At 72.8% G+C, this 55,925-nt stretch carries 54 protein-coding genes (2 of these 54 cut by a window edge); 26 read left to right on the forward strand and 28 right to left on the reverse strand.

What is annotated here, in order from left to right; translation table 11 throughout:
• Nucleotides 1-2,044: the 5' portion of a thiamine pyrophosphate-dependent enzyme gene (locus ACLQ3K_RS14495; protein WP_426000202.1), read on the reverse strand. The gene continues 134 nt to the left of window position 1, outside the view; 2,044 of the gene's 2,178 nt are visible here — the first part of the coding sequence; the start codon lies at nt 2,042-2,044; its stop codon lies off the left edge, out of view.
• Nucleotides 2,045-2,281: 237 nt separating this feature from the next.
• Here ACLQ3K_RS14495 and ACLQ3K_RS14500 point away from each other — a divergent pair, with 237 nt between their 5' ends.
• A complete protein-coding gene (locus ACLQ3K_RS14500; protein WP_426000204.1) occupies nt 2,282-3,049 on the forward strand; it encodes a cyclase family protein in 768 nt (255 codons plus the stop codon).
• A gap of 61 nt (nt 3,050-3,110) precedes the next feature.
• Here ACLQ3K_RS14500 and ACLQ3K_RS14505 read toward each other — a convergent pair whose 3' ends face one another.
• The 6 genes from ACLQ3K_RS14505 to ACLQ3K_RS14530 are packed head-to-tail and all read right to left on the reverse strand — an operon-like array spanning nt 3,111 to nt 10,710.
• The gene (locus ACLQ3K_RS14505; protein WP_426000206.1) at nt 3,111-4,433 is read right to left on the reverse strand and encodes an MFS transporter; all 1,323 of its coding nucleotides are present in this window, start codon (nt 4,431-4,433) and stop codon (nt 3,111-3,113) included.
• Nucleotides 4,430-6,787, reverse strand: a complete 2,358-nt coding sequence (locus ACLQ3K_RS14510; protein WP_426000208.1) for a bifunctional salicylyl-CoA 5-hydroxylase/oxidoreductase — start codon at nt 6,785-6,787, stop codon at nt 4,430-4,432. Before ACLQ3K_RS14510 ends, ACLQ3K_RS14505 begins: the two co-directional genes overlap by 4 nt.
• 31 nt (nt 6,788-6,818) lie before the next feature.
• Nucleotides 6,819-8,468, reverse strand: coding sequence for an AMP-binding protein (locus ACLQ3K_RS14515; RefSeq protein ID WP_426000210.1), 1,650 nt, complete (start codon nt 8,466-8,468; stop codon nt 6,819-6,821).
• A gap of 13 nt (nt 8,469-8,481) precedes the next feature.
• Entirely contained in the window at nt 8,482-9,396 is a 915-nt protein-coding gene (locus ACLQ3K_RS14520) for an acyl-CoA thioesterase (RefSeq protein WP_426000212.1), read from the reverse strand.
• The gene (locus ACLQ3K_RS14525; protein WP_224647985.1) at nt 9,393-9,848 is read right to left on the reverse strand and encodes a cupin domain-containing protein; all 456 of its coding nucleotides are present in this window, start codon (nt 9,846-9,848) and stop codon (nt 9,393-9,395) included. Before ACLQ3K_RS14525 ends, ACLQ3K_RS14520 begins: the two co-directional genes overlap by 4 nt.
• A gap of 31 nt (nt 9,849-9,879) precedes the next feature.
• The gene (locus ACLQ3K_RS14530) at nt 9,880-10,710 is read right to left on the reverse strand and encodes a fumarylacetoacetate hydrolase family protein (protein WP_426000214.1); all 831 of its coding nucleotides are present in this window, start codon (nt 10,708-10,710) and stop codon (nt 9,880-9,882) included.
• Nucleotides 10,711-10,836: 126 nt separating this feature from the next.
• On the opposite strand from ACLQ3K_RS14530, the gene ACLQ3K_RS14535 reads away from it, so the two are divergent.
• The 5 genes from ACLQ3K_RS14535 to ACLQ3K_RS14555 all read left to right on the forward strand — a co-directional run bounded on the left by ACLQ3K_RS14535 (nt 10,837) and on the right by ACLQ3K_RS14555 (nt 15,687).
• Complete coding sequence (locus ACLQ3K_RS14535) at nt 10,837-11,247, forward strand: RidA family protein (RefSeq protein ID WP_426000216.1); 411 nt, start codon at nt 10,837-10,839, stop codon at nt 11,245-11,247.
• A gap of 46 nt (nt 11,248-11,293) precedes the next feature.
• Nucleotides 11,294-12,115 carry a PaaX family transcriptional regulator C-terminal domain-containing protein gene (locus tag ACLQ3K_RS14540; protein ID WP_426000218.1) on the forward strand — a complete coding sequence of 274 codons (822 nt, stop codon included), beginning with the start codon at nt 11,294-11,296 and terminating at the stop codon, nt 12,113-12,115.
• A gap of 136 nt (nt 12,116-12,251) precedes the next feature.
• A complete protein-coding gene (locus ACLQ3K_RS14545) occupies nt 12,252-13,646 on the forward strand; it encodes an MFS transporter (RefSeq protein ID WP_426000220.1) in 1,395 nt (464 codons plus the stop codon).
• 6 nt (nt 13,647-13,652) lie between these two features.
• Nucleotides 13,653-14,855, forward strand: coding sequence for a lipase family protein (locus ACLQ3K_RS14550; protein ID WP_426000222.1), 1,203 nt, complete (start codon nt 13,653-13,655; stop codon nt 14,853-14,855).
• Nucleotides 14,856-14,859: 4 nt separating this feature from the next.
• Nucleotides 14,860-15,687, forward strand: a complete 828-nt coding sequence (locus tag ACLQ3K_RS14555) for an SDR family NAD(P)-dependent oxidoreductase (RefSeq protein WP_426000224.1) — start codon at nt 14,860-14,862, stop codon at nt 15,685-15,687.
• A gap of 4 nt (nt 15,688-15,691) precedes the next feature.
• Here ACLQ3K_RS14555 and ACLQ3K_RS14560 read toward each other — a convergent pair whose 3' ends face one another.
• Nucleotides 15,692-17,059 carry a flavin monoamine oxidase family protein gene (locus tag ACLQ3K_RS14560; protein WP_426000226.1) on the reverse strand — a complete coding sequence of 456 codons (1,368 nt, stop codon included), beginning with the start codon at nt 17,057-17,059 and terminating at the stop codon, nt 15,692-15,694.
• Nucleotides 17,060-17,193: 134 nt separating this feature from the next.
• Here ACLQ3K_RS14560 and ACLQ3K_RS14565 point away from each other — a divergent pair, with 134 nt between their 5' ends.
• Entirely contained in the window at nt 17,194-17,799 is a 606-nt protein-coding gene (locus ACLQ3K_RS14565; protein WP_426000228.1) for a TetR/AcrR family transcriptional regulator, read from the forward strand.
• 52 nt (nt 17,800-17,851) lie between these two features.
• Here ACLQ3K_RS14565 and ACLQ3K_RS14570 read toward each other — a convergent pair whose 3' ends face one another.
• Nucleotides 17,852-20,089, reverse strand: a complete 2,238-nt coding sequence (locus ACLQ3K_RS14570) for an NADP-dependent isocitrate dehydrogenase (protein WP_224647977.1) — start codon at nt 20,087-20,089, stop codon at nt 17,852-17,854.
• Nucleotides 20,090-20,246: 157 nt separating this feature from the next.
• Here ACLQ3K_RS14570 and ACLQ3K_RS14575 point away from each other — a divergent pair, with 157 nt between their 5' ends.
• Nucleotides 20,247-21,191 carry a DUF808 domain-containing protein gene (locus ACLQ3K_RS14575; RefSeq protein WP_426000231.1) on the forward strand — a complete coding sequence of 315 codons (945 nt, stop codon included), beginning with the start codon at nt 20,247-20,249 and terminating at the stop codon, nt 21,189-21,191.
• Between the two features lies 1 nt (nt 21,192).
• Here ACLQ3K_RS14575 and ACLQ3K_RS14580 read toward each other — a convergent pair whose 3' ends face one another.
• Together ACLQ3K_RS14580 and ACLQ3K_RS14585 are read right to left on the reverse strand one after the other, a co-directional pair.
• Entirely contained in the window at nt 21,193-22,044 is an 852-nt protein-coding gene (locus tag ACLQ3K_RS14580) for a MerR family transcriptional regulator (RefSeq protein ID WP_426000232.1), read from the reverse strand.
• 10 nt (nt 22,045-22,054) lie between these two features.
• Nucleotides 22,055-22,768 (reverse strand): lysoplasmalogenase family protein, encoded by a 714-nt coding sequence (locus tag ACLQ3K_RS14585; protein ID WP_426000234.1) that lies wholly within the window; start codon nt 22,766-22,768, stop codon nt 22,055-22,057.
• A gap of 28 nt (nt 22,769-22,796) precedes the next feature.
• Here ACLQ3K_RS14585 and ACLQ3K_RS14590 point away from each other — a divergent pair, with 28 nt between their 5' ends.
• From ACLQ3K_RS14590 to ACLQ3K_RS14605, 4 genes are all read left to right on the forward strand, one after another.
• Complete coding sequence (locus tag ACLQ3K_RS14590) at nt 22,797-24,098, forward strand: serine hydrolase (RefSeq protein ID WP_426000236.1); 1,302 nt, start codon at nt 22,797-22,799, stop codon at nt 24,096-24,098.
• A gap of 207 nt (nt 24,099-24,305) precedes the next feature.
• Entirely contained in the window at nt 24,306-26,525 is a 2,220-nt protein-coding gene (gene katG, locus ACLQ3K_RS14595) for a catalase/peroxidase HPI (protein ID WP_426000238.1), read from the forward strand.
• Between the two features lie 139 nt (nt 26,526-26,664).
• Nucleotides 26,665-27,432, forward strand: a complete 768-nt coding sequence (locus tag ACLQ3K_RS14600) for an acyl-CoA thioesterase domain-containing protein (RefSeq protein WP_426000240.1) — start codon at nt 26,665-26,667, stop codon at nt 27,430-27,432.
• A gap of 62 nt (nt 27,433-27,494) precedes the next feature.
• Nucleotides 27,495-28,067, forward strand: coding sequence for an LGFP repeat-containing protein (locus ACLQ3K_RS14605; RefSeq protein ID WP_224647970.1), 573 nt, complete (start codon nt 27,495-27,497; stop codon nt 28,065-28,067).
• Between the two features lie 13 nt (nt 28,068-28,080).
• Here ACLQ3K_RS14605 and ACLQ3K_RS14610 read toward each other — a convergent pair whose 3' ends face one another.
• A complete protein-coding gene (locus ACLQ3K_RS14610) occupies nt 28,081-28,944 on the reverse strand; it encodes a class I SAM-dependent methyltransferase (RefSeq protein ID WP_426000242.1) in 864 nt (287 codons plus the stop codon).
• A gap of 61 nt (nt 28,945-29,005) precedes the next feature.
• On the reverse strand, nt 29,006-30,424 hold the full coding sequence (locus tag ACLQ3K_RS14615; protein WP_426000244.1) for a hypothetical protein: 1,419 nt from the start codon (nt 30,422-30,424) through the stop codon (nt 29,006-29,008).
• Between the two features lie 110 nt (nt 30,425-30,534).
• Between ACLQ3K_RS14615 and ACLQ3K_RS14620 the strand changes: the two genes are divergently transcribed.
• Entirely contained in the window at nt 30,535-31,905 is a 1,371-nt protein-coding gene (locus ACLQ3K_RS14620) for a sugar transferase (RefSeq protein ID WP_426000246.1), read from the forward strand.
• Here ACLQ3K_RS14620 and ACLQ3K_RS14625 read toward each other — a convergent pair.
• From ACLQ3K_RS14625 to ACLQ3K_RS14635, 3 genes are read right to left on the reverse strand one after another with little or no spacing between them, the layout of a single operon-like run.
• Entirely contained in the window at nt 31,902-32,279 is a 378-nt protein-coding gene (locus ACLQ3K_RS14625; RefSeq protein WP_426000248.1) for a holo-ACP synthase, read from the reverse strand. The genes ACLQ3K_RS14620 and ACLQ3K_RS14625 overlap by 4 nt on opposite strands.
• Nucleotides 32,276-33,382: a glycosyltransferase gene (locus ACLQ3K_RS14630; RefSeq protein WP_426000250.1), complete on the reverse strand. Its 1,107-nt coding sequence runs from the start codon at nt 33,380-33,382 to the stop codon at nt 32,276-32,278. The genes ACLQ3K_RS14625 and ACLQ3K_RS14630 overlap by 4 nt, the downstream gene beginning before the upstream one ends.
• A 7-nt stretch (nt 33,383-33,389) precedes the next feature.
• On the reverse strand, nt 33,390-33,626 hold the full coding sequence (locus ACLQ3K_RS14635) for an acyl carrier protein (RefSeq protein ID WP_426000252.1): 237 nt from the start codon (nt 33,624-33,626) through the stop codon (nt 33,390-33,392).
• A 140-nt stretch (nt 33,627-33,766) separates the two neighbouring features.
• Between ACLQ3K_RS14635 and ACLQ3K_RS14640 the strand changes: the two genes are divergently transcribed.
• Genes ACLQ3K_RS14640 through ACLQ3K_RS14670 form a run of 7 tightly spaced genes read left to right on the forward strand, consistent with a single transcriptional unit; the run spans nt 33,767 to nt 41,292 of the window.
• On the forward strand, nt 33,767-34,720 hold the full coding sequence (locus ACLQ3K_RS14640) for an amino acid--[acyl-carrier-protein] ligase (RefSeq protein WP_426000254.1): 954 nt from the start codon (nt 33,767-33,769) through the stop codon (nt 34,718-34,720).
• A gap of 17 nt (nt 34,721-34,737) precedes the next feature.
• A complete protein-coding gene (locus ACLQ3K_RS14645) occupies nt 34,738-35,781 on the forward strand; it encodes a glycosyltransferase family 4 protein (RefSeq protein WP_426000447.1) in 1,044 nt (347 codons plus the stop codon).
• Nucleotides 35,778-36,917 (forward strand): glycosyltransferase, encoded by a 1,140-nt coding sequence (locus ACLQ3K_RS14650; RefSeq protein WP_426000256.1) that lies wholly within the window; start codon nt 35,778-35,780, stop codon nt 36,915-36,917. Before ACLQ3K_RS14645 ends, ACLQ3K_RS14650 begins: the two co-directional genes overlap by 4 nt.
• Nucleotides 36,914-38,155, forward strand: coding sequence for a lipopolysaccharide biosynthesis protein (locus ACLQ3K_RS14655; RefSeq protein ID WP_426000258.1), 1,242 nt, complete (start codon nt 36,914-36,916; stop codon nt 38,153-38,155). Before ACLQ3K_RS14650 ends, ACLQ3K_RS14655 begins: the two co-directional genes overlap by 4 nt.
• Nucleotides 38,152-39,147, forward strand: a complete 996-nt coding sequence (locus ACLQ3K_RS14660; protein WP_426000260.1) for a CgeB family protein — start codon at nt 38,152-38,154, stop codon at nt 39,145-39,147. The genes ACLQ3K_RS14655 and ACLQ3K_RS14660 overlap by 4 nt, the downstream gene beginning before the upstream one ends.
• Nucleotides 39,134-40,738, forward strand: a complete 1,605-nt coding sequence (locus ACLQ3K_RS14665; protein WP_426000262.1) for an alpha/beta hydrolase — start codon at nt 39,134-39,136, stop codon at nt 40,736-40,738. Before ACLQ3K_RS14660 ends, ACLQ3K_RS14665 begins: the two co-directional genes overlap by 14 nt.
• Before the next feature lie 14 nt (nt 40,739-40,752).
• A complete protein-coding gene (locus ACLQ3K_RS14670) occupies nt 40,753-41,292 on the forward strand; it encodes a YdcF family protein (RefSeq protein ID WP_224647957.1) in 540 nt (179 codons plus the stop codon).
• Here ACLQ3K_RS14670 and ACLQ3K_RS14675 read toward each other — a convergent pair.
• Genes ACLQ3K_RS14675 through ACLQ3K_RS14685 form a run of 3 tightly spaced genes read right to left on the reverse strand, consistent with a single transcriptional unit; the run spans nt 41,289 to nt 43,760 of the window.
• Nucleotides 41,289-42,524, reverse strand: a complete 1,236-nt coding sequence (locus ACLQ3K_RS14675) for an APC family permease (protein WP_426000264.1) — start codon at nt 42,522-42,524, stop codon at nt 41,289-41,291. The genes ACLQ3K_RS14670 and ACLQ3K_RS14675 overlap by 4 nt on opposite strands.
• The gene (locus ACLQ3K_RS14680; protein WP_426000266.1) at nt 42,521-42,976 is read right to left on the reverse strand and encodes an SRPBCC family protein; all 456 of its coding nucleotides are present in this window, start codon (nt 42,974-42,976) and stop codon (nt 42,521-42,523) included. Before ACLQ3K_RS14680 ends, ACLQ3K_RS14675 begins: the two co-directional genes overlap by 4 nt.
• 46 nt (nt 42,977-43,022) lie before the next feature.
• On the reverse strand, nt 43,023-43,760 hold the full coding sequence (locus tag ACLQ3K_RS14685) for an esterase/lipase family protein (protein ID WP_426000268.1): 738 nt from the start codon (nt 43,758-43,760) through the stop codon (nt 43,023-43,025).
• A 116-nt stretch (nt 43,761-43,876) separates the two neighbouring features.
• Here ACLQ3K_RS14685 and ACLQ3K_RS14690 point away from each other — a divergent pair, with 116 nt between their 5' ends.
• The 3 genes from ACLQ3K_RS14690 to ACLQ3K_RS14700 all read left to right on the forward strand — a co-directional run bounded on the left by ACLQ3K_RS14690 (nt 43,877) and on the right by ACLQ3K_RS14700 (nt 46,846).
• Nucleotides 43,877-45,043, forward strand: a complete 1,167-nt coding sequence (locus ACLQ3K_RS14690) for a zinc-binding dehydrogenase (protein WP_426000270.1) — start codon at nt 43,877-43,879, stop codon at nt 45,041-45,043.
• A gap of 14 nt (nt 45,044-45,057) precedes the next feature.
• A complete protein-coding gene (locus tag ACLQ3K_RS14695) occupies nt 45,058-45,909 on the forward strand; it encodes an exodeoxyribonuclease III (RefSeq protein WP_426000449.1) in 852 nt (283 codons plus the stop codon).
• Between the two features lie 67 nt (nt 45,910-45,976).
• Nucleotides 45,977-46,846, forward strand: coding sequence for a MetQ/NlpA family ABC transporter substrate-binding protein (locus ACLQ3K_RS14700; protein ID WP_224651852.1), 870 nt, complete (start codon nt 45,977-45,979; stop codon nt 46,844-46,846).
• On the opposite strand, the gene ACLQ3K_RS14705 is transcribed toward ACLQ3K_RS14700, so the two are convergent.
• The 4 genes from ACLQ3K_RS14705 to ACLQ3K_RS14720 are packed head-to-tail and all read right to left on the reverse strand — an operon-like array spanning nt 46,779 to nt 50,440.
• Nucleotides 46,779-47,957 (reverse strand): cation:proton antiporter, encoded by a 1,179-nt coding sequence (locus ACLQ3K_RS14705; RefSeq protein ID WP_426000273.1) that lies wholly within the window; start codon nt 47,955-47,957, stop codon nt 46,779-46,781. The genes ACLQ3K_RS14700 and ACLQ3K_RS14705 overlap by 68 nt on opposite strands.
• Nucleotides 47,958-47,967: 10 nt before the next feature.
• Nucleotides 47,968-48,483 (reverse strand): hypothetical protein, encoded by a 516-nt coding sequence (locus ACLQ3K_RS14710; protein WP_426000275.1) that lies wholly within the window; start codon nt 48,481-48,483, stop codon nt 47,968-47,970.
• The gene (locus ACLQ3K_RS14715) at nt 48,480-49,619 is read right to left on the reverse strand and encodes an alpha-hydroxy-acid oxidizing protein (RefSeq protein ID WP_426000277.1); all 1,140 of its coding nucleotides are present in this window, start codon (nt 49,617-49,619) and stop codon (nt 48,480-48,482) included. Before ACLQ3K_RS14715 ends, ACLQ3K_RS14710 begins: the two co-directional genes overlap by 4 nt.
• 23 nt (nt 49,620-49,642) lie before the next feature.
• Nucleotides 49,643-50,440 (reverse strand): alpha/beta fold hydrolase, encoded by a 798-nt coding sequence (locus tag ACLQ3K_RS14720; protein ID WP_426000279.1) that lies wholly within the window; start codon nt 50,438-50,440, stop codon nt 49,643-49,645.
• 76 nt (nt 50,441-50,516) lie between these two features.
• Between ACLQ3K_RS14720 and ACLQ3K_RS14725 the strand changes: the two genes are divergently transcribed.
• Nucleotides 50,517-50,960 carry a flavodoxin domain-containing protein gene (locus tag ACLQ3K_RS14725; protein WP_224651843.1) on the forward strand — a complete coding sequence of 148 codons (444 nt, stop codon included), beginning with the start codon at nt 50,517-50,519 and terminating at the stop codon, nt 50,958-50,960.
• Nucleotides 50,961-51,041: 81 nt separating this feature from the next.
• On the opposite strand, the gene ACLQ3K_RS14730 is transcribed toward ACLQ3K_RS14725, so the two are convergent.
• From ACLQ3K_RS14730 to ACLQ3K_RS14745, 4 genes are read right to left on the reverse strand one after another with little or no spacing between them, the layout of a single operon-like run.
• Nucleotides 51,042-51,539 (reverse strand): DUF4395 domain-containing protein, encoded by a 498-nt coding sequence (locus ACLQ3K_RS14730; RefSeq protein ID WP_426000281.1) that lies wholly within the window; start codon nt 51,537-51,539, stop codon nt 51,042-51,044.
• Between the two features lie 57 nt (nt 51,540-51,596).
• Entirely contained in the window at nt 51,597-52,025 is a 429-nt protein-coding gene (locus tag ACLQ3K_RS14735) for a MarR family winged helix-turn-helix transcriptional regulator (protein ID WP_426000283.1), read from the reverse strand.
• Nucleotides 52,026-52,031: 6 nt separating this feature from the next.
• Nucleotides 52,032-53,423 carry a flotillin family protein gene (locus ACLQ3K_RS14740; RefSeq protein ID WP_336670194.1) on the reverse strand — a complete coding sequence of 464 codons (1,392 nt, stop codon included), beginning with the start codon at nt 53,421-53,423 and terminating at the stop codon, nt 52,032-52,034.
• A gap of 43 nt (nt 53,424-53,466) precedes the next feature.
• Nucleotides 53,467-53,994, reverse strand: a complete 528-nt coding sequence (locus ACLQ3K_RS14745; RefSeq protein ID WP_224651836.1) for a hypothetical protein — start codon at nt 53,992-53,994, stop codon at nt 53,467-53,469.
• Nucleotides 53,995-54,108: 114 nt separating this feature from the next.
• Here ACLQ3K_RS14745 and ACLQ3K_RS14750 point away from each other — a divergent pair, with 114 nt between their 5' ends.
• Complete coding sequence (locus ACLQ3K_RS14750; RefSeq protein ID WP_336670193.1) at nt 54,109-55,485, forward strand: MFS transporter; 1,377 nt, start codon at nt 54,109-54,111, stop codon at nt 55,483-55,485.
• On the forward strand, nt 55,475-55,891 hold the full coding sequence (locus tag ACLQ3K_RS14755) for a MarR family winged helix-turn-helix transcriptional regulator (protein WP_224651827.1): 417 nt from the start codon (nt 55,475-55,477) through the stop codon (nt 55,889-55,891). Before ACLQ3K_RS14750 ends, ACLQ3K_RS14755 begins: the two co-directional genes overlap by 11 nt.
• Here ACLQ3K_RS14755 and ACLQ3K_RS14760 read toward each other — a convergent pair.
• Nucleotides 55,832-55,925: the 3' end of a DUF4407 domain-containing protein gene (locus tag ACLQ3K_RS14760; protein ID WP_426000286.1), read on the reverse strand. The gene runs 1,448 nt beyond the window's last position; only the last 94 of its 1,542 coding nucleotides appear in the window; its start codon lies off the right edge, out of view; the stop codon is at nt 55,832-55,834. The genes ACLQ3K_RS14755 and ACLQ3K_RS14760 overlap by 60 nt on opposite strands.

The following is a 55,925-nucleotide window of genomic DNA, read 5'->3' on the forward strand; positions in this document are numbered from 1 at the left end:
GGTAGAACGACGGGCAGAGGGCCGCCGCGTGCGCGTTGTTGCCGCACACACCGCAGCCGACGCAAGTGTCGGTGACCGCGGCGACGGGGTCGGTCCGCATGGGGTCGGGGTTGGGCGCGATGGTCAGCGACGGGCAGCCGGAGATCCGCATGCAGGCGTGATCGCCCGTGCAGGTCTCCGGGTCGACGCCGAACCGCTGGGTGACGACGCGCTTGCCGGCCTTGACCGCCGCGGCCCGTTCCGGCTTCTCGCGACGCTGCTTGTTCAGCTGACACTCGCTCTGCGCGACGATGACCTTGGGGCCCTTCTTCTTGCTGGTCAGGGCGTCGATGAAGACGTCGCGCATCTTCGCGACGTCGAAGGTGTCAGGCATCGTCTTCGCCCACTTCACGCCGACGCCGCGCACCGCCCGTTCGATCGGGTTGTTGGTGCTGCGGTCGGGCAGGATCGCGCGGGAGGAGAGCAGGTCCTGGCCGCCGGTGGCGGCCGCGTAGGCGTTGTCCACCACCACCAGGAGCTGGTCGGACTCGTTGAAGACGGCGTTGCCGACGCCGGAGGTGAGGCCGTTGTGCCAGAAGCCGCCGTCGCCCATCACGGCGACGCCGCGCCGGCCGGCGTCCTTGCTGCTGAGCGCGGCGGCGCCGGCGGAGCCGAGGCCGTAGCCCATCGTCGTGGCGCCCAGGTTGAAGGGCTCGTTGATGGCGAACAGGTGGCAGCCGATGTCGGCGCTCACGTGATGCTCCACGCCGGTCTCGCGCTCGGCGAGCTTGAGCGCGGAGAAGATCGGCCGCTCCGGGCAGCCGGTGCACAGGCCGGGCGGGCGGGGCTGGACGGCGCGGCCGTCGACCCGCTCGGTGAACGGGCTGCGCGGGTCGCCCGCCGGGAGGAGCACCGCGGGATCGCCGGTGACCAGCTCGGGGGCGTACCGGCCGAGGAACTCGGCGACGCCCTTCGTGACGGCGATCGGGGTGTACTCCCCCGCCTTCGGCAGCACGTCCTTGCCGTGCAGCGCGGTGTCGAGGCCGTTGCGGCGCAGGATCGCGTTGAGGTTCTGCTCGATGTAGTCGGGTTGCCCCTCCTCGAGGAGCAGGACCGCGTCCTTGTCGGCGCAGAACTCGACGATCTCCTCGTCGATCACCGGGTACGTCACGTTCATGACGTAGAGCGGGACCGCGGTGTCGCCGAAGGCGTCCGAGCAGCCGAGGAGTTCCAGCGCGCGGTTGAGGGTGTTGTAGAGGCCGCCCTGCACGATGAGGCCGACCTCGCCGTCCGCCGGGCCGAAGGTCTCGTTGAGGCCGTGCTCGCGGATGTACTGGACGGCCGCGGGCCAGCGGTGGGCGATCTTCTCCTGCTCGTGCTGGAAACTCGCGGGCGGCAGCACGATCCGACTGACGTCGCGCTTCGGGTTCTCCATCGCCTGCTCGACGGTCATCTGCGGCCGCCGGTTCTCCCTCGTCGTGAAGGTGCCGTGCAGGTGGCACGAGCGCAGCCGCAGCTCCAGCATGACCGGGGTGTTCGACGCCTCGGACAGCGCGAAGCCGTGCTCCACCGCGTCGACGATGGCGGTGTGGTCGGGCCGCGGATCCAGCAGCCACATCTGCGATTTCATCGCGAAGGCGTGCGAGCGCTCCTGCATGATCGAGCTGCCCTCGCCGTAGTCCTCGCCGACGATGATGAGCGCGCCGCCGGTGACGCCGCCGCTGGCGAGGTTGGCCAGCGCGTCGGAGGCGACGTTGGTGCCCACCGTCGATTTGAAGGTGATCGCGCCCCGCAGCGGATAGTGCACGGAGGCGGCGAGCATCGCCGCGGCGGTCGCCTCCGACGCGCTGTTCTCGAAGTACACGCCGTACTCGTCGAGGATCTCGCGGGCGTCGCCGAGGACGTCCATCAGGTGACTGATCGGCGCCCCCTGGTAGCCGCCGACGTACGCGACGCCGGACTGCAGCAGCGCCTTCGTCACCGCCAGGATCCCCTCGCCCTCGAACCGGGTCCCCGGTTCCTGGCGCAGCTTGAGGACTTCTTTCGCAAAGGAGCGTTCCGCCATGCCCCGACCTGCCTTCCACGTATCACGGGCCGTGTGATGCATCCCACGCTAGCCTCGCTCCGGGACGGGTTGAAGAGCCCGCGCGGGGCCCGCGCCGATCGGGACAGCGGGCGGTCGCGATCTGGATAGCCGGGCCGTTCGGCGCGTCCTACCGTCGGGCGCAGCCGCCGCTTTCCGACGGTGCGGCCCGCGCGGCCGCTCAGCCGACACCGGCCCGTGCCGGGGAGAAGAGGACCCATGCTCACCGAACTCGCCACCGCCCTCGCGGGCGGGAGGATCCGGGTGCTCGACCTGACCACGCCGCTCTCGGCGGACACCCCGACGCTGCGCCTGCCCGAGCCCTTCGTGAACCTCATCGACTTCAGCCTGGAGCGGGTCGCCGCGTTCGAGCCGACGGCGCCGGCCTGGCAGCACAACAACATCCACACCGGCGAGCACATCGGCACGCACGTGGACGCCCCGTGCCACTGGATCACGGGCCGTGACGGCGCCGACGTCAGCCAACTGCCGCCCGGGCGCCTCGTCGGTCCGGCGTGCGTGATGGACTTCGCCGACCGGGCCGCGGCCGATCCGGACTGGCTGCTCGACGTCGCCGACGTGCAGGGCTGGATCGCCGAGCACGGGGCGATCCCGAAGGGCGCGTGGCTCCTGCTGCGCACGGGCTGGGATCAGTACGGCGGCGACCGCGAGCGCTTCCTCAACCTCGACGAGAACGGCTCGCACACCCCCGGCGTCTCCGCGGCCTGCGCGCGGTGGCTGGCCGAGGAGGTCCCGATCTCCGGCTTCGGCGTGGAGACGGTGGGCATCGACGCGGGCAATGCGGCGATGCTGGAGCCGCCCTTCCCCGCGCACAACTTCCTGCTCGGCGCGGACAAGTACGGCCTCACGAGCCTGCGGAACCTCGCGCAGCTGCCGCCGCAGGGCGCGGTGATCGTGGTCTCGCCGCTGCCGATCGTCGGCGGCACCGGCTCCCCCGCCCGCGTCCTCGCCCTCGTCGAGGCCTGACCTCCGAATGCACCGAAACGGCGGCGCCCCCAACGGGGACGCCGCCGTTCTCGTGCGGGAGTCAGCTGCGGGCGGTCACCGCCTGCTCCGCCCCCAACGCCTCGTCGGGCTCGCCCCGCAGGAGGGGCAGCGCTGCCACCGCGAGCGCGGCGATGCCGCCGACGACGGCGAAGAAGACGAAGTTGGCGCGGTAGCCGAAGCCTGCCCCTGCGATGAACCCGCCCACGATCGGCCCCACGATGGCGCCGACGCGCGCGAAGGACAGCGCCATCCCGGTCGCCGCGGCGCGGATCCGGGCCGGGTAGTAGTGCGCCACCCAGCCGGTGAGCACCAGCGAGGTCGAGATGGAGCCGATCCCCGCGATGCCCACCAGGAGGTAGTTGACCACCATCGGGCCGCGGAACATCAGGGCGAGGATGCCGAGCGCGCCGACCGCGTAACAGACCACGAGGACCGGCTTCTGGCCTCGTCGGTCCGCCAGCACGCCCACGACGATCCCGCCGATCGCGGAGGCGAGCGAGAAGACGAGCAGGAACATCAGCGACGAGCCGAGGTCGTAGCCGGCCTTGCGCATGATCTGCGGCAGCCAAGTGTTGAGCCCGTACACCAGCAGCAGGCCGCAGAACAGGGCCAGCCAGAAGCAGGCGGTTGCCACTCGGTACCGCGGGGAGAAGACGACCCGGAGCGCATCGAGGAAGCCCTCCCGCTCCCCCCGCTCGGCGCGCGCTGCGGCCGGAACCGCCAGCGGCGGTTCGATGCCCAGCCTGCGGGCCTCCGCGGCGGCGCGGTCGGTCTGCCCGCTCGCCGCGAGCTGCTCGATCGACTGCGGCAGCGCGACCGCGAGGATCGGCACCAGGATCACGGCGCCGAAACCGAGGCCCATCACCCAGCGCCAGCCGAGGGCGTCGAGGGACAGCACGGCGACCAGCGCCGCGAGCATGATCCCCAACGAGTAGCCGGAGTACATGATCCCGTAGTTCCTCGACTTCTTGGCCGGCGGCGAGAACTCGATGGTGTAGGCGGCGGCGATCGGGATGACGCCGCCGAGGCCGAGCCCGCCGACGAACCGGAACAGCCCGAGGACCTCGGGGCTGGGCGCCAGCGCGACGCCGAGCTGCGGCAGCGCGCACAGCGCCACGGCGACGAGCAGCATGTTCTTCCGCCCGACCCGGTCGGCCAGCACGCCGATCGTGGTGGCGCCGATGAGCATGCCCACCAGCGACCACGCCGCGAGGCCGCCGATCTCGACCGCGCTGAGCGACCAGGGCTCGTAGGCGAGCAGGCCCGGCACCACGGCGCCGAAGACGCCGACGTCGTAGCCCTCGGCGAGGATCGCGATCCAGCAGCACAGCAGGACGCGGCGGGTCACCGCGGCGGGGATCACGGGGTCCACCGCACGTGCGCGGCGAGCTCGGGCTCCTCGTCGCGCAGCAGCGCGAGGCGCGGGCGCACGGCGTCGGTGCGAGCGCTGGGCGGCTTGCGGTTGCCCGCGCGGAACTGATCCGGCCACTCGGCCCCGGGCCCGGCGTACTCCTGGTCGGCCGCGGCGTGCAGCGTCCACTGCGGGTCGTACAAGTGAGCGCGGCCGAGGGCGCAGAGATCGGCGCGGCCCGCGAGCAGGATCGAGTTGACGTCGTCGTAGGACGAGATCGCGCCGACGGCGACCACCTTCACGCCGGCGGGACCGGCGACCTCATTGCGGATGCGGTCCGCGTGCGGGGTCTGGTAGCTCCGCCCGAAGGCGGGCCGTTCGTGCTTGGCGACCTGGCCGGTGGAGACGTCGACGAGGTCGACGCCGTGCTCGCAGAAGGCGCGGGCGATCTCCAACGCCTCGTCGATGTCGTTGCCGTCCGGGATCCAGTCCGTGGCCGACAGGCGCACGGAGACCGGCCGGTCGGCGGGCCAGGCGGCGCGGACGGCGTCGAACACCTCCAGCGGGAAGCGCAGCCGATTCTCGACGGAACCGCCGTACTCGTCGGTGCGGGTGTTCGAGATCGGCGAGAGGAACGAGGAGATCAGGTAGCCGTGGCCGGCGTGGAACTCGAGCAGGTCGAAGCCCGCCTCGGCGCCGCGGCGGGCGGCGTCGGCGAACTCCCCGACGACGCGGTCCATGTCGGCGCGCGTCATCTCCCGGGGCACCGCGCTGTCCGGGCCGTAGGGCAGCGCCGACGGTGCCATGACCTCCCAGTTGTCGGCGTCGAGCGGATCGTCGATCCCCTCCCACATGAGTTTCGTCGAGCCCTTGCGGCCCGAATGGCCGAGCTGCAGGCCGATCTTCGCGCCGGAGTACGCGTGGACGGCGTCGACGACGCGGCGCCATCCCTCGCGCTGCTCGTCGGTGTAGAGGCCGGTGCAGCCGGGCGTGATCCGGCCGTCCGCGGAAACGCAGACCATCTCGGTCATCACCAGGCCGGCGCCGCCGAGCGCCTTCGAGCCGAGGTGCATCACGTGGAAGTCGTTCGGCAGGCCGTCGACGGCGGAGTACATGTCCATGGGCGAGACCACGATCCGGTTCTTCAGCCGCAGGTCGCCGATGGTGACCGGGTGGAACATCGCCGGGGTCTCGGGCCCGGCTCCGGTTCCGGCGCCGAACGAGCGCATGACCCGGTCGGCGAAGTCCGCGTCGCGGAGCCGGAGGTTGTCGAAGGTGATCCGGCGGCTGCGGGTGAGCAGGTTGAAGGTGAACTGCACCTGCTCCTGCTCGCGGTAGCTGCCGATGGTCTCGAACCATTCGAGGGAGGCCTGCGCCGCGCGCTGCGTCGACTCGACGACGGGCCGCCGCTCCTCTTCGTAGACCTTGAGCGCGGTGCCCAGGTCGCCGTTCTCGTGCAGGCACGCCGCCAACGACAGTGCGTCTTCCATCGCGAGCTTGGTGCCCGAACCGATGGAGAAGTGCGCGGTGTGCGCGGCGTCCCCGAGCAGCACCAGGTTCCGGTGCACCCAGCTGGTGTTGCGGACCGTGGTGAAGGTGATCCACTGCGAGTTGTTCGCGAGGATCCGGCTGTCGCCGAGATAGGGCGCGAAGATCTCGGCGATCCGGGCGATCGCGGCGTCGTCGTTCTCGCCGGGTGCGAAGGCGCGGTCCGCGGTGGCGTCGAATCCCGCTCGGAGCCAGACGTCCTCGGCCATCTCGACGATGAAGGTGCTGCCCTGGTCGGAGTAGGGGTAGCCGTGGATCTGCATGGTGCCCCACTCGGTGTCCTCAACGATGAACGTGAAGGCCTCGAAGACCTTGTCGGTGCCGAGCCACATGTACTTGCAGCGGCGCCGGTCCAGGTCGGGCTCGAAGCCCTCGGCGAACCGGGTCCGCGCCGCGGAGTTGAGACCGTCGGCCGCGAGGACGAGGTCGTGCGTCGCCATCAGCTCCTCGACGTCGGGCGCCGGTGTCGCGAACCGCACGTCCACGTCGAGGTCGAGGCAGCGGCGCTGCAGGAGGGCGAGCAGGTCGTGCCGGTTCATGGCGGCGAAGCCCTGGCCGCCCACGGTGTTCCACTCGCCCCGGTAGTGCACGTCGATGTCGGTCCACCGGGCGAAGTGGGACTCCATCTGCCCGTAGATGACCGGGTCGGCGTTCTCGATGCCGCCGAGGGTCTCGTCGGAGAAGACGACGCCGAAGCCGAAGGTGTCCTCGGCCCGGTTCCGCTCGAACACCGTGATCCGGTGATCCGGGTCGAGCTGTTTCATCAGGGCGGAGAAGTAGAGGCCGCCGGGGCCGCCGCCGATCACTGCGATCTTCATGTCTCAAGTCCTTCGTGCTGAGGTTGGCGGATCAGCCGCGGACCGCGGCGTCGGCCTCGCGGGCCAGTTGATCTCGGAGCCGGAAGTGCTGGAGCTTTCCGGAGGGGTTGCGCGGCAGCGCGTCCACGAAGCGGACGTCGCGCGGATACTTGTACGGCGCCAGGCGGGACTTCACGCCGTCCTGGATGCGCCGCACCATCGCGGGGCCGGTGTCCTCCCCCGCGCGGAGCACGACGAAGGCACACACGACGGCGCCGCGCTCGGTGTCGGGCCGGCCGACGACCGCGGCCTCCACGACGGCGTCGTCGGCGCAGATCGCCGCCTCGACCTCGGGGCCGCCGATGTTGTAGCCGGACGAGACGATCATCGAATCGGAGCGCGCCTGGAAGCGGAACACGCCGTCGGCGTCGCGGACGACGGTGTCGCCGGTGACGTTCCAGCCGTCCACCACGTAACCGAGCTGCCGGGCGTCGTCGAGGTAGCGGCAGCCCGTGGGCCCGATGACGGCCAGCCGCCCCGGGACGTCCGGGCCGACCTCTTCGTCGTCGGGGCCCAGCACCGTCGCGCGGAAGCCGGGCACGGGGACGCCGAGGGCTCCGGCGGCGGTGCGGCCGGGCGCGGTGGAGAGGAAGACGTGCAGCAGCTCGGTGCAGCCGATGCCGTTGACCAGCTCGATGCCGCACTCCTCCCGCACCAGGTCGAAGGTCTCCTCCGACAGGTGCTCGCCGGCGGAGACGCCGACGCGGACCCCGCGGAGCAGTTCCGCGCCGCCGCCGCGGACGATCGCGCGGTACGCCGTGGGGGCGGTGAACAGGACGGTCACGCCCTGCTCGGCGACGACCTCCGCGAGCCGCGCCGGGGTGGCCCGCTCGGTGAGCACCGTGCTCGCGCCGAAGCGCAGCGGGAACACGACCAGCCCGCCGAGGCCGAAGGTGAAGGCGAGCGGCGGCGATCCCGCGAAGACGTCCTCCGGCCCCGGGCAGAGCACGTGCCGGGCGAAGGTGTCCGCGTTGGCCAGGACGTCGCGGTGGAAGTGCATGGTGATCTTGGGCCGGCCGGTGCTCCCCGAGGTCGGGCAGAGCAGCGCGACATCGTCCGCGGCGGTCGCGACGGGGGTGAAGACGCCGTCCCGACGCGCGGCGCGCTCCTCGAGCCGGTCCGGGTCGTCGCCGCCGATCAGCACCAGGGCGGCGCCGGAGCCGGTGCGCTCCAGCGCCTCCCGCAGGTCGGGTGCGGCCGCCGCGCCACTGAGGCAGACCGCGGGCGCGGTCCGCTCCAGGAGGTCGACGAGTTCGCCGGGGCGGAGCATGGGCATCGTCGTCACGAGAACCGCGCCCGCCTTGAGAGCGCCGAGCCAGGCGGCCACGAGCCACGGCGTGTTGCCCTCGCGCAGCAGCACCCGGTTCCCGGGCCGCACGCCGAGCTCGTCGACGAGGACCTGCGCGACCCGGTCCGAGGCGGCGCGCAGCTCCCTGTAGGTCCACAGGAAGCCCTCGGGCGTCCGGATCGCGGGCCGCTCTCCGAACCGCTCCGCTCCCTCGTCGATGAGCGCCACCGCGGCGTTGAGGCGGTCGGGGTACTGGAGCTCGGGCAGGGTGGACTCGAGCGTCGGCCACTGCTCCGCCGGCGGCAGGTGGTCGCGGGCGAAGGTGTCCTCGTGGGCGCTGGGAGACAGGATCATCGTCGTCCTTCCGTCACTGCGCGAGCAGGCCCTCCTGGCACACGGTGGCCAGGTGGGTGCCCTTGCGGTCGTGGAAGCGGCCCGTGTTGAGGCCGCGGGAGGAGCCGACGTTCAGCGACTCCTGCGAGTAGAGGACCCAGTCGTCCAGCCGCGCCGGGCGGTGGAACCACATCGCGTGATCCAGGCTCGCGGTCCGCAGTCCCTCGTCGGACCACGACGCACCCAGCGCCCGCAGCGAGGGCTCGAGGATCGTGTAGTCACAGCAGTACGCGAGCGCGATGTCGTGCACGGTCTGCTCCTCCGGGAGCTCCGAGAAGGCCTTGATCCACACCGCCTGGCGCGGGACGCGGTCCCGGTCGCCGGGGAGGTAGATCGGGTCCGGGACGTGCCGCATCTCGAAACTGCGGCCGTGCGACCAGTAGTCGGCGTCGGCGCCGTCGCGGCCGACGAGAGCCTGAGCGGAGCTCGGCAGGCTCTCCGGGTCGGGGACGCCCGCGAGTCCGGTCGCCGCCACCTCGCCCACGAGCGGAGCGCCGGGGATCTCCGTGCCTTCGGCTCCCGCGGCGAAGGAGGCGTAGCAGGTGTAGATCACCTTCCCGTTCTGCAGGCCGCGGACGTGACGCGTGGCGTAGCCCCTTCCGTCGCGCAGGATCTCGACCTCGTAGCGCACGTCGCCGCCGATCTCGGCGGGGCGGAGGAAGTAACTGTGGGCCGAGTGCACGGTCTTGCCCTCGACGGTGGCGCACGCCGCGGCCACGGCCTGCGCCACCAGGTCGCCGCCGTAGGCCTTGGGCCAGGGCACGTACTGGGTGGTGGCGGTGAAGACCCGGTGGCCGTCCGGGGCGTCGCCGGTCTCGGTGAGGCGCACCGCGTCGAGGAAGCGGGCGGAATCGGCCACGTTGCTGTGGAATTCGTTGACGGTGGTCATGCGCGGCGGTACCCCTCGAGCGCGGCGTCCTCGACGTCGTCGAGGTTGACGACGATGTTCTCCGGCGTGCGGCAGGTCAGCCAGACGAGGTCGTCGGTGACGGACATGTTCGCCTCGACGTGGGGCATGTAGGGCGGCACGAAGACCCAGTCGCCCTCGGTCATGTCGGTGTACTGGGCGTAGTCCTCGCCGTAGTAGATCCGGCCGTGGCCGGAGAGCACGTAGCCGCCGGTCTCGGCCTCGCCGTGGTGGTGCGGGAGCGAGCGGTAGCCGGGCTTGTTGCGGACCTGGCCGTACCAGATCTTCGTGGCGGGGGTGTGCTGGATGCTGACGCCGGAGACCCGGATGCAGTCGCCGGACTGCGCGGTGTCGGTGCTCTCCGCGCCGTGCCGGGTGACGACGGGGACGTCGCCGGTGGGTAGGAGTGCGGGGTCGACGATCTGGTCGGTCATGGGGCTTCGCCTTTCGTGGTGATGGGTGCGGTCAGGCTGTGATGCGGATGGTGTTGCGCAGGAGGCCGATCCCCGAGATCTCCGTCTCGAGGACCTGGCCGTCGGTGAGGAAGCGTTGCGGTTCGCGGCCCGCGCCCACCCCGGCCGGGGTGCCGGTGAGGATCAGGTCGCCGGGGCGCAGGCGGGTGAAGCGCGCGGCGTGGTGCAGCAGTTCGGCGGCGGAGAACAGCAGGTCGTCGAGCGGCGCCCGCTGCACGGTCTCCCCGTCGACGCGGCAGGTCACGGTGTGCTCGGCGGGATCGAAGGCGTCGGCGGTGACCACGGCCGGCCCGACGGGCGTGGTCGCGTCCCAGGCCTTCCCGGAGAGCCATTGGGTGGTGGCCCACTGCCGGTCCCGCAGCGAGACGTCGTTGCTGACGGTGTACCCGGCGATCGCCGCCGCGCACTCGTCGACGGAGGCCCGGCGCAGGTCGGCGCCGACGACGACGGCGAGCTCGGCCTCCCAGTCCAGCTTCTCGGTGTCGCCGGCATCGAGCACGACGTCGGCGTCCGGGCCGACGAGGGTGTCGGCCCACTTCGCGAAGAAGGTGGGCTCCTCGGGCACGCCGCGACCCATCTCCTCGATGTGCGCGCGGTAGTTGAGCCCGCAGCACAGCACCTTGCCGGGGCTCAGGATCGGCTGCAGCGGGCGGGCCGACGGCGGGAGCGGCTCACCGTCGGCCGCGGCGCGCCGGGCGACGGCGCGCCAGTCGTCCCGGCGCAGCAGGTCGTCGACGCTGGCGGCGCCGGTGCACCGTGGGCCGGATCCGGCGTCGGCGGTGGCGACCGTCCGGTCGCCGAGCTGATGGGTTGCGAGCCTCACGGGAGAGCCTCCGAAGTCGTATGTAGCGATTCTGACGTCCGTCAGATAGGCTAAATGTAGCACGGATCACATCCGGGGACCAGACCCCGATCCAGCACCGATCCGCCTCTGCACGAAAGGAACCCCATGTCCGCCAAGGTCACCGTCAATCCCCCGCAGCTCGCCGTCCCCCGCGGCTTCGCCCACGGCACGCGCGTCGGGAACACGCTCCACCTCGGCGGGCAGACCGCCATGGACGCCGAGGGCGCGATCGTGCCGGGCGGCATCGTCGAACAGTTCCGGCGCGCCTTCTCCAACGTGCTCGCGACGGTGGCCGAAGCCGGCGGGACGCCGGACGACCTGGTGTCGGTCACCATCTACCTGACCGACGTGCAGGACTACCAGCGCAACGGCAAGGAGATCGGCCGCATCTGGCGCGAGCTCGCCGGCGACCACTACCCCGCCATGGCGGGCATCGGCATCAGCGAGCTGTGGCAGCCCGAGGCGCTCATCGAGATCGCGGGCATCGCCGAGATCGGATCGGGCGCACGGGGGTAACGTCGCGGGGAGCGGGCCCCGCGCCGCACGGCACCGAGGAGGGACGATGACGGAAGCAGCTCGACCGCAGCCGCTGGTCCGCGATCTGATCGTCTCGCTCTTCGGGCTCTACGGCCGCGGGGCGGAGCCGCTCCCCATCTCCCAGATCATCGCCCTGATCGGGACCGCCGGACCGGACGAGCAGTCCGTGCGCTCCAGCGTCTCCCGGATGAAGTCCCGGGGCCTCCTCGACGCCGCCGAGGCGGGGCACTACCACCTCGCGGGGCGGCGGGCCGCGGCCTTCGAGGCCGGCGACAGCCGGATCTTCGGCGACCACCCCTACGACCCCGCGGCCGCGTGGTCGCTGGCGGTCTTCTCGGTGCCCGAATCGCAGCGCGCCCGCCGCGTCCTGCTGAAGAAGACACTGGGCGAGATGGGCTTCGGCGTCGTCGGGGCCAGCGTCTACATCGCACCGTCGGGCATCGGCGAGGAGGCCCGCGCGCGGCTGGCCCGGCTCGAGCTCGACGGCTACGTCGAGTGGTTCGACTTGCACCCGCCGAGCATCGACCGCCTCCGGGCGGAGGCCGCGCAGTGGTGGGACCTGGACGCCGTCGCCGAGGAGTACCGCGGCTTCCTCGCGGAGTTCGCGCCCGTGCGGGAACGCTGGGATTCTGCGCCGGGCACGGACGCCGAGGCCTTCGCCGATCACCTCCGTCTGGTCACGGCGTGGCGCGACCTGCCCTATCGGGATCCGGGCCTTCCCGCCGAGGCGCTGCCCGCCGACTGGCCCGGCGCGCCCGCCCGCGAGCTGTTCCTGCACCTGCGCCGAACCCTGGCCGAGCCGGCCGCCCGGTACGCCGGCCACGCGGACCTCGAGCGGCGCGACTGACCCCTGAACACGGCACCCGCCGCCGACCCGCTCGACGTGCGGGTGCCGCGCGCCGCATTGTTAGGATTGCTACCTGCCCACCGCCGATCACGAAGGCACGACCCTGTCCGAGTCATATCCCCGCGCCGCGGTCGCCGTGTTGTGCGCCGCGGGCATCGTGGTCGCGCTCATGCAGACGATCATCGTGCCGCTGATCCCCCAGTTGCCGGGGATGCTCGGCACGTCGCCGACCAACGCCTCCTGGACCCTGACGATCACGCTGCTCGTGGGCGCGGTCGGGACGCCGATCGCCGGGCGCCTCGGCGACATGTTCGGCAAGCGCCGCGTGCTGCTGGGCACCATGGCGGCGGTCGCACTGGGCTCGACGGTGTGCGCCCTCTCGAGCGCCTTCCTGCCCTTCCTGATCGGCCGTGGCCTGCAGGGGCTCGGCATCGGTGCGATCGCCGTCGGCATCAGCATCCTGCGCGACATCGTCCCGGCGGTGCGGCTCGGCTCCGCGGTGGGCACCATGAGCGCCTCCCTGGGCGTCGGCGGCGCCCTGGGGCTGCCCTTCGCCGCGTCGATCGCGCGGCACGTCAGCTGGCACGCCCTGTTCTGGGCGTGCGCGCTCGCGGCAGTGGCCTGTGGCGCCGCGATCCTGCGGTCGGTCCCGGAGGGCCCCGCCGACCCCGGAGGCAGCTTCGACGCTATCGGCACCGTCGGCCTCACCGCGGTCCTGACGTTCGTCCTGCTCCCCCTCTCCAAGGCGTCCGAGTGGGGCTGGACCGACCCGCTGACGCTCGGCCTGTTCGCCGCCTTCCTGGTCACGGGCGCCGCCTGGTGGCGGTACGAGCTGCGCATCCCCAACGCCCTCATCGACGTGCGCACGCTGCTGTACCGGCCGATCCTGCTCACCAACGCCGCGTCGATCGCCACCGGATTCGCCTTCTACGCGATGCAGATGATGCCGATCCAGGTGCTCATGGCGCCGGAGCAGACGCCCGCCGGGCTGGGCCTCGGGATGGTCGAGGCGAGCCTCGTCCTCATGCCGAGCGGCCTGGTCATGTTCGCCTTCTCCCGGGTCAGCTCGTGGATCACGGACCGGCGCGGCGCCCGGATCTCGCTCGCTGTGGGCGCCGTGGTCATCGCCGGGGGCTACCTGGTGCTGCTGCTGGCGATCGCCGGGCCGTGGCCCGTGGGCTGGGTCTGGATCCTGGCGTCGAGCGCGCTGGTCGGGGCGGGCCTCGGCATCGCCTATTCGGCGATGCCCGCCCTGATCATGGCGGTGGTCCCGGTCGAGCAGACGGGCGAGGCGAACGGCGTCAACGCGCTGATGCGCTCGGTCGGCACCTCGATGGCCACCGCCGTCGTCGCCATGGTCCTGACCGGCGGCACGGTCGTCACCGCGACCCCGGCCGGCCCCGTCGAAACGCCCTCGGCCGGCGCGTACACGGAGACGATCCTGCTCTGCCTCGCCGTCTGCGCGGTGGCCGTCGCCTGCTCGCTCGCGATCCCCCGACGCCCGACGGCGGACACTGCGCGCGACTGTTAGGTTGGCGTGGTGCCGATCACGCCGTCCGCCCTGCCGCGCGCGCTGACCAGCCGCGTCGGCGGCCTGCTCCGCGGCCTCGCGACACCCGACCCCGTCACCGCCATCGGCCCACCGAACTGGTCGGGCCTCGACGCGCGCGCGTACTCCGGCCCCGCGCTGCCCGCCGGCACGCCGATCGACCGGGTGCCGCTCGCCGCGGGGCTCGGCCTCGACGAGGCGGCGCAGGCGTACCGGTTCCTCTACTCGACCACCAACCAGCGCGGGGACGCCGTGAGCACCGCGTCCCTGTTCCTGCCCGACGGGGACGCGCCCGCCGGCGGATGGCCCGTGGTGGCCTGGGCGCACGGCACCGTCGGACTGTGCGACGACGCGACCCCGTCGGCCCAACCCCAGTCCGAGCGACAGCAGTTCTACCTGGGGCACTGGCTGCGGCACGGCTATGCGGTGGTCGCCACCGACTACGCGGGCATGGGCACGCCCGGCCTGATGAGCTATCTCAACGGGAAGGTCGAGGCGCACAACCTGATCGACTCGGTGCAGGCCGCGCGGCAGCTGGGGCTGCCGCTGGCCCGACGGTGGGCCCTCGTCGGCCAGTCGCAGGGCGCGGGCGCGGCGATGAACGGCGCCCGCTACGCCGCCGAGTTCGGCGCGGGCTACGACCTCGACCTGCGCGGGACGGTCGCGACCGGGACGCCGGCGAACATCGAGTGGGTGGCGCAGTTCCTGCGGCCCTCCTTCCCGCCGATCGCGCTGCCGCCGCTGACCAACGTCTACGCCGCGTACATCCTGGCCGGGATCCGTGACGCCCGGCCCGACCTGGGGATCGACGACCTCCTCAGCGACGAGGGGCGGCGGATCGTCGCCCTCGCCGAGCGGCTAAGCCTGTACGACACCCGGGAGGCGGTGCGCGGCGCGAAGATCAGCACCTGGGTGACCGCGCCGCTGCGCAGCATCCCCGGGATCTACGACGCCCTGCACGCGCACATGGGCACCCCGACGCAGGGCTACGACCGGCCGATCTTCCTGGGCCACGGCCTCACCGACATCGACGTACCGGTCGCGTCCGGACTGTCGCTGGCCGCGGCACTGACCCTGCACCGGCAGCCGGTCACGCTGAAGCTCTATCCCACCGACCATTTCGGCACCGTGTACGCGGCCGCCGACGACGCCGCCGCGTTCCTCGCGCGGGTCATGGAGAACCAGGAGTAATCGTATGAAGGACTTCCACGGCAAGGTCGCCGTCGTCACCGGCGTCGCCTCCGGCATGGGCCGCGAGCTCGCGCTCGAACTGGCGCGACAAGGCGCGAAGCTCTCGCTGTGCGACTACGACGCCGACGGCCTCGAGAAGACCGCGGACGACGCGCGCGCCCTGGGCGCGGACGTCCACACCAAGGTCGTCAACGTCGGCGAGCGCGAGCAGATCCTCGCCTACGCGGACGAGGTCGCCGAGCACTACGGCGTGGTCAACCTCGTCTTCAACAACGCGGGCATCGCGCACCACGCGAGCGTCGAGAAGACCTCCTTCAAGGACTACGACCGCCTGATGGACGTCGACTTCTGGGGCGTGGTCAACAGCTCCAAGGCCTTCCTGCCGCACCTGATCGCCTCCGGCGACGGCCACATCGCCAACACCAGTTCGATCTTCGGCCTGTTCGGCGTGGGCGGCCAGAGCGCCTACAACGCCGCCAAGTTCGCGGTGCGCGGATTCACCGAGGCCCTCCGGATCGAGATGCTCGCGAGCGGACACAACGTCGGCGTCAGCTGCGTGCACCCCGGCGGGATCAAGACCGACATCTGCAACAACGCGACCGTCGCCGAAGGCCAGGATCAGGCCTCGTTCGCGGACTTCTTCAACCAGCACCTCGCGCGCACCGAGGCCGACGCCGCGGCACGCACCATTCTCAAGGGCGTGCAGAAGAACCACGGCCGCATCCTCATCGGCCCCGACGCGGTGGCACTGGACCTGTTGGTCCGGGTCACCGGCTCGGGCTATCAGCGGCTCATGTCCTTCGTCGACGGGCAGTCGAAGCGCTTCCTCTGAGCCGTCAGGCCCGCGGGGCCAGAATCTCCTCGGCGGCGCGCCGGCCGGAGCGGATCGCGCCGTCCATGTAGCCGTTCCACCGGCTCGCGGTCTCCGCGCCCGCCCAGTGGATCCGCCCGACGGGTGCGGCGAGCGCGTGGCCGTACTGCGTCCACACCCCGCAGCCGAGCCGTCCGCCGTAGCAGCCGCGGCTGAACTCCTTCGCGCACCAGTCCATCTCGACGTAGTCGAAGGGGGTCGCGGCCTCGGGCCCGAAGTACTTCACCAGCGCGCCGAGAACCAGCTCGCGTCGCTCGGCAGGACTGAGCCGCTCCGCCGTGCGGGCGTGGGCGCCCTCGAGGAAGCCGACGAGCACGCCGCAGCTCGCGTCCTGCGGGGAGTTGTCGAGGACCACGTTGAAGGCGTCGTCGAGGCTGATGACGAAGCCGCTGAGCCCGTCCTCACGCCAGAAGGGGCGGTCGTAGCCGACCTGCACCTTGATCACCGAGCCGGCGGGGATCTGCTGCGTGAGGCCGTCGCGCGCCGAGGGCAGCGCCGGCAGGTAGCGGATGCGGCCGGCCAGGGTAGGCGGGATCGCCACGATCACCTCGTCCGCCGTGACCGCGCCGCCCGGCGAACCGTCGGCGTTCTCGTAGACGACGATGACGCCCTCGTCGTCCTGCGTGATCGTGCGGACCACGGCGCCCAACCGGACCGACTCCCCCAACTCGGCCGCCATCCGCTCCGAGATCAGGTGGGTGCCGCCGACCACGCGGGAGTCCTGCGCGCCCGTCCGGGTGGTGAGCAGCATCGCCAGGCTCGTCCCCGAGCGGATGTAGGCGAGGAAGTGCAGGAACGAGAGCTCGGCGGTCTCCGCGGAGAAGACTGCCGGCACGATGATCCGGAAGAAGCTGCGGGCCATCGTGTTCCCGGTGTTCGCGCTCACCCAGGTGTCGACGTTGTGCCGGTCCAGATCGGCGGCCCCGTCGGCCTCCCACGGCGCGGCGGGATCGACGCCGGCCGCGAGCGTCTCGATGGCCACCCACAGCCGCCCGACCTCGGCGAGGGACTCCTCGTCCAGGCCGAAGGACTCGTCGGCGTACCGGACGGCGCGCCCGTCCACGAAGGTGATCGCGTCACCGTCGTCGTAGGAGGGGAACGTCTCCAGCCCGAGCTCGGCCACGAGATCGAGCGCCGCCGTCTGGTCGGGGCCGATCCACTGCCCGCCCAGCTCGACGGGCGTCCCGTTGCTGAGGAAGCCACCGTGGTTGCGGCCGGCGACGCGATCCCGCGCCTCGAGGACTCGCACCGTCCTCCCCTCGGCCGCCAGGCGCCGCGCTGCCGAGAGGCCCGCCAGGCCGGCGCCCACCACGATCACGTCCACATCCGTCATGTCCCACTCCCTCATCTCAGTCAGTTGTATGACTTGGTTCACGTACTGTAAGCCGAGCCACACCCCTGTGTCGAGGCCTCGACCGGAATCCGGTGTGCTTTGCTGAGTACCCACCCCTTGGAACCGGAGGCCGGATGCCCTACGTCGAGTCCGCGGTGCGCGGCCCGCAGATCGTCGCGGCAGCGCGAGCGGTCCTGATCCGCGACGGGGTCGCCAAGACGAGCCTGCGCGCGGTTGCCGCCGAGGCCGGGATCCCGCTGGGCACGCTGCAGCACGTCTTCCCGAGCAAGCAGCAGTTGCTCCAGGCCGTCATCGAGCGCGTCGTCGACGACATCTCCGACGTGCTCCGGCGCACGGCCGAGACCGACGCGGGGCTGGCGCACGCGATCCGCAACGGCATGCGCAACTTCTGGTCGGCGCTCGTGACGGACGAGCGCGAGCTCCAGGTGCTGCAGTACGAGCTGGTGACCCACGCGCTCCGCACCCCGGGCCTCGAGGACCTCGCGCGGATCCAGTACGAGCGCTACACCGAGGCCGTGCGGCAGTGGTGCGCCGAGGCGGCCGACCGCGCCCACGAGACCAGCGCCGTGCCCCTGGACCGGCTCGCCCGCGTGATCCTCGCAGCCGTCGACGGCCTGATCCTGCAGCACGTGGCGCATCCCGACCCGGCGCGCTCCGCCGCCGACCTCGACACCGTCGCCGACATGGTCGTCGCGCTGGCCGCACCCGTCCCGCAATAGCGGAACGGGCACCGCCGACCGAGGTCGGCGATGCCCGTTCCAGCGGGATCGATCAGGAGTCCAGCGACTCCAGGTCCGCGTTGAAGGTGGCGCTGGGGCGCATCACCTTCGACATCTTCTCCGGGTCCGGGTAGTAGTAGCCGCCGATGTCGGCGGGCTCGCCCTGGACCGCGCGCAGCTCCTCCACGATGGTGGACTCGTGCTCGGAGAGCGCCTTCGCCAGCGGCGCGAACTTCGCGGCCAGCTCCGGGTTCTCGGTCTGCGCGGCCAGCTCCTGCGCCCAGTACAGGGCCAGGTAGAACTGGCTGCCGCGGTTGTCCAGCTCGCCCGTGCTGCGCGACGGCGCCTTGTTGTTCTCCAGCAGCTTGCCGGTGGCGGCGTCCAGTGTGGTCGCGAGGACCTTCGCGGCGGCGTTCTCGTTCTTGATGCCCATGTCCTCGAAGCTCACCGCGAGCGCGAGGAACTCGCCCAGCGAATCCCAGCGGAGGTGGTTCTCCTCCGTGAGCTGCTTGACGTGCTTGGGCGCCGAGCCGCCGGCGCCGGTCTCGTACATGCCGCCGCCCGCCATGAGCGGGACGATCGAGAGCATCTTCGCCGACGTGCCGAGCTCGAGGATCGGGAACAGGTCGGTGAGGTAGTCGCGCAGGATGTTGCCCGTCGCGGCGATGGTGTCGAGGCCGCGCATCGCGCGCTCGAGGGTGTACCGCATGGCGCGCACCTGCGACATGACCTGGATGTCGAGGCCCTCGGTGTCGTAGTTCTTCAGTTCGGCCTTGACCGCCTTGATGAGCTCGTTCTCGTGCGGGCGGTACGGGTCCAGCCAGAACAGCACCGGCGTACCGGAGTTGCGGGCACGGTTGACGGCCAGCTTGATCCAGTCGCGGATCGGGGCGTCCTTCACGGTGCACATGCGCCAGATGTCGCCCTCCTCGACCTCCTGGGAGAGCACGACCTCGCCGGTGGCGTTGTCGACGATGTTCGCGGTGCCGGCGGCCGGGACCTCGAAGGTCTTGTCGTGGCTGCCGTACTCCTCCGCCTTCTGCGCCATCAGGCCGACGTTGGGGACCGTGCCCATGGTGCGCGGATCGAAGGCGCCGTTGGTCTTACAGAAGTTGATGATCTCCTGGTAGATGCGCGCGAAGGTGGACTCCGGCATCACGGCCTTGGTGTCCTTGGTGCGGCCGTCGGCGCCGTACATCTTGCCGCCGGCGCGGATCATGGCGGGCATCGAGGCGTCGACGATGACGTCGGAGGGCGAGTGGAAGTTGGAGATGCCGCGCGCCGAGTCGACCATCGCCAGCTCCGGGCGATGCTCGTGGCAGGCGTGCAGGTCCTTGACGATCTCCTCGTGCTTGCTGGCCGGCAGCGTGGCGATCTTGTCGTAGAGGTCGCCGAGGCCGTTGTTGACGTTGACGCCCAGCTCGTCGAAGAGGTCCTGGTGCTTGGCGAAGGCGTCCTTGTAGAAGACCTTCACGGCGTGGCCGAAGACGATGGGGTGCGAGACCTTCATCATGGTGGCCTTGACGTGCAGCGAGAACATGACGCCGGTCTCGTAGGCGTCCTGCATCTGCTCCTCGTAGAACTCGAGCAGCGCCTTCTTGCTCATGAACATCGAGTCCATGACGTCGCCGGCGCCGAGCTTCACGCTGTCCTTGAGCACGTGGGTCTGGCCGTCGGCCGTGACGAGCTCCATCCGCAGGTCGCGCTCGCGGTCGAGCGTCGTGGACTTCTCGCCGTGATAGAAGTCGCCGTGCTTCATGTGCGCGACGTGGCTGCGCGAGGCCATCGACCACTCGCCCATGCTGTGCGGGTTCTTGCGGGCGTACTCCTTGACCGCGCGCGGGGCGCGGCGGTCCGAGTTGCCCTGGCGCAGGACCGGGTTCACGGCGCTGCCGAGGATCGTGGAGTAGCGCGTCGCGATGTCGCGCTCCTCGTCGGTCTTGGGCTCCGACGGCAGGTCGGGGATGTCGTAGCCCTTGCCCTGCAGCTCCGCGATCGCGGCCAGCAGCTGGGGCACCGAGGCGCTGATGTTCGGGAGCTTGATGATGTTCGCGGTCGGCTCGAGGGTGAGCGCGCCGAGCGTGGCCAGGTTGTCCGGCACCTTCTGCTCGTCGGTGAGGCGCTCGGGGAAGGTCGCCAGAATGCGCGCCGCGACCGAGATGTCGCTCGTCTGCACGTCGATGCCGGCGGGCCCGGCGAAGGCGCGGATGATCGGCAGGAACGACGCGGTGGCCAGAAGTGGGGCCTCGTCGGTCAGCGTGTAGATGATGGTCTGCTGCTGCGCACTCATGTGTGTTTGCTTCTCCCGAATGTCTTGGTCGGTCGACTCTGTACGAACTGCTCTGTCAGTCTCCATGTAACGGTTCCCCCATTATCCTCCCTCACCCCGACAGCCCGCGACGGCAGTCCGGCAAACGCGCGCGGCCCTCCCCGATTACGCTGTCGCCATGGCCGGAGGACTCGCTGCCCTGCTCGACGACATCGCCGCTCTCGCGCGGCTCGCCGCCGCGTCGGTCGACGACGTGGCCGCCGCCGCGGGGCGCGCGAGCGTCAAGGCCGCGGGCGTCGTCGTCGACGACACCGCGGTCACGCCGCGGTACGTGCAGGGCATCAAGCCCGAGCGCGAGCTGAGCATCGTCGCGCGCATCGCGAAGGGCTCGCTGCGCAACAAGCTGATCTTCATCCTCCCCGCGATCCTGCTGCTGAGCTGGCTCGCCCCGTGGGCCCTGACCCCGATCCTCATGCTCGGCGGCACCTACCTCTGCTACGAGGGCGCCGAGAAGATCTGGGAGAAGCTCAGCGGCCACGTGGACGTCGAGGAGCCCTCGTCGTCCACGGGCGAGGTCGACGAGGACACCGTCGTCGCCGGCGCCATCCGCACCGACTTCATCCTGTCCGCCGAGATCATGGTGATCGCGATGAACGAGGTCGCGAGCGAGTCGATCTGGTCGCGGGCGCTGATCCTCGTGGTGGTGGCGATCCTCATCACCGCGCTGGTCTACGGGGTGGTCGCGGCGATCGTGAAGATGGACGACGTGGGCCTCGCGCTCGCGCAGCGCCCGTCCGAGTTCAGCCGCAAGGTCGGCACCGCGATGGTCAAGGCGATGCCGGTGGTGCTCAGCGCGCTCGCGAACGTCGGCATCGTCGCCATGTGCTGGGTCGGCGGCCACATCCTGCTGGTCGGCCTAGACGATCTGGGCTGGCACTGGCCCTACTCCGTGGTGCACCACTTCGAGACCTGGGCGCACGACCTGATCCCGTCGATCGGCTCGGTGGTGGGCTGGCTCGCCAACACCCTCGGCTCCGCCCTGTTCGGGCTGGCGGTGGGCGCCGTGGTGGTCGCGATCGTGCACGTGATCGGCAAGCTCCGCGCCGCTCCCGCGTCGCACTGAGCTACCGCACCGGCACCACGACGCGGGTCCGCAGTTCGGCCTCCGGCACCGCGCACGGGTCGTTGAGGTACACGTTGAAGTGGTGCGTCGCCGGATCGTCGACGGTGCGCGCGAGCGCCAGGCCGTGCTCGGCGACGTACGCGCCGATCAGCTCGTGCGCCCGCGGGATCGCCTGCGCGTAGGGCCCGTCGACGACGGCCTCGACGGCGCGGCCCGCCGGCGCCTCGAAGACGGCGAGCGGCGCCGCGACGGTAGTGCCGGCGGGCACCTCGAAGAACACGGACTCGTCGACGTCGGACTCGCGGAACTCGTCGTCGTGCTCGATGCAGCCACCCGGGCCCGCGGGGGCGATGTCCTGGGCCTGCACTTCGGGGAGGAAGCGCTCCCAGAGCTCGCCCTCCCCGGCGTAGTCGGGGACGGTGCCGCGCAGGTGCACGAGCGTGCGGGCGGGCAGGGCGGTGAGGGCGACGGTGTCGGTCATGGTGGGCTCCCGGATCAGCGTGTCGATGAGGCGGAGCCGCGCCACGGAGTCCTCGGCGGCCGCGGCGAGGTCGAGACGCTGCGCGCGCAGGGCCTCGTCGAACGCCTCGGTCCCGCGGACGGCCAGCAGGGCCCCGATGGCGGACACGCCGAATCCCACGTCGCGCAGCCGGCGGATCGCCGCGGCCTCCGCGAGCTGCGCCGGCGCGTACCGGCGGTAGCCGGTCACGGCGTCGACGTCCACGGGCACCAGGACGCCGTGGGCGTCGTAGTGGCGCAGCATCCGCACGCTGATCCGGCTGAGCGAGGAGAACCTGCCGATGGGCACGAGGTCCGGGGTGTCGGTCACGGTCTCCACTCTGTCGGCTGACACGGTGTGAGGGTCAAGCCCCGGGCAGCGCGGATTCCGCCGCCGGTACCCCGGCGCGCGCCGCGCCTTCCGCGAGTAGGAACTGCGCGCCGGTGTAGGTCGCCATGACGGCGCCCTCGAGCCACGCGGGCGGGTCGGCGAGGACGAACTTGCGCAGCCCGAGGATCGAGTCGCTGAGCAGGAACAGGCCCGCGCCCGCGAGGGTGGCGCGCCGGGCGTCCCCGGGGATCTGCGGGCCGAGCACCGTTGCGGCCGCCGCCGTGCCGCTGAGCAGCGCGGAGTAGCCCGCGAGCACCGGGGCCAGGAAGGGCTCGGTCCGGTACGCGGCGAGCAGGGTCCGCGGCGCGCCGACGGCCCAGGCGGCGCCGACGGCGGCGGGACGCGCGAGCGAGGCGTCGGGATCGCGCTGCGCCAGCAGCCCGCGGATGTAGGCGGCGTGGCCCGTCGCGAAGGCGCTCGCGCCCAAGGCGAAGTGCTTCGGCTCGTCGCCGAGCAGCGCCACGTCGCCCACCCACCCCGCGGCCTGCCCGGCCAGGGCGCTCCGGCGCAGGGGCGAGCGCCGCGCCCGCGGATCGGTCGTGAACGACGCGGCGAGCGTCGGCAGGAGCAGCGGCTTGGTGAACCGCCGGGCGTGGTGGTGCGCGGGCCTCGGCGAGGCCGACAGGGCGGTGTCGACCACCGCGAGCGCGGCGTAGGCGAGCTTGAGAGCGGTGCTGGGGCGGGTCACCGCGCCAATCTATCCGTAGGCTCGTCCCGTGAGCAGCGACACCGTGCCGGCCGCCCCCGCACCCGCACCCGCACCCGCACCCGAGGAGGGCCGCATCCGCGTCCCGCGCGACCTGGACGCGATCACGGACGTGGGTATCGAGGACCACTCCGGCGCGGATCCGCGCGCCGTGGAGCGGATCTGGCTCGCCGCCCGGTCCTGGTACGCGGCGGGCATGCAGCCCGCGATCCAGGTGTGCGTCCGGCACCGCGGCAACGTGGTTCTGAACCGGGCCATCGGCCACGCCCGCGGTAACGGCCCCGACCTGCCCTCCAACCGCGACGAGGCGACGGAGCCGGTGCCGGTCACCGTCGACACCCCGTTCTGCACCTACTCCACGGCCAAGGGCGTGGCGGTCACCGTGCTGCACCGCCTGATCGAGCGCGGCGACCTCGACATCGAGGCCCGCGTGTGCGACTACATGCCGGAGTTCACCAGCGACGGCAAGGACCGGATCACGGTGCGGCACGTGCTGACCCACAGCGCGGGCATCCCGATCAACACCGGGCCCAAGCCGGACCTCAGGCGGTCCGAGGACAGCGCGTACACCCGGGCGATGCTCGCCGGGATCAAGCCCGTCTACTCCCCCGGCCGGCTGCACTTCTACCACGCGCTGACCTGGGGGCCGCTGGTCCGCGAGCTGGTGCTGGCCGCCACGGGGCGCACGATCCGGGAGATCGCCGCCACGGAGATCCTCGGCCCGCTGGGCTTCCGGTGGACCAACTTCGGGGTCGCGCCCGAGGACCTTCCCGCCGTCGGGCTGAGTTACGCGACCGGCAGGCCCGCGCCGCCCGCGATCGAGGCCGCCTTCCGGAAGGTGGTGGGCGGCACCATGCAGCAGATCGTGCCGATGTCGAACTCGCCGCAGTTCCTCACCGGGATCGTGCCGTCGTCGAACCTGGTCTCGAACGCGCAGGAGCTCTCCCGGTTCGCCGAGATCCTCCGGCGGGGCGGGGAACTCGACGGGGTCCGCGTGCTGCGGCCCGAGACGCTCGCGGCGGCGACCCGGCAGGCGCGCCGACTGCGCCCCGACTTCGCGACCGGCGGCGCGCCCCTGCGGTGGGGCACCGGGTACATGCTGGGCTCGGAGCGGTTCGGCCCGTTCGGCCGGCACGCCCCGGCCGCCTTCGGGCACACCGGGCTCACCGAGATCGCGATGTGGGCCGACCCGCAGCGGGACCTGGCGGCCGCGGTGGTATCGAGTGGCAAGCCGGGCGGCCACCCGGAGGCGAAGCGCTACCCCGCCCTCCTGGACGCCATCGGCGCGGCCTTTCCGCGCACGCGCGGCTGACGTCCCCGGGCATCGTCACAGACCCGTCGATAGGGGTTTCCTACCGCACCGATAGGCCGTTTCACCTCGACTTTCAGGTATTTCTAGAATAATTCCAGAAAAGCTGGAATCCGTGGCCCCGCGGACGTACAGTGAAGAACGCGCGGCCCGACAGCCCGGCCGCCTCGCTTCAACAGCCGTACACACATCCGTACCGAGAGGAACGCCGTGTCCGAGGATCAGACCACCTCCCCCCAGGAACAGACGAGCGGAAGCGGCGGTTGCCCCGTCGCCCACGGTTCGCTGCGCCCGCCGGTCGCCGGCGGCGGCAATCGCGACTGGTGGCCCGACGAGGTCAACCTGAAGGTGCTCGCCAACAACCCCGCCGAGGGCGACCCCCTGGGCGCCGACTTCGACTACGCGGCCGCGGTCGCCACGCTCGACGTCGAGGCCGTCCGCGCCGACCTGGTCGCGCTCATGCGCGAGTCGCAGGACTGGTGGCCCGCCGACTTCGGCCACTACGGCCCCCTGTTCATCCGCATGTCCTGGCACTCCGCCGGCACGTACCGCACCACCGACGGACGCGGCGGCGGCGGCGCCGGCCTGCAGCGGTTCGCCCCGCTCAACAGCTGGCCCGACAACGTCAGCCTGGACAAGGCCCGCCGCCTGCTGTGGCCGGTCAAGCAGAAGTACGGCCGCTCGCTCTCCTGGGCCGACCTGATCCTGTTCGCGGGCAACGTCGCCCTCGAGGACATGGGCTTCACCACCGAGGGCTTCGCCTTCGGTCGCGCCGACGTCGCGGAGCCGGAGGACGTCTACTGGGGTCCGGAGCACACGTGGCTCGGCTCGGACGGCCGGTTCTCCGGCAAGCGCGAGCTGGACCAGCCGCTCGGCGCCACCCACATGGGCCTGATCTACGTCAACCCCGAGGGCCCCGAGGGCGTTCCGGACTACATCGCGGCCGCGGACGACATCCGCGAGACCTTCGGCCGGATGGCGATGAACGACGAGGAGACCGCGGCGCTCATCGTCGGCGGCCACACCTTCGGCAAGACCCACGGCGCGGGCCCGGCGGAGAACGGCCCCGAGCCGGAGGCCTCCCCGATCGAGCAGCAGGGCCTGGGCTGGAAGGGCCACAACGGCACCGGCGTCGGCAAGGACGCCGTGACCAGCGGCCTCGAGGTCATCTGGACGCACACCCCCACCAAGTGGGACAACAGCTTCCTCGAGATCCTCTACAGCAACGAGTGGGAGCTCTTCCAGAGCCCCGCCGGCGCGAACCAGTGGCGCCCGAAGGACGGCGGCTGGGCGAACTCGGTGCCGGACGCCTTCGGCACCGGCAAGACCCACCCGTCGATGCTGACGACCGACCTGTCGCTGCGGTACGACCCGATCTACGGCGAGATCACCAAGCGCTGGCTCGACAACCCGCAGCAGCTGGCCGACGCCTTCGCCAAGGCCTGGTTCAAGCTCCTGCACCGCGACATGGGCCCGACCGCCCGCTACGTGGGCCCGCTGGTCCCCAAGACCGAGCACCTGTGGCAGGACCCGATCCCCGCGGCCGAGGGCACCCCGATCAGCGCGGCCGACGCCGACGCGATCACCGAGCGGATCCTGGCCACCGGCCTGACCACCGCGCAGCTGGTCAAGACCGCGTGGGCGGCGTTCTCGTCGTTCCGTCGCACCGACAAGCGCGGCGGCGCCAACGGCGGCCGCCTGCGCCTGCAGCCGCAGGCCGGCTGGGAGGTCAACGAGCCCGACGAGCTGGCACAGGTGATCCGGACGCTCGAGGGCGTCGTCGACGCCTTCAACGCGGAGTCCGGCACGAAGGTCTCGTTCGCCGATGTCGTGGTCCTCGCGGGCAACGCGGGCGTGGCCCAGGCCGCGAAGGCCGCGGGCGTCGAGGTGACGATCCCGTTCACGCCGGGCCGCGCCGACGCGACCCAGGCCGACACGGACGTCGAGTCCTTCGCCGTCCTCGAGCCGCGCTTCGACGCCTTCCGCAACTACGTCGCGAAGGGCGCGCCCATGCCGGCGGAGTACCTCCTCGTCGAGAAGGCCAACCTGCTCGGCCTCACGGCGCCGGAGATGACGGTGCTCCTCGGTGGCCTCCGCGTGCTGGGCAACAACTTCGGCGGGTCCGAGGCGGGCGTGTTCACCGATCGCCCGGGAACGCTGAGCAACGACTGGTTCGTGAACCTGCTCGACATGTCCACGAAGTGGGCCCCGGCGTCCGACGACGACGCGACCTACGTGGGTACCGATCGGGCGACCGGCGAGAAGAAGTGGACGGCCACCCGCGCCGACCTCGTCTTCGGCTCGAACTCGATCCTCCGCGGCATCGCCGAGGTCTACGGCGCCGCCGACGCCGGCGAGAAGTTCGTGGGCGACTTCGTCGCCGCGTGGACCAAGCTCGCCAACGCAGACCGGTTCGATGTGAAGGCCTGATCCTCTTCCTCCGGCCGGCAGCCGCGCCCCGTACACCGTTCCCGGTGTGCGGGGCGCGGTCGTTCCGGAGCATTTTTTCAGTTAGCGAGAATTAACCCTTCGTGCGATACCCGCCGGTCGCGGGCGTACGCTCACTTCCATGCCGTACTTCGACCGGGTCTCCGCGACCGCGTTCCGTCCGACCGAGCACGTCTCCGGCGGGTGGAACACCGCCGAGCAGCACATCGCCCCGCCCATGGCACTCCTCGCGCACGCGGTGGAACAGGACCGCGACGCGCGACGCGACGACGACCTGCGCCTCGCGCGCCTGTCGTACGACATCCTCGGCACGCTGCCGATGGACGTGGTCGAGGTGGACGTCCGCGTCGTCCGCCCGGGCCGCACCATCGAACTCGTCGAGGCGACGCTGAGCCATGCCGGCCGTGCCGGTCTCGTCCTGCGCGCCTGGCTGCTCGACCGGCGCGACACGCGCGGCGTCGCAGGTTCCGAGCTCGAGCCGATCCCGCCGGCGGCGGGGATGCCGGAGTGGGACCCGAGCACCGTCTGGCCCGGGGGCTACATCGCCTCCGCGCGCGCCCGCCGCCAGGAGGTGCGGCCCGGCCGCGCAGCGTACTGGGTGGAGTCCGACGTGGACCTGCTCGACGAGTCGTCGGGGCCGGTCGCACGGGCCGCGCGACTGTTTGACATCGCCAACGGTATGACACCCCGGTTCACCCCGGAGGAGGTCGCGTATCCGAACCTCGACCTCACCGCGCACCTGTTCCGCGATCCCGTCGGACCCGCTCTCGGCTTCGACACCCGGGTGTCCACCGGACCCGATGGCGCAGGTCTGACCCATTCGGTCATTCACGACATCGCGGGCCCGGTCGGCACGGTGGATCAGATACAAACGGTGCGTCTGCGCTGAAATCCAGTCAAGAATGTGGTTACATTCCGAGCGTTCAGTTCACCCTGCCGAAGGGAGCTCTTATGAATACTCGGATCACACGGACGATCGGTGCAGTAGCCGCCGCCGTCGCGCTGACCGTGACCGTCTCCGCCTGCGACAACGCCAAGGACACGGCGAACGACGCGAAGGACGCCGCCACCTCGGCGGCCGGCAGCGCGGCCTCGGCGGTCACCGGCGCGAACGGATCCGGCGCGAACGGGGCGGGTTCCGAGTCGCAGGCCGCCGTGCCCTCGACCAGCATCGCGACCCCTGGCGGCACCGAAGTCACCCTCACCGACGGCCCGATCATCGGCGAGTACGCGAAGTACGGCTACGAGAAGGGGCACCTCGGTGCGCCTCTGGGCCCCGTCTCCGCACTGCCGGACGGCAAGGGCAAGTACCTCACGCTCAAGGGCGGCACGATCTACTGGTCGGAGGCCTCGGGCGCGCACGTCGTGCACGGCGTGATCGGCGACAAGTGGGGCGACGCGGGCCACGAGACCGGCAAGCTGGGCTACCCCACCAGCGACGAGACCGCCGAGAACGGCGCGATCAAGCAGACCTTCCAGAACGGGACGATCACCTTCCGCGACGGGGTCGCGACGGTCTCCTAGTCTCCGACGACGGTCACGGCGCCGTCCCGATGTACACCGTTCGTGCGGCCAGCACGAAGGCATCGGGGCGGCGTCGCACGTTCTGCGGGTCCTCCGGGTCGGTGAGCCGGCGCAGGACCTCCGCGTCGTCCGGGTCGAGCCGGTCCGCCATCCGCAGATAGCGGCCCAGCATCCGGGCCACGCCGCGGCGGGCCCCGTCGTCGAGCGGGGCGGGGCGGTCCACCAGGAAGGTGCGGGCCCGCACGTCCCGCAGCCCCGCCGCCCGCAGCAGCGCGGGCCAGTCCTCCGGCGCGTCGACGGTGCCGTCGAGCGCGGCCCGCATCTCCCCGAAGCCCACGGCCTGCAGAGCGTCGAGCCGCTCGGCGAGGCCCGGGCGCCCGAGCCCGATGTCGCGCGGGAGGAACCGCGAGGGCAGGCCGCCCTCGGCCACCGCGAGCACGCCGCCCGGATTGAGCCGGCTCGCGAGCGCCGCGACCGCGGCGCCCTGATCCCCCACGTGGTGCATCGTCTGCGCGGTCCAGATGAGATCGGCGGCGGGCAGGTCCGCGAACCCCGCGGGCAGGTCGGTGCGGAGCGTATCGATCGGGTTCCCGGCCGCCGTCGCGCGGTCCCGGGCGCGGTCCAGCAGCGCGGGGGCGCCGTCGACCGCGATCACACGCGCCTGGGGGAACCGCGCTGCCAGCGCCGTGGAGAACACTCCCGGGCCGGAGCCGACGTCCAGCACCGTCCCCGGCGCGGGTACGCCGCCGGCGATGACGTCGAGCGCCTGCGTCACGTACGGCAGGAGGGTCTCCCCCTCCGCCTCGATCTCGGCCGCGAGGGCCTCCCAGTCCGGATGGGTGTGCGAGTGCGCGTGGGCGTGTGCGTGGTCGGCCATGGAACCCAGCGTGCCGACCACGCGGTCGGCCGGCAAGTTCTCGTGCCGTTCCAGCAAATCGTCAGCTGATCCGGACGCGCACGCCCGGCGGCAGGACGGCCCGCGCGTCCGGCAGGCGCGCGACGTCCACGCCGTGCAGCACGACGGTGACCGGCGGCGCGGCCCGCAGCTCGACCCCGTCCGCGGGGAAGCCCGCCGCGACGAGCGCGGCGCGGATCCGGGCGGGCACCGCCCACCCGCCGGGCACCGCGATCCGGTCCGGATCCACCGGCCGGGCGGGCACCGCGGGCAGCGGCGCATCCGGCGCGGCGAGGGCGGCACCCACCAGCGCCGCGACCGCGTCGACATGGGCGGCGGCCTGTGCCGCGTCGTAGAGCTCGGGATGGAAGACGCCGTCGACGACGAGCTCGTCCCCGGGCTCGGAGTACACCGAGATCAGGCAGTCCGGGACCGGCCCCCACGCCGTCACGTCGAGCGACCAGCCGTCGGTCCGCACGTCCGGGAGCACGTTGACGATGGGCCCGTGCAGGCGCCCGGTTCGCCAGGCGGCGGGGACCACAGTGAGCAGCTGCTCGGGCCGCTCGCCGCCCGCGATCCGCTCGGACGCCGCCACCAGCCAGCGCCGAACGTCGGCGGCGAGGGTCGCGGGCGTCGCGTCCGGCGGCACGGCCAGGCGGGTGGGCACCACGGCCATCCACTGCACGGGGGTGGCCCGCTCGAGGGCGGTGCGGCGCAGACCCACGGTCACGCCGACGTGGGCGTCGGCGGTGCCGAGGTACCGGGCGGTGTACGCGGCGACGGTGGCGACGGCCTCCGCGGGCCACGTCCGGCGGTCCGCGATCCCGGGCGCCGAGATCCGCGCCCGGCGCTGCCGCGGGCGCCCCGACGGTGGTGCGACGCGGTCCGCGAAGGCGATCTCGCGGCCGGGATCGCCGACGCCGTCCGTCGCGGCGGACCAGAACGCGGCGTCGGGCGGGCGCAGCGGGGCCGCCTCCGCGGCGAGGGCCGCGAGGTCGCCGAGGCGCTCGTGCGGGAGGGGCGCACCGTCGGCCTCGGCGCGCAGGCGGGCGACGATCCGGCGGAAGACCCGGGTGACGGCGTAGCCGTCGAGGACGGCGTGATGCGCGAGGAGCCGCACGACGTGGGAGCCGCCGACCCGCACGATGGTCGCGCGCACCAGCGGCCCACCGTCGAGCTGCAGCGTGCCGCCTGCGCGCCACGCCGCGTAGGCCTCCTCCGTGCCGAAGCGCTCCACCCCGACGGGGGCGGGACGGGCGGCCACGAACCGCGCGCCGCCGTCGACGACGGCCCCGATCTCGGCGGCCTCGGTCTCGGCGAGCGCACCCGCCGCCGCCCGCTCGAGGGCGGCGGTGTCGATCCGGAGATCGGTGCGCCACGCCGCGTCGATGACGAGCGACCGTGCGCCCGGCTGCTCGGCGGCGAGCTGCAGCATCGCGACCTGGGAAGGGAGTGGCTGCACGCCGCTCACCCTACGTCCGGGCGAATGGCAGAATGCACTGGTTGTCACAGCATCGCGACAATGTCCTATATTCGAGCGACGAAGCAACATCCGAAAGTCCCGAGGAGCACATGAGCCTGAACGGTGCACCGGCCGGCAGCGGCCGCCGCATGCGCCGCCACTCGTGGGCGCTCGCATTCTTCGACTTCCTGATCATCTACGCCTTCCTGGCGGCGACGAACTCCTCGTCCCCCTCGCACGTCACCCACGCGGTCGAGGGCCTCCTCGGCGCTTCCCTCGCCGTCAGCGTCTTCTACCTCTTCGGGCTGTACCGCACCCGGATCACCCTGAGCGCGCTCGACGCCGCACCGCAGCTGGCGATCGCCGGGTGGATGCTGGCGCCGATCGGCGTCATCACCGTCTGGCAGGACGACCACTACCAGCTGATCGGCGCCGCGCTGTGCTGGGCGGTGCTGTTCGCCGTGCGCGTGCTGTACTACGGCGCGGTCCGGCGGCACCGCGCACGGCACCCCGAGAACGGCGGACGCACCCTGGTCATCGGCGGCGGCAAGGTCGCGGGCGAGCTGGTCCATTCGATGTTCATGTTCCCCGAGTACGGGCTGCGGCCCGTGATGGTGATGGACGACGACCCGCTCGACGCCACCGCGTTCCCGGTCGAGGTGATCCCGCGCCGCAACGACCTGGCCCGCCTGATCCGCGAGCACGACATCGACACGGTGATCGTCGCGTTCTCCCGCGACCGCGACTCCACGCTGGTCGAACCGCTGCGCGACTGCGACACGCTGGACTGCGAGATCTACGTCGTCCCGCGCCTGTACGAGTTCGTGCACCAGGACCGCGACATGGACCGCATCCACACCACCCCGCTGGTCCTGGTGCGCCGACTCGCGCTGCGCTCGAGCCACTGGCGGGTCAAGCGTGTGACCTCGTTCGTCACCTCGCTCGTGGGCCTGGTCCTCCTCGCCCCCCTCCTGCTCCTGGTGTCCGTGGCGATCAAGCTCCAGGAGCCGACCGCGCCGATCCTGTTCCGGCAGACCAGGGTCGGCCAGGACGGCCGACTGTTCTCGCTGTACAAGTTCCGCACCATGCGGCCGGTCCCCGACGAGGAGTCGGACCGCGACTGGACCGACGACCGGCTCCGGATCACCCGGCTCGGCCGGTTCCTGCGACGCCACTCGATCGACGAGCTCCCGCAGCTGTGGAACGTGGTGCGCGGCGACATGTCGGTGGTGGGCCCGCGGCCGGAGCGCCCGCACTTCGCCAACCGCTTCGGCGCGGAGATCCCCGCCTATCAGTCCCGGCACCGGGTGATGGTGGGCCTGACCGGGTGGGCCGCGATCCACGGGCTGCGCGGCGACACCGACATCCGGGACCGCGCGTCGTACGACAACTACTACATCGAGAACTGGAGCCTGTGGCTCGACGCGAAGATCCTCCTGATCTCCGTCGGCACCGTGCTCTTCGGCCGCGGCGGACGCTAGGCGCCGGGCTCCTCGAGTTCGGCGACCACCACCGCGGCGGCGGTGCGGTCGGTGTGGGTGAGCGAGACCTCGGCGCGGACCCAGCCCTGCTCGCGGGCGCGCGCGGCGAGGCCGCCGTGCAGCCGCAGTTCCGGCCCGTGCGGCGTGCCGACGACCTCGATCTCGCGCGGCGGGGTCGCCGTGTCGGGGCCGAGGCGCAGCGCCTTGATCGCGGCCTCCTTCGCCGCCCATCGCGCGGCGAGGCGGTGCACGTCGCCTGCGCACGTGGCGAGCTCGCCCGGGGTGAAGACCCGCTCGGTGAAGCGCGTACCGAAGAGCGCCACCGATTCCTCGATGCCGGCCACCTCGGCGAGGTCGATCCCCACCCGGTTCACCGGACCGCCTCCGCGACGATCGCCCGCATCCGCTCCTGGAAGACCGGCACGGAGAACCGCTCGGCGTGCGCGCGCAGCACCGCCGGGTCGAACTCCGCGGGCCGCAGACCGCGCATCGCCGCGGCGAGGGCGTCCGTGAACGGCTCGTCGGGGCCGTCGGGCACGAGTACCCCGGAGACCCCGGGCACCACGGTGTCCACCGCGCCGCCCGCGGCGCGGGCCAGGACCGGGGTGCCCGCCGCCATGGCCTCCACCGGCACGATGCCGAAGTCCTCCTCGCCGGGCATGACGGTGGCGATCGCGTCGCGCTGCAGGCGCACCATCTCCGCGTCCGAGACGCGGCCGAGGAAGACGGTCTCGTCGCCGGCGATGCGGCGCAGCGCGGCGTCGTGCCGCCCGTCGCCGGCCACGACGAGCCGCACCCCCGCGCGCTGCGCCGCGCGGATGGCGAGGTCGACCCGGCGGTACGGCACGAGACGCCCCGCGACCAGGAAGAAGTCGCCGGGGGCGGCACCGTCGGGCGTGAACCGCGCGACGTCGACGGGCGGCGCGACCACCCGCGCCGGGACGCCCCACCAGCGCTCGATGCGCTCGGCCACGGAGGTGGAGTTGGCGACCACGACGTCGAGGTAGGGCACCGCGGCGGTCTCGACCGCGCGGGTCTGCGCGGCGAGCGCCGCGAGCGCGAGCCGGCCGGCGCCACCGAAGGCCTCCCCGGACCGCAGCTCGGGCAGCCACGCCCAACGGGCGGGCGAGTGCACGTAGGCGACGACCGCGGCGTCCGGCCAGGACCGCGCGGCCGAGACCGCCATCGCGTGGTGACTGATGACGACCGCGTCCGCGCCGGGGTCCGGGCGGTGGCGGCGCCAGGCGGCCGGCGCGAGGGGGATGAGCGGTGCGTGGGAGCGCCGCCCGAGGGCCCGGTGCACCCCGTCGAGCCCGGTCACGGCGATCCGGCCCCGCAGTTCGTCGGGGACGGTGCGCGGATCGACGAAGGCGACGTGGAGGCGGCTGCCGGGCCAGGCGTCGACCAGCGCCCGCGCGACGTTCTCGGAGCCGCCCTGTTCGGTCCACCGCTCGTGGACGACGGCGATGCGCGTCATCGGCGCCTCAGCCGACGAGCTCGCGGACCGTCGCCGCGATCGAATCCAGGGTGCCGAATGTGTTCTTGCTCATGTACGAGTCTGGGAACTCGATAGTGAATCTGTCTTCGATAGCCAGCATGACGTTCACGGCCGCGTGGGACGTGAGACCGAGTGCAAACAGATCATCACCACCCGCAATTTCCGCGATCGGCCTGGTCAACCGGCCGTGACGCCCCACGATCGAGCGGATCGCCTCGTCCACCGCACCTCCCACCAGCGTCGCGCACCGGCGCGACACCGGCGGCGAATCCTTTTGCAGTCGCGACTCCCGCGCCGCCGTCGTACACCCTAGCCTGGTAACATGTTGCAGTGACAACGGTTCCAGCCACGGAGAAGAGACCGATGACGCAGGCCGCAGCAGCACGTGCGATCGACTTTACTGACCTGCACGCGCGTCAGCAGGAGTTCCGCGCGTCGCTCTTCGACGCGGGGCTCCTCATCCCGTCGGGCGTCGACGGCGTGTACGGGCAGGGCGCGGCGTTCGCGGAGCTCACGGCCGCGATCGACGCGCTGATCGGCGCCACGGTGCGCGACGTGCACGGCGGCGCCGCCACGGTGCTGTCCTTCCCGCCCGTGACGCCGCGCGAGTACCTCGACCGGACCGACTACATCGTGTCGTTCCCCCAGCTCGCGGCCGCGGTCTCCACGTACACCGGCGGCGACGCCGAGCACCGCCTCCTGCTCGCGGGCCGCAACGCGGGCCACGACTGGGGCGGCCACTTCCACGCCAGCGACGTCGCGCTCGTGCCGTCGGCGTGCCACTCGGTGTACCCGGTCCTGAGCGGGCAGCTCCCCCGCGACGGCGCCTGGGTCGACGTCTCCGGCCACTGCTTCCGGCGCGAGCCCTCCGCGGATCCGGCCCGGATGCAGTCCTTCCGCATGCGCGAGATCGTCCGCGTCGGCTCGGACCGGGCGGCCGTCGCGCACCGCGACACGTGGGTGGCGCGCGCCGCCGACCTGCTCAGCGACCTCGGCCTCGCCGTCCGGCAGACCCCCGCGACGGATCCCTTCTTCGGCCGCGCGGGCCGCATGCTCGCCGCCAACCAGACGGCGGAGAACCTCAAGACCGAACTGCTGGTGCCCATCTACGGCGAGGACGTTCCGGGGGTCGCCGTCGCGTCCAGCAACTACCACCGCGATCATTTCGGGGTGCACTTCGACATCACCACCGTGGACGGCGCGCCCGCGCACAGCGCCTGCCTCGGCTTCGGCATCGAACGGATCGCCCTGGCGCTGCTCGCGCGGCACGGCCTCGACCGCGCGACGTGGCCCGGTTCCGTCTCCGCCCAGCTGTGACCGCGGTCCCCGTCCACCTGACCGGGACCACCTGGCCGGGCACCGAGCCCGGCGGTCTCCCCCGCTACTTCGCGGACCTGTTCGCGGCCCTGCGCCGGCGGACCGACGTCGCCGCCACCGCCGCGGCCTTCGGCGACCCGGAGTCGGGGGGCGCGACCTGGGGGCCCGACGCCGGCTCGACGGCCGCCCGGATCCGGGCGTCCCGGGCACCCGCGCCGGCCGGCACCGCGGTCCTCGACCGGCACTTCGCGCTGTTCGGCCCGCCGCCCCGCGGGGCGGCGCTCGTCACCCACTTCCACGGCCCGTGGGCGCAGGAGAGCGCCGCCGCGGGCGAGGGCCGCGCCGCCGTGGCGGTCAAGGCGCTCGTCGAACGCGCCCGCTACCGCGGCAGCGACCGCTTCGTGGTGCTCTCGCAGGCCTTCGCCGACGTGCTCGTCGCGCGGTACGGCGCGAACCGGGGAGCGATCGACGTGATCCCGCCCGGCGTCGACCTCGCGCGCTTCGCCGCGGCCCCCGCCCCAGACGGTCCGCCCCGCGTGCTCTGCGTCCGGCGGCTGGAGCGCCGGATGGGCATCGACGTGCTGCTGCGGGCCTGGCCCGCGGTGCTGGCACGACACCCCGACGCCAGGCTCGACGTCGTGGGCGACGGCTCGCAGCGCGACCTTCTGCGGCAACGCGCGGCGGAACTGGGGATCACCGATACTGTGACCTTCGTGGGAACGATCGACGACGCCGACCTCGCGCGCCGGTACGCCGCCGCGACGCTGACGGCGGTCCCGTCCCTGGCATGGGAGGGCTTCGGGCTCGTCGCCCTCGAGTCCCTCGCCTCCGGCCGCGCCCCGGTGGTCACGGACGTCGGCGGCCTCCCCGACGCGGTCCGCGATCTCGCCCCCGATCTGGTCGTGCCCGCGGGCGACGCCGAGGCCCTCGCGGACCGTCTGGCCGCGGGGCTCGACGGTGCGCGCCCCTCGGCGGCGGCCTGCCGCGCGCACGCCGAGCGCTTCACCTGGGACGCCGCCGCCGCGCGGCACGCGGCCCTCTACCGGGCGGTCGCCGCATGAGCGCGCGCCGGCCCGTCTTCCTCGGGCACACCGCCGCACCGTCGGGCGCGGAGCTGGCCTTCGCCCGCCTCGCCGGAGAGCTGCGCCACCGCGGCGTCCCCGCGGCGGTGATGCTGCTCGCACCCGGCCCCCTGACCGACGTGCTCGAGGCGGCGGACGTGCCGGTCACCGTCGTCCCGGGCCGCCCGTCGACGGTGCGCCGCGACGCCGGACCGGTGGGCGTGCTGCGCGCCGCCGTCGGCCTCTACCGCGCCGGCCGGCGGCTCGCCCCGATGCTGCTCGACGCCGACGCCGACGTCGTGGTCGCCGAGTCGACGAAGTCGCTGTTCGTCGGGGCGGTCGCCTCCCGCCGCACGGGCATCCCCCTGGTGTGGCAGGTGCACGACCGGGTGAGCGCGGAGTACTTCGGCCGCAAGCGCTTCCCGCTGCGTCTGCTCGGCCGGGTCGCGGCGTCCGGCTACCTCGCCAACTCGCGCGGGACGCTGCGCACCATCTCCACCGGTGGCAGTCCGACCGCGGTCTGCCACCCGGGCGTCGACCTGAGCACGGTCCCCGCCGCGGCGCCGCAGCGCGCCCCGAAGAGCGTGAAGATCGCCATGATCGGCCGGATCACGCCGTGGAAGGGCCAGGACCTGTTGCTGCGGGCGCTCGCGCAGATGGAGGCCCAGCCCGAGGTGCGGTTCGTCGGCGGCGCCCATTTCGACGGCGACGATCGGTACCTGGCCGAACTCGAGGAGCTCGCCCAGCGCCTCGGCATCGCGGACCGGGTGACCTTCACCGGGCACGTGCCGGACCCGCTCGCCGAGGCGGCGGACGCCGACGTGGTGGTGCACTACTCCCGGCTCACCGAGCCCTTCGGACAGGTCGTCGCCGAGGCGATGGCCGCGGGCCGGGTCGTGGTCGCCGCCCGCGCCGGCGGGCCGACGGAGCTCATCGTCGACGGGCAGACCGGCGTCCTGGTGACGCCGCGCCGCCCAGACCAGCTGGCCGTCGCGCTCGATGCGCTCATCGCCGACTGGGAGCTGCGCGAGCAGCTCGGCGCGGCGGCGCGCGACCGCGGCCGCGATCTCGACCTCAAGACCTCCGCGGCGATCGCGGACTCCCTGCTGGCGCGGGTGGCCCGGGACGTCCGATGAGGCGGCTCCCTGGCCTCGCGGGGGTGTTCCGGGACGTGGTCCTGGTCTCGGCCGGCCGGTACGGCCAGTACGCGATCACCCTCGTCACGATCCCCTTGTGCGCGCGGCTGCTGGGCCCCGCCGGGATGGGCCTGCTCGCGATCGCGATGTCGACGTACTTCCTGGGCGCGCTCTGCACCGACCTGGGCATCACGGCCTTCGTCGCCGCCCGCGCGGAGAAGCCGGGTCTGGCGCGGCTGCGGGGCGACTACGCGGGGCTCCGCGCCGCGGCGCTCGCGGCGTTCACCGCGCTGTTCCTGGTTGCGGCGGCGCTGCCGGTGCCCCGCGCCGTGGAGATGGGCGCGCTGGGTCTCGTCGTCGGGTCGGTGAGCGCGTGCGGCGACGACTGGGTGCTCCTGGGCACGGGCCGGTTCGGCGCCGTCGTGGCGCAGCAGACCGCGGGCCGGGTCGTCTACCTGGCGCTCCTGGTGGCGCTGCTGCCGCAGGTCCGGACGCCGGAGGTGGCGATGGGCTGCCTGCTGGCGGGGAACGTCGTGGCGGTCGGGTGGTCCTGGGCGCGGACGATCCGCGACCACGGCCGCCCGGCCCGGCCCGGCGCGCCGCGCGCGCTCCTGCGCACGGGGGCGCCGGTGTTCGCGGCGCGGCTGCTGTCGTCGTCGTACGGCCCGGGCGCCGCGACGGTCTTCGCGCCGGCGCTCCCGCCGCACGCGCTGGGCCTGTTCAGCGCGAGCGACCGCCCGGTGCAGGCGGCCGGCTCGCTGCTGGACGCCGTCGGGGTGAGCCTGCTCCCCCGGCTGGCCCGCCGGGACACCGACGCCTTCTGGGCGACCGCGCGCCGCGGCGTCCTCCTGGTCGCGGCCGGCGGAGCGGTGCTGGCCGCGGCCGCGACGCTGCTCGCGCCGTGGCTGGTCCCGCTCGTCTTCGGCGACGAATTCGACGGCGCCGTCCCGCTGCTGCAGGTGCAGGCGTGGGCCCTCCCCGGCCTGGCGGTCGCCTCGTTCGTGGCGACGGCCGTCCTGCCGGTGCTGGGCAACGCGCGGGGCGTACTGCTGGCCGGCGCGGTCGGGGCGGCCGTCATCGCGGCGACGCTGGCGGTCGCGCTGCGGACCCACGACCCGCTGAACGTCGTGGCTGGGATCGTCGCCGCCCAGACCGCGGCCGCGGGCTTCTCCGTCCTGCGGGCCCGGCGCCTGGAAGCCGCGGCGGGCCCCGCACCGGCCGGTGGGGCCGCCGCATGAGGATCCTGTTCGCCGGCGACGACTGGTACGGCAGCAACGCCCGTTCCCTCGCCGAGGGCTTCCGCCGGGCGGGGCACGACGTGACCGTCGTCGACACCACCGCCGTCACGCTCCCCCGCCGCGGCGGCCCGGCGTGGTGGTACGCCAAGCGCACCGGGCGGCGGGCGCCGGCCACCGTCGAGGCCGTGCACCGGCGGCTCGAGGCGCAGCCCGTCGCCGACCTGCTGTTCTGCTACACGTCCGTGCACCTGGACCAGGAACGCCTGCTGAACCTGCCTGCGGGCCGGCACGTGCACTACAGCGCCGACGACGTCGCCAACCCCGTCAACACCACCCCCGAGTACCTCGCCGCGGAGCCCGGCTGGGACGCGATCGTCACCACCAAGGCGCACAACGTGCCCGAGCTGCTCGCGCGCGGGGCGCAGCGCGCGATCCTCGTGCGGAGCGCCTACGACCCCGACTGGCACCGCCCCGTCGCGCCGCGCTCGTCACGGCGGTACGCCGCCGGCTTCGTCGGCAACGCCCGCCCCGACCGCGCCGCGCTCGTCACGGGCCTCGCCGCCCGGCTCGGCCCGGAGTTCTATCTCGCCGGCCCGGGCTGGCGCCGGAGGCCCGCCGTCGCGCGCAGCCGGGCGACGGTGCGCGGCCCGCAGTACGGCACCGCCCTGTCCGCGGCGATCGGCGCGATCGACGCGAACCTGGTCCTGCTCAACTCCGACAACCGCGACACGCACACCTGCCGCACCTTCGAGGTCCCCGCGGCGGGCGGGTTGTTCGTGGGCCCGCGGACCGTCGAGCACGCGGAGCTGCTCGCCGACGGCCGCGAGGCGCTGCTCTACGACGACCCCGCCGAGATCGACGGCATCGTCGCGCGGGTGCGGGCCGAGCCGGCGGCCGCGGCGCGGATCGCCGCCGCCGGGCACGCCGCCATCACCGGCGGCGCGAACACGTACACGGACCGGGCGAGGGAGATCGTCGATGTCCTCGACTGACGCCCTGCTGGAGCTGCGGACCTATTTCGGCCCGGCCGACGCGCCGCTGTACGGCGCGCTGCACCTGCCCTCATCGCGCCGGGTCCGAGGCACGGTCCTGCTGGTCCCGCCGCTGGCCAAGGAGCAGTACGACGCCCTGCGCGGGCTGCGCCGGCTCGCCGCCCTGCTCGCCGCCGACGGCCTCGCCGTGCTCCGCTTCGACTACCTCGGCACGGGCGACTCCGCCGGCGCCGCGGGCCTGCCCGACGCCGCCGCGGGCTGGATCGCCTCGGTCCGGCACGCGGACGCGTACCTGCGCGGCCTCGGGGCGGGCGCACCCGCGGTGGTGGCGCTGCGGGCGGGCGCGGCCGTCGCGGGCGCCGCGGGCCTGACCCCGCCCGCCGCGGTCCTGTGGGACCCGATCAGCGGCAGGCCCTTCACCCGCGCGCAGGGCGCGCTCGCGCGGATGGCGATCGGCGCCGGGCCGGACACGTGGGTCGGCCTCGACGTGCACCCCACGGCCGTCGCGGAGCTCGCGACGCTGCCGGCCGACGCCCTGGCCGCCCCGCGCGTCCTGATCGCGGAGCGCCCCGGCGCCGGACCCGTCGGCCCCGTCGGCGCCGACCGGATCGCCGTCGACGGCATGCCGGAGTTCGTCGAACCGAGCGCGCACCTGGTCCGCATCCCCGACGCCGCGGTCGCCGACATCGCCGCCTGGCTGGGCGCCGCCCTGCCCGACGGGGAGCGCGTCACCGTCGCGCCCGAGATCCGCGCCCGGGCGCGGTGGGGCGACGTCGAGGAGCGGATCGAGGACATCGGTGGCGCCGCGGCGATCAGGACCGTCCCCGCCGTGGGCGCACCGCGCCGGTCCGTACTGCTCTGCGCGACCGCCAACGACACCCGGCACGGCCCGAACCGCGCGTGGGTCGCGCTGGCCCGGGAGGTCGCCGCCGCGGGCGGCGCCGCGCTGCGCTTCGACCGCCGGGGCGCCGGCGAATCGGGCCCCGTCGACGCGGGCGAGGCCGTCGCGCTGTTCCCGCCGGCCGGGGTGGACGACGCGGTCGCCGCGGCCCGCGCGCTCGACGGACCGCTGCTCACCGCCGGGGTGTGCTCGGGCTCCTGGTACGCCGCGCACGCCGCCCGCGCGGCCGCGGCGGATACGACGGTCCTGGTGAACACGGTCCTCTACTCGTGGCGGCTCAAACCGGGGATCACGGCCGCACCCGCGCAGGACCTGGGCGTTCCGCGCACGGATCCCGCCTTCGCGCGCAGCCCCCGCGGGCGCGTGAAGGAACTACTGCGGACCCGGCTGCCCTACGCCGCCTGGCGGCTCCTCGGCCGACGCGGCGTCACGCAGGTCCCCGAGGTCCTGCTGCGGCCGGTCGTCGCGGAGGGGACCGACGCGGTCCTCGTCCTCGCCCCGCCCGATGCCGCGTGGTTCGACTCCCAGCGCGGCCCCGAGGGCCTCCGTCGGCTGCTTCGCCTCGCCGGCCGACAGCGCGCGGGCACCGTCCGCGCCGTGCGGCCGGGCGCCGGCGACCACCCCGGGTATCACCCCGATGTGCGCGCGGATGTTGCAACCGCGATACTGCAGTGGTGCGAACAGCGGTGACCGGGGGGCGGCGGATGCGTCGGCTGATCGCGTGCGCCCTGGTGCTCGTGCTCGTCGCCGTCGTCGGCATCGCTCTCGACCGCGCCTACCTGCAGCCGAAGATCGACCGGGAGCTCAGGCCCGCGGACGCGATCGTCGTGCTCGGCGGGAATCCCTACGACCGGTTCGAGTACGGCCTCGACCTGGCGGAGCGGGGCCTGTCGACGCAGGTCGTGCTGTCCAACTCCGTCGGCGCCGACGACACCCGGATGCGGGAGCTCTGCGCGCGGACGATCACCGGCGTACAGGTCACCTGCTTCCTTCCCGAGCCCTGGACCACCCGCGGCGAGGCCCAGGAGGTGCAGCGGCTCGCGGCCGCCCGCGGCTGGGACGACATCATCGTGGTCACCACCACCGCGCACCTCGAACGCGCCCGCTTCATCCTCGAGCGCTGCTACGGCCGGGCCATGCAGATGACCGATTTCCCCGAGCAGCGCGGCACCGCCGAGACGGTCTTCGGCTGGGGCTACCAGAGCGCCGGCTGGCTCAAGGCGCTGTACCAGACGGGCTGCTAGCCGGACGCGCCGTTCGTGCGGGTCACGGCGTAGGCGAGCGCGCCCGCGACCAGCACGAGGATGCCCGCGGACACCGAGCCGGCGGGCAGCGACAGCGCCACGAGCAGGCACCCGGCCAGCCCGATGGCGGGCACGATCCGGGCGCGGACCGCAGCGTCGAGCGTCCAGGCGGACGCGTTCGCCACGGCGTAGTAGACGAGTACCGCGAACGACGAGAAGCCGATGGCGGCGCCGAGGTCGGCCGTGGCCGCGACCACCGTGACGACGGCGCCGACGGCCAGCTCCGCGTGCACCGGAACCCCGCGCCGGCCGTCGACCGCGGCGAGCGGGCGCGGCAGGTGGCCGTCGCGGGCCATCGCGAGGGCGGTGCGGGAGACGCCGAGCAGCAGCGCCAGCAGCGAACCCAGCGCCGCGACGCAGGCGATCACCGTGACCACCGCGACCGGGAGTCCGGCCGCCCGCGCCGCATCGGCGACCGGCGCGGCCGAGGCCGCGAGCCCGGCCGTGCCGAGGACCGCGACCAGCGCGACGCCGACGAGCACGTACACCCCGAGGGCCACGGCGAGCGCGACGAAGATCGCGCGCGGGAGGGTCCGGGCCGGATCGCGCACCTCCTCGCCCAGGGTGGCGATGCGCGCGTACCCGGCGAACGCGAAGAACAGCAGGCCCGCGGCCTGCAGCACCCCGAACGGGCCAGCGGCCGCACCGTCGAACACCCGGGACGGCTCCGCCGCGCCGGAGGTGAACGCGGCGACCGCGACCGCGACGAGCACGGCCAGAACGACGGCGACGAGCACGCGCGCGACCCGCGCCGAGCGCTCCACGCCCGCGACGTTGAGGGCGGTCAGCGCGACGACGGCACCCGCGGCGACGGCGTGCGCCTGGGCGGGCCAGGCGTAGTGGCCGACGGTGAGCGCCATCGCGGCGCAGGACGCGGACTTGCCGACCAGGAAGCTCCAGCCGGCGAGGTGGCCCCAGAACGGGCCGAGCCGCTCGCGCCCGTACACGTAGGTGCCGCCGGACTGCGGGTACCGCGCGGCGAGCCGGGCGGAGCTGCTCGCGTTGCAGTACGCGATCAGCGCAGCGATCGCCAGGCCGAGGAACAGCCCGGAGCCCGCCGCCGCGGCGGCCGGCGCGAAGGCGACGAAGACGCCCGCGCCGATCATCGCGGAGAGGCCGACGGTGACGGCGTCCCCGACGCCGAGCGTCCGCTGCAGTGCGGGTCCGCTCACCGATCCTCGGCGCGGGCCGCGAGCCGGTCGACGGACGCGGCCAGACGGTCCGCGGTGGTCGCCCGGGCCCGCGGGAGGCGCTGCTCGTCGTGGAGCTGCGTCCAGTCGTAGGTGTGCGTGACCCGGGTGGCTCCGTCGGCGAGCGGCGCCAGCTCCCACCGCCAGAGGTGCCCCGGGGCGGGCTCGCCGATGGGCGACGGCTTCCAGGCGATGAGCCGGCCCTCGTCGAACTCGGTGATGTGGTTCTCGCGGACCTGGCTGTTGGTCAACGTCATGGTGAAGACGTCCCCGACGGCGCGCACCCGCTGGCCCGGCGCCGCCTCGGTGAGGTTGTCGTTGCCGTCCCACTCGGGCTGGCGCGCCGGGTCGGCGATCAGGTCGAACAGGAGGTCCGCCGGGGCCGCGATGTCGCGGGAGGCGGAAACGATGCGGGTGTCATCCGATGTGCTCACGCACTCATCGAACCAGGTGCACCCGCATCGTGCCCAGGGATGGAATCTACTTGCGGTTCATGTCGACGCTGTTCTCGTAGGTGACCGAGCCCTCGGGCGAGTTCACCCACTGGCCCGGGCAGCTCCCCCGCAGCGAGCTGGTGACGAGCGGGACGACCCGCGGATCCCAGGCGAGGTACGCGTGGTCGAACGACGCGGCGGCAAGGAGGTAGCCCTTGACCGTCGCGCGGCACTGGCGGCCGTCGAGGTTGCCGGACAGCGGATCGGTCGTGCTGCGGATCGAGTAGAACTCGGTGGGGCCGGGGGTGTCGACGCCGGCGTTCAGCTGGTTCAGGATCGCCGATCCGTTGCAGGCGCCGTTCGCGGGCGCCGGCAGCACACAGCCGGTCGGCGAGCCGTACTCGACGCCGCCGAGCACCACCGAGCGGGCGACGTCCTTGGATCCGCCCAGCGCCTTGATGTAGTAGCGGCTGCTGATCGCGCCGGAGCTGTGCGAGACGATCGAGACGGTGCGGTTCGGCGAGGCCTTCTTGGCCTGGTCCACCGTGGCCTTGAGCTCTCCGGCCTCCTTGCGGTGGTCGAAACCGGGCAGCCACAGGTTCTTGACGTCGAAACCGGCATTGCGCAGGTTGGTGTTCAGGGGCTCGTAGATCTGGCCGGGGGCGATCAGGCCCGCGTACACGATCACCAGGTCACGCTCGGCGGCGTGGGCGATCGAGGGAACGGCGACGACGACACCGAGGCCCGCTGCGGCGGCGACGAAGGACTTCTTCAGGATCTGCATGAACGCAACATAGCAGGCAATGTTGCGATCGCAACACACAAGAAGGTGAGGGGGCTCATAGCACCCACGCGGTGGGGGAAACCGACTCCTCGGGGGCAGCGATTATTCTCGAACGTATGAAAGCTGTCGTGTGCACCGAAGGCCGCCTGACCGTCGAAGAGCTCCCCGCCCCGAGTCCCGCCCGCGGGCAGGTGCTGCTCAACGTCACCCGCACCGGGATCTGCGGTTCCGACCTGCACGCCCGCCACCACGCCGACCTCGTCGCGGACCTCGCCGCGAAGGCCGGCTACCCCGACTGCATGCGCACCGACCAGCGCATCGTCATGGGCCACGAGTTCGTGGGCACCGTCGCCGAGTACGGGCCGGGCTGTCGCAAGCGGTGGCCGGTGGGCACCCGCGTCGTCTCCCTGCCGACGCTGATGGTCGGCAGCGAGCCGCAGCTCGTCGGACTGTCCGAGCGGTCCCCCGGCTCGTACGCCGAGCAGGTGCTCGTCCAGGAGTCCATGACGATGCCCGTGCCCGGGAAGCTCTCCGACGAGGAGGCCGCCCTCACCGAACCGATGGCCGTGGCGTGGCACGCGGTGCGCCGCGCCGAGGTCGGTCGCGGGCAGACGGCGATCGTGATCGGCTGCGGCCCGATCGGCCTCGCCGTGATCTCGATGCTGCGCGCCTCGGGCGTCAAGAAGATCATCGCCAGCGACTTCTCCCCCGGGCGCCGCGCCCTCGCGACGCAGATGGGCGCCCACGTGGTGGTCGACCCGCGGGAGCAGCAGCCGTGGGACGCCTACAAGCAGCCCCGCAACGAGATCCGCAAGGCCAGCGACCTCTTCAAGCTGGGCGTGAGCACGATGGACAAGCTCACCCTGGTCCCCGGTCCCGTGCCGTGGTGGCACGTCTTCCGCCTCGCGGACAAGATCGGCGAGACCCCGTCCGGTCCCGTCGTCTTCGAGTGCGTGGGCGTGCCCGGCATGATCAACTCGATCATCGAGGCCGCACCGCTGCGCACCCGCGTGATCGTCGTCGGCGTGTGCATGGAGCCCGACACGATCATGCCCGCCCTGGCCGGCAACAAGGAGATCGACCTGCGGTTCGTCTTCGGCTACGACCCGGGCGAGTTCCACGACACGCTGCACATGATGGCGAGCGGCAAGGTCGACGTGAAGCCGCTGGTGACGGGCACCGTCGGGCTCGGCGGGGTGGAGACCGCGTTCGACGCGCTCGGCGACCCCGAGGTGCACGCCAAGATCCTGATCGACCCGTCGAGCACGGCGACCGCGCCCTGACGGCGCCGAACGCGCTGCGGATCGGCACGTTCAACGTCAACGGGATCCGGGCGGCGCGCCGTCGCGGCTTCGACGACTGGCTCGCGGGACGCGGGCTGGACGTGCTGGCGCTGCAGGAGTTGCGCTGCCCGCCCGCCGAGGTGGGCGTGTTCCCCGGCTATCACGCGGCCGTCGACTGCGGCTCGATCCCGGGCCGCAACGGGGTGGCGATCCTGAGCCGGGAGGCACCGTCGGACGTGCGGACCTGGGCGAGCCGTCCGCCCCGCGCGCGCGGGCTCGCCGAGTACGCCCACGAGGGCCGGTACGTCGAGGTGGACCTCCCCGGCCTGACGGTGGCCTGCCTGTACCTGCCCAAGGGCGGGCTGCCCGCGCACCTGCAGCGGCCCGGGAACATGCGGGACGTGCCGGACGGCGGCGCGAAGCACGCCCGGAAGATGCGCTTCCTCGACGCCTTCGCGCGCGAGCTCGACCGCAACCGCCGGGCCGCGCTCGCCGCGGGGCGCGAGTTCCTGCTGCTCGGCGACCTCAACCTGGCGCTCCTGCCGCACGACGTCACCAACTGGCGGCCCGCGCAGAAGATGGAGGGCTTCCTCCCAGAGGAGCGGGAGTGGCTGGGCGCGCAACTGGGGCCGCGCCGGCTCGTCGACGTGGTGCGCACGCTGCACGGCGACCGGCCCGGACCGCTGTCGTGGTGGAGCTGGGCGGGCGAATCCTTCGCCAAGGACGTCGGCTGGCGCATCGACCACCAGCTGGCGACCCCGCGCCTCGCCCGCACGGCGCAGTCGGTGGTCGTCGACAAGGAACCCTCCCCCGACGAGCGACTGTCGGATCACGCTCCCGTGATCGTGGACTACGCACGCGGCTGAGGGGGCGCGGGATCACCCTGACCGCAAACCTTTCCGCGCGGCGAAAGGCGCTGCACACTGGTCCCTCGTGAAACGAACGGCTACCGCCATCCTCGCAGTCCTGTTGTCCCTCACCGCGGTCGGCACCACCGCCTGCGCGAGCGACACCCCGTCGAACGAGATCAAGCTCGGGGTCGTCGACGTCGGCAAACCCCACTGGAAGGTGTTCACCGACGTCGCGAAGGAGCACGGCTACACCGTGAAGCTCGTCTCCTTCTCCGACTACAACGCCCCGAACCCCGCCCTCGCCGACGAATCCATCGACCTCAACCAGTTCCAGCACGTGCGCTACCTCGCCGCGTACAACGTCAAGAACACCGTCCGCCTGGCCCCGGTCGGCGCCACCCAGATCTACCCGCTGCAGCTGTACTCGAAGCGACACCGGTCGATCGATGCCTTGCCGCAGGGCGCGACGATCGCCCTGTCGGACAACCCCGCGAACCAGATCCGTCCCCTGCTCAGCCTGAAGGCGGCCGGTCTCGTGACCTTCCGCGACGGCGCGGGCACCTGGCAGTCCTCACTCGCCGACGTGGATCGAGCGCGGTCCAAGGTCACGCTCGTCACGCTGGATCCCACCCAGATCGGCCCGGCGCTCGACAGCGTCGACGCCGGCTTCGTGGACGACACCTTCGCGGTGAAACTGGGGCTCACGAGCAAGGACTCGATCTACACCGACGATCCGCGCCGCCCCGACCTGGCGCAGTACATCAACGTCTTCGCCGCCCGCGAGAACGATCCCCGCACCGGCGACTACACCGCGCTCGCCGCCCTCTACCACGATCAGCGGGTCCATGACGCCGTCGTGAAGGACTCCGGCGAGACGGCGATCTTCACGACGGACGCGCCGGAGGCGCTCCGGACGACGCTGACCCGGGTGGAGCAATCGCTGCGGAGCTAGCCGCAGGTCCCGCCGCGACGGCGACGCCGCCGATGGTGACGAGGGCGCCGAGGATCAGGGCGGCGCCCTCGCCCGCGGCGAACAGGTGCATCTGCTCGCCGACGGTGACGGCGGCGACGGGCACGCCGATCTGCGCGGCCGCGAGCACGCCCAGCGGGATGGGGAGGCCCGCGAACCGCATCGCGACGTGCGCACCGATCGCGCCGAAGCCGAGAGCGAGGCCCAGCAGGATGAACGACGGGTGCTCGACGAGGTCGCGCAGATTCACGCGCGCGCCCAGCCAGACGAAGAAGAGCGGCGCCAGGAAGCCCTCCCCGAGCGCGAAGAGCTGCGCCGCCATCCGCCGCGGCTCGCCCACCGACGAGACCGCGAGTCCCAGCGCGAAGCCGGCGAGCATCACCGAGACGTGCATCGTGGTGGCGATCGCGGCGAGCAGGAACAACGCGACGAGGCTGATCCGCAGCTGCAGCGCGAACTCGCGCTCCTCGGAGAACTGTTCGATCCGGTCGCGCAGTCCGCTGTTCTCCGACCACCGCAGGATCAGGTAGAGCACGAACGCCGCGCCGCCCACCGCGAGCGCGCCGAGCGCCGCCCGTCCGGCGGTGGGCGGGTCGATGACCAGCGGCAGCGCGACGACGCAGACGGTGTCGGCGATCGCGACCTGCGCGGTCAGCGCCAGGACGGGCTTGCCGGTGAGGTGGTTGGAGTTGATGATCGGCAGCACCACGGCCGCCGACGACGACGCCATGAGCACCGCGTACAGCGCGGCGTGGCCGGTATCGAAGGCCGCCGACAGCGCGGTGCCGAGGATCGCGGCGATGACGCCGACCGCGGCCGCGCGGATCGCCCCCGCGCCCAGCGCCGCGCGCACCGCCGGATCGCGGACCGGGACGTGCGTCCCGGCGACGAACATGACGATGGCGAAGCCGATGTCGGCGAGGAAGGCGAAGGTCGGCTCGGTCGCATCCAGGACCCGGAAGCCCGTCGCGCCGAAGACCACGCCCGCCAGCATCGGGCCCAGGATCAGGGGCAGGTGCCACGACTGCTTCGCGGCGAGCAACGGGCCCAGCAGCCCCAGCGCCGTGACCAGCGCCAACGTCGAGAACGTCATTGCAAGGAGGCTACTCCCCGCGGGCCGCCCAGTACCCCCGAAGTTCCTGCTCCGACGCCGATTTCACGACCAGCTCGCCGTCCTCGTCGTCCAGCAGGCAGACGGTCTCCCGTGGCAGGGCGTCCTCCGCGACGAGCTCCGCCTTCGCGCGGCGCATCGCCCCGAGCAGCGCGTACCCGTAGCGGGCGTACGCCGCGCTCCACGCCGCGTCGTCGAGGCCCTCGACGGCGTCGTTGAGGGCGTCCTGCCAGCCGTCGAGCGGTGGGCGCCGCGCCCAGGCGTCGTCGCGCCGGGGCCACGCGGGCGGGTCCCAGAGCTCGTGCGGCGGCACGGATTCGACGGTGCCCAGCGCCGGGTGGGGCAGCAGGATCACGCCGCCCCGCTCGGCGTAGAAGGTGGTCAGCGCGTACGCGTAGGGCAGCTCGCCGTCGGCCTGGTAGACCAGCGCCCGCGCGACGGTGCGCAGCTCGGCGCAGACCGCGTCCTCGAAGCCGAACCAGTCGAAGTCGACGCCGGCGCCGGTCACCGCTTGACGACGTGCAGATCGGCGAGGGTCGTCAGGCAGTCGGCGGCCATCGTCAGGTCGGCCTCGGCGAGCATCGACCGGAGCACGTGCTCGACGCCCGCCGCCCCGCCGAGGGTGAGGCCGTAGACGTACGGGCGGCCGATGCCGGCCAGGGTCGCGCCGAGGCCCACGACGCGGAGGATGTCGACGCCGTCGCGGACACCGCTGTCGAAGGTGACGGGCAGGCCCGCGTCGAGGACGCCCTCGAGGTGGCTCACGGCGGGCAGCCCGCCGTTGGCCTGGCGGCCGCCGTGGTTGGAGCAGGCGATCGCGTCGACGCCCTCGGTCGCGGCCTTCCGCGCGTCCTCGGCGTGGCAGATGCCCTTGAGGATGATCGGCAGGTCGGTGATCCGGCGGATGCGGGCCACGTCGTCCCAGGAGAAGGTGGGCTTGCTGAACAGCGACGACCACACGATCCCCGCGTGCAGCGGCGGCGGGTTCTCCACCCCGCACAGCTCGATGAACCGCGGGTCGGTGAGGTAGTTGGCGAGGCAGCGGCCGCGCAGGAACGGGATGTACCCGTTGCGCAGGTCCCGCGGCCGCCAGCCCAGGCTGCCGGTGTCGAGGGTGATGGTGAGCGCGTCGAAGCCGGCCTTGTCGGCGCGGCGCACCAGGTTGTCCGTCAGCTGGTCGTCCTTGGTCGGGTACAGCTGGAAGGCGGCGAAGGAGTCGCCGCGGGCGTCGGCGATCTCCTCCAGCGGCGCCTCCGAGAGCGTCGAGTACATCGCCGCCACGTTCAGCTCCGCGGCGGCCCGGGCGACCTCGAGGTCGCCGTTCTCGTGGACCAGGCCGTTCACCCCGACGGGGCAGAGGATCAGCGGGGCGTCGAGCTCGGCGCCGAGGAACGTGGTCGACAGGTCGCGGACGCTGCGGTCGCGGAGCATCCGCGGGACGAAGCCGTAGCGCCGCAGCTCGGTGACGTTCGCGTCCTGCGTGGTCTCGTCGCCGGCGCCGCCGCGCACGTAGTCGAAGAGGGAGTGGTCGAGCACCTGCTGCGCGCGGGCCTCGAGATCGCTGAAGGTGTAGGGGAAGTGGCGGTGCTTCGCGAGCAGCCCCTCCGCGTAGATGCCGTCCTGGAAGCTGCCGTAGTCCGCCATGGATGGACGGTAGCAGTGGCGGGTCAGGGCGCGGTGAGGAAGTCCAGGGCGTCGACGGTGGCCGCCGGCTCCTGTAGGTGGTAGCCGTGCCGCACGCCCCGGTACACCCGCACCCGGGCATCGTCGATGCCGGCGCGGAGGATCTCGGCGTTCTCGGCGGGACACATGCGGTCGTCGGCGCCGTGCAGGATCAGCGTGGGCGCCTCGATCCACGGGAGGGCCGCGGCGGCGTCGTGGTCGATGCTCGCGGCGAAGTGCGCGCGCTGGGCGGGCAGCGAGCGCGGCTGCGCGAGGATCGCCTCGGCCGCCTCGGGGTGGACGGCGAGCCACTCGGGCGTGAAGAACAGTTCCAGCAGTGCCCGCCGGTCCGAGCGGACCAGGATGCGGAGCACCTCGCTGGGGCGCGCGACGCCGTGGGCGTCGCCGACCGTCGTGGCGCCGAGGATCAGGCGGCGGACCCGCCCGGGCTGGTCGGCGGCGAGCCACTGCGCGGCGCGGCCGCCCATGGAGAAGCCGTAGACGTCGAGCGCGTCGCCGATCGCGCCGTCCGCGCGGGCGGCGTCGAGCACCGCGAGGGCGTCCGCGGCGCAGTCCCGGGTGCTCCACCCGCGCGGGAAGACGTCGTCGCTCGCACCGATGCCGCGGTGGTCGAACGTGATGACGGGACCGGCGGCGCGGAAGTCGTCGACGACCGGCGCCCACGACGATCCGGCGAGCGCCTGACCGGCGAACAGCAGCACCCCGGGACCGCTCGCGCCGGGCGCCGCGGGGTGCACCGTGTAGGCGAGCCGGGCACCGTCGGCCAGGGTTGCGTGAGGCATGGCGGCAAGCCTAGGACGTCACACCGACAGGATGCAGCTCACACCACGAGGTGAGGCTTGGCTAGAATCTCGTCCCATGTCTGTTCACATCTTCTACGGTTCCTCGACCGGCACCGCCGAGGGCGCAGCGAACGCCATGTACAACGTGTTCGCCAAGGCCGGCTCCGTCGAGCTGCACGACATGATGGACGGCGAGATCGACGCGCTGGATCCCGCGGACTTCCACGTCTTCTCGTGCGCCACGTACGGCGAGGGCGAGCTCCCCGCCGGCACCACCGAGTTCTTCGAGGACCTGCTCGAGGCCGCGCCCGACCTCACCGGCCTGCGCTTCGCGGTCTTCGGCCTGGGCGACACCATCTACGTCGACACCTACAACGCCGGCGGCAAGACCATCGTCAAGCACCTCACGGGGCTGGGCGCCACCCAGGTGGGCGACCGCTTCGAGCACGACAACTCCGGCACCGACGACGTGGACGAGAAGGCCGTCGAGTGGGCCGAGGAGATCGTCGGCCAGATCTGACGTCCTTCAGCGACGCACCCCTGACAGACGAACGCCGCCGCGGAGGAATCCGCGGCGGCGTTCTTTCGTCGGTGGGTACCGCTACTGCGGCACCGTGAGGGTGGGCGGTGTGGTGTTCACGCCCGCGCAGGCCTCGCACACCGAGGCGGGGATGACGCCGCGGCGCTGCAGCCAGCCGAAGACGATGCAGCCGAGGCACACGCCCGCGGCCGATTCCAGCAGCGCGGCGACGACGAGCAGGCCGACTACGACCTGGGCCGCGACGGTGTTCCCCGTCAGGAAGAGCACGAGCGCGACGGTCGAGAAGACGAGGCCGATGGTCTGCGCGAACCGCTTGGGCGGGCCGGGCACCAGCTTGGCCGGACCGAGCTTCGGTGCGATGACGTGCACCGACAGCCGGCCGAAGGGCGAATAGCGCGGCCCGCCGGCGACGCGCAGCGCGAAGCCGATCGCCAGGGCGGCGTAGAGCCACCACTGACCGGCGACGATCGTGACCACCGCGAGGACGACCACCAGGGCCGCCGTCGCGCGGGCCGCGTACTCGTTGACCGGGTTCGGGAAGGAGAAGAGACCACTCACGAGGCCGAGATTATCGCCGCCCGGCGGCGGCCATAAGGGTTGCGCTCGCAGTGATTCTCATGCGTCCGGGCCGGCGGCCATGCGCAGGAGGAGGGGCACCGCGTCGCGCAAGCGGGCTGCCTCGTCGGCGGTGAGCTGCGCGCTGCCGGTCTCGACCAACCAGGCGTCCCGTGCGGCGTCCCGGGCGTGCAGCACCTCCCGCCCGCGGTCCGTCAGCGCGACGGGCCGCCGCCGGCCGTCGGAGCCGTCGGCGTCGCCCTGCAGGAAGCCGCGGCGCCGCAGGTCGGCGACCGCGACCGAGACGTTCGAGCGTTTCATCGCGAGCCGGTCCCCGATGGCCGTCGGGAAGGCGTCCACGCCGAGCGCCTCGACGGTGGCGAGCACGAACAGCTCGGAGCCGCGCAGCCCCGCGGCGGGCAGCTGCTGGAGTCGCTGCTCCAGCAGGCCCACCGCGAGGCGGAGCGCCTCGGCATCGCCGGGCTTCACCGGTCGCTACTCGTCGACCACGACGGTCTCGCCCGGAGCGGCGCCGAGCAGCTGCCCCAGGTCGATGCCCTGCGACTTGAGCGCGGCCACGACCGACGCGACCGACTGGCCCGACAGGCCGAGGAGGCCACCGGCGGCGTCCCCCTGCCCCCCACCGATGATGCTGATGTTGTCGATGGCGGCGGTCGCCTCGGACTGCGCGCGGACCGACGCCTCCACGGTGGCGAGCACCTGCGGCGCGAGCAGCAGCCGGACGGCCTCGGCGTTGTACTGGTTGAACGCCTCGGCCTGCGCCTGCTTGCCGGCCGCGTCGGCGCGCAGCTCGGCCTCGAGCGCCGCCGCGGCGGACTTGCGGGCCTGCGCCTTCGACTCGCCGTCGAGGCGGGTCGACTCCGCGGACGCCTCGGCGGCGAGGATCGCCGCCTGCCGGTCGCCCTCGGCGCGCGCGACCGCCGCCTGGCGCGCGGCCTCGGCGGGCGCGATCACGTCGGCCTCGAGCGAGGCCTCGGCCTGCGCGCGACGCTTGCGCTCGACCTCGGTGCGGGCCTCGACGCGGGCCGCCTCGGCCTCCTCCAGCGCGATGCCGACGGCCTTCTCCGCCTTGGCCTTGGCGAGCGGGCCGGCCTGGTCGGCCTCGGCGTTCTGCGCCTCGGTCTGGGCGCGGAGCTGGGCGATGCGCACGTCGCGGCCCTGCTGGGCCTCGGCGATCGCGGTCTCGGCCTCGGTCTGTGCGATCTCCCCGGCGCGACGGGCATCGGCGGAGCGGATCAGCGAGTCGCGCTCGGCCTCGGCCTTGCCGATGTCGGCGTCGCGCTTGACCTCGGCGATGCGCTTCTGGCCCAGCGATTCGAGGTAACCGTTGCGGTCCTCGATGCCGGCGATCTTGAGGATGTCGACCTCCATGCCGATGCGCGCCAGGTCGCCACCGGCCTCGTCGACCACGCCGCGGGCCAGGGCCTCGCGGTTGCTGTTGAGCTGCTCGACGGTCATGGTCGCGGCGATGCCGCGGAGGCTGCCGGCCAGGATCTCGTTGATCTGGTTCTCGAGCTCCGCCATGTTGGCGGTGAGGAAGCGTTGGGCGGCGGTGCGGGTCATCTCGTCGGTGGTGCCGATGCGCACCAGGCCGACGGCCTGCAGCTCGACGGGCACGCCGTCGATGCTGCGGGCGTTGCTCAGCGCGATCCGGATCTCGAAGGGGCGCAGCGGCATGTAGTCGACGCGCTCGAGGCCGGGCACCTTGAAGCGGGCGCCGCCGCGGACGACCTTCATCTCGCCGCGGCCGGTGAAGATCGCCACCTGGTCGGGCGGCGACTTGATGTAGTTGTGGAAGAAGATCCACAGGGCGAGCAGGATCACGATCACCGCGGCACCGGCCGCGATCAGGATCGATACGGTCATTGATTCCCTCCCTCTGCCGGGCGCGACGGCCCGGCGCTTGTGATCAGGCCTGAGTCTCGAGCGGCTGCACCACGAGGCGGTCCCCCTCGACGTCCACGATGAGCACCGAGGCGCCCGCCGCCGCGACGGCGGCGGGATCGACGAGGATCGCGGTCGTGGTGGCGCGCACCGACTCCGAGTCGACGTAGCTCACCCGGCCCCAGCCGCCGGCCGGGATCTCCATGCTGAGCTCGCCGATGGTGCCGACCGCGGCGCGGAGCCCCGCGACGGTACCGGTCTGCGCCCGGCGCATCGCGCGGAGCACCAGCATGAGCAGCCCGTAGGCGGCGACGCCGGAGGCGGCTGCTGCACCCACGACGACGGGCGTCGACAGCGACGCCCCGGCGGACAGGGGCCAGCCGACCACACCGAAGACGCCGACGGCGGCGGCCAGTGCGGGCGCGCTGAGCCAGGGCAGGCCGGCGTCGGCACTGCCGACCTCGACTCCCCCGACCTCGAAGTCCCCCAGGACCAGTGACGCGATCAGGACCAGAACCCCGACGACGGCACAGACTGCGAAAACGGTAACCACGGGCGCCTCCTCTGCGCTCGGATCTCCTGTTTGCAGTATAGCAAAGATTGCGTATAGGGCGTACACGAACGGAGACGGTTCCCACATTATTAGTTATGGACATATAATCCTTGTATGCCTACAAGTGTTTCGGGGCTGGGGCCGCGCCGTCGCGCGCTCGTCCTCGTCGCGTGCAGCCTGAGCCTGCTGATCTCCTCGATGGACGTGACCATCGTCAACGTCGCGCTCCCCGGGATCGGGCGGCAGATGGCGGCGTCGGTGACCCACCTGCAATGGGTGGTCGACATCTACACGCTCACGCTCGCCAGCCTGCTGGTGCTCTCCGGCGCCACCGCCGACCGCTTCGGGCGGCGCCGCGTCTTCCGGATCGGCCTCACCGTCTTCGCGGCGGGCTCGCTGCTCTGCAGCCTCGCGCCCACCGTCGACGTGCTGATCGCCGCCCGCGGGATCCAGGCCGTGGGCGGCTCGATGCTCACGCCCGTCGCGCTCTCCATCGTCACGGCGGTGTTCACCGAGCCGTCCGAACGCGCCCGCGCGATCGGCCTGTGGGGCGCGGTGGTCGGGGTCTCCACGGCGGTCGGGCCGCTCGTGGGCGGCGTCCTCATCGACACCCTGGGCTGGCGGTCGGTGTTCTGGGTGAACCTGCCGATCTGCGCCGTCGCGCTCGCGCTCACGTACGCCGTGGTGCCCGAGTCCAAGGCGGCCGTGCCGCGCAGCATCGACCCGCTCGGGCAGGTGCTCGCGATCGCCGTGATGTTCACGGCGGTGTTCGGCCTCATCGAGCGCGAACCGCTGATGTTCGCGCTGACGGTCGCCGCCCTCGCCGCGTTCCTCGCTCACGAGCGCCGGCACCCGTCGCCGTTCATCGACCTGCGCTTCTTCCGCAGCATCCCGTTCTCCGCCGCCACGCTCACCGCGGTCTGCGCCTTCGCAGGCTTCGGTGCCTTCCTGTTCACCATGTCGCTGTACCTGCAGAACACGCGGCACTTCTCCGCGGTGCAGACCGGCCTGATGTTCCTGCCGATGGCGCTGTCGGTGCTCGTCGCCTCCCCCGTGTCCGGTCGGCTCGTGGCACGGTTCGGCACCCGGCCCTCGCTGCTCGGCGCGGGCCTCCTGATGACAGGGGCGGCCGTCGTGCTGACGACGGTGGACGCGGGCACGCCCCTGCCGGAGCTGGCGGTGGTCTTCGCGGTCTTCGGCATCGGCTTCGGCCTGGTCAACGCGCCGATCACCAACTCGGCGGTGAGTGGAATGCCGCTCGACCGAGCGGGCGCCGCCGCCGCCGTCGCCAGCACCAGCCGGCAGCTGGGCATCAGCCTGGGGGTCGCCCTGTCCGGCCTCATCGCCGGCGCGACGCTCTGGTGGGCCGTCGCGGGTTTCGCGCTGGTCGTCGTGGCGCTCGCCGTCCTGTCGACCGGCGCCCGGGCGGAGCGCTCGCGGGCGCGGATCGCGCCGCTGCTCGAGACGAAGGAGGTGGCCGGTGCCCACTGAGAACCCGGACGAGGTGTGGAGCCTGCTCGTCCACGCCGTCATCGACAGCCGCTCGGACTGGCGCCGCGCGGTCGTCGAGCGCACCGGCCTGCCCTTCAGCCGGCTGCGGGCGCTCAAGCGCCTCGACCGCTACGGCTCGCTCACGCTCAAGGAGCTGGCCGCCCTCGCGGACATGGATGCGCCCGCCGCCACCGTCGCCGTCAACGACCTGCAATCGCGTGGGCACGTCGAACGCACCGTCTCCCCCGAGGACCGTCGGGCGAAGGTCGTGACCATCACCGACTCGGGACGCGCCGTCATCGACGCCATGGCCTCCGTGGAGGACCCGGCGCCACCCGCGATCCGGTCACTGCCTCCCGGGGAGCTCGCGCGCCTGGCCGAGCTCGCGCGCGCGCTCGCCGGGTAGTCCGGCGACGGGCTCGTGCGCCACGTCGAGCGGC

It is taken from the genome of Tsukamurella sp. DT100 (assembly GCF_049844855.1).
Classification (GTDB): domain Bacteria; phylum Actinomycetota; class Actinomycetes; order Mycobacteriales; family Mycobacteriaceae; genus Tsukamurella.

Excerpts from the sequence above, each read along its gene's own strand:
- ACLQ3K_RS14705 (WP_426000273.1), bottom strand. The coding sequence starts at position 47,957 with ATGACGTTCTCGACGTTGGCGCTGGTCACGGCGCTGGGGCTGCTGGGC.
- ACLQ3K_RS14540 (WP_426000218.1), top strand. The coding sequence starts at position 11,294 with ATGACGGAAGCAGCTCGACCGCAGCCGCTGGTCCGCGATCTGATCGTC.
- ACLQ3K_RS14525 (WP_224647985.1), bottom strand. The coding sequence starts at position 9,848 with ATGACCGACCAGATCGTCGACCCCGCACTCCTACCCACCGGCGACGTC.
- ACLQ3K_RS14690 (WP_426000270.1), top strand. The coding sequence starts at position 43,877 with ATGAAAGCTGTCGTGTGCACCGAAGGCCGCCTGACCGTCGAAGAGCTC.
- ACLQ3K_RS14605 (WP_224647970.1), top strand. The coding sequence starts at position 27,495 with ATGAATACTCGGATCACACGGACGATCGGTGCAGTAGCCGCCGCCGTC.
- ACLQ3K_RS14520 (WP_426000212.1), bottom strand. The coding sequence starts at position 9,396 with ATGACCACCGTCAACGAATTCCACAGCAACGTGGCCGATTCCGCCCGC.
- ACLQ3K_RS14555 (WP_426000224.1), top strand. The coding sequence starts at position 14,860 with ATGAAGGACTTCCACGGCAAGGTCGCCGTCGTCACCGGCGTCGCCTCC.
- ACLQ3K_RS14660 (WP_426000260.1), top strand. The coding sequence starts at position 38,152 with ATGAGGATCCTGTTCGCCGGCGACGACTGGTACGGCAGCAACGCCCGT.
- ACLQ3K_RS14750 (WP_336670193.1), top strand. The coding sequence starts at position 54,109 with ATGCCTACAAGTGTTTCGGGGCTGGGGCCGCGCCGTCGCGCGCTCGTC.
- ACLQ3K_RS14510 (WP_426000208.1), bottom strand. The coding sequence starts at position 6,787 with ATGAAGATCGCAGTGATCGGCGGCGGCCCCGGCGGCCTCTACTTCTCC.
- ACLQ3K_RS14570 (WP_224647977.1), bottom strand. The coding sequence starts at position 20,089 with ATGAGTGCGCAGCAGCAGACCATCATCTACACGCTGACCGACGAGGCC.
- ACLQ3K_RS14725 (WP_224651843.1), top strand. The coding sequence starts at position 50,517 with ATGTCTGTTCACATCTTCTACGGTTCCTCGACCGGCACCGCCGAGGGC.
- ACLQ3K_RS14575 (WP_426000231.1), top strand. The coding sequence starts at position 20,247 with ATGGCCGGAGGACTCGCTGCCCTGCTCGACGACATCGCCGCTCTCGCG.
- ACLQ3K_RS14535 (WP_426000216.1), top strand. The coding sequence starts at position 10,837 with ATGTCCGCCAAGGTCACCGTCAATCCCCCGCAGCTCGCCGTCCCCCGC.
- ACLQ3K_RS14560 (WP_426000226.1), bottom strand. The coding sequence starts at position 17,059 with ATGACGGATGTGGACGTGATCGTGGTGGGCGCCGGCCTGGCGGGCCTC.
- ACLQ3K_RS14610 (WP_426000242.1), bottom strand. The coding sequence starts at position 28,944 with ATGGCCGACCACGCACACGCCCACGCGCACTCGCACACCCATCCGGAC.
- ACLQ3K_RS14515 (WP_426000210.1), bottom strand. The coding sequence starts at position 8,468 with ATGATCCTGTCTCCCAGCGCCCACGAGGACACCTTCGCCCGCGACCAC.
- ACLQ3K_RS14600 (WP_426000240.1), top strand. The coding sequence starts at position 26,665 with ATGCCGTACTTCGACCGGGTCTCCGCGACCGCGTTCCGTCCGACCGAG.
- ACLQ3K_RS14720 (WP_426000279.1), bottom strand. The coding sequence starts at position 50,440 with ATGCCTCACGCAACCCTGGCCGACGGTGCCCGGCTCGCCTACACGGTG.
- ACLQ3K_RS14650 (WP_426000256.1), top strand. The coding sequence starts at position 35,778 with ATGAGCGCGCGCCGGCCCGTCTTCCTCGGGCACACCGCCGCACCGTCG.
- ACLQ3K_RS14715 (WP_426000277.1), bottom strand. The coding sequence starts at position 49,619 with ATGGCGGACTACGGCAGCTTCCAGGACGGCATCTACGCGGAGGGGCTG.
- ACLQ3K_RS14565 (WP_426000228.1), top strand. The coding sequence starts at position 17,194 with ATGCCCTACGTCGAGTCCGCGGTGCGCGGCCCGCAGATCGTCGCGGCA.
- ACLQ3K_RS14620 (WP_426000246.1), top strand. The coding sequence starts at position 30,535 with ATGAGCCTGAACGGTGCACCGGCCGGCAGCGGCCGCCGCATGCGCCGC.
- ACLQ3K_RS14655 (WP_426000258.1), top strand. The coding sequence starts at position 36,914 with ATGAGGCGGCTCCCTGGCCTCGCGGGGGTGTTCCGGGACGTGGTCCTG.
- ACLQ3K_RS14665 (WP_426000262.1), top strand. The coding sequence starts at position 39,134 with ATGTCCTCGACTGACGCCCTGCTGGAGCTGCGGACCTATTTCGGCCCG.
- ACLQ3K_RS14640 (WP_426000254.1), top strand. The coding sequence starts at position 33,767 with ATGACGCAGGCCGCAGCAGCACGTGCGATCGACTTTACTGACCTGCAC.
- ACLQ3K_RS14740 (WP_336670194.1), bottom strand. The coding sequence starts at position 53,423 with ATGACCGTATCGATCCTGATCGCGGCCGGTGCCGCGGTGATCGTGATC.
- ACLQ3K_RS14685 (WP_426000268.1), bottom strand. The coding sequence starts at position 43,760 with ATGCAGATCCTGAAGAAGTCCTTCGTCGCCGCCGCAGCGGGCCTCGGT.
- ACLQ3K_RS14500 (WP_426000204.1), top strand. The coding sequence starts at position 2,282 with ATGCTCACCGAACTCGCCACCGCCCTCGCGGGCGGGAGGATCCGGGTG.
- ACLQ3K_RS14670 (WP_224647957.1), top strand. The coding sequence starts at position 40,753 with ATGCGTCGGCTGATCGCGTGCGCCCTGGTGCTCGTGCTCGTCGCCGTC.
- ACLQ3K_RS14630 (WP_426000250.1), bottom strand. The coding sequence starts at position 33,382 with ATGACGCGCATCGCCGTCGTCCACGAGCGGTGGACCGAACAGGGCGGC.